The organism is Streptomyces sp. NPDC111744 (assembly GCF_055634995.1).
Window position 1 is genome coordinate 57672 of record NZ_JBVKCG010000024.1, and the last position, 57671, is coordinate 115342.

The window sequence follows — 57671 nt, forward strand, 5'->3', positions numbered from 1 at the left end:
GTGCGCAGGGCCTCGTGCCGGGCCGCGAGCAGGTGCAGCGCCTGGATGAGCAGGTCCCGGTCCAGCGGCCCTCGGATGTCGAAGGGCATCGGCTCGTTGTAGGCGGCGCTGGCGTCTCCGTCCATGCGCGCCATGACCCACAACCGCTCCTGCCCGAGGGACAGGGGCGCCGGAGACGGTCCTTCGCCCGAGTGGGGGGTGGTGGTGATTCGGGGGGCAGACACGGAAGACCCTTCACAGAAGAGGACGCGGCGGAGATCGGATCCGGCGTTTCGGGGAGCGCGCAGACTCCGGCGCTCGAAGTGCGCGGATTCCGGGTCGGGCGGTGGGCGGCGGACTGTGTGTCTCGGGGCCGTTCGACGCGTGCCGTCGGGGGTTTTTCGCGCCGCGGGGATTTCCTGGCAGGGACGCAATCGCGAAGCATTCGGCGGTGTGGCTCGGCAGAGGCCCTCTTGAGGCGCGCCGGTGATGGATCTGCAGGTCAGCCGCGGGTACTGGCTCTGGTTGTGTGCAGGCTCGGGATCGTCCGGTACGGATTCCTCGGTGCGGCCATCACTCGCCGAAACTCCAAAGGGTTGTGTCAGGTGGCCGGATGGAGGCGCTGGGAACCGCTCCAGGGCTCAGTCCTGCCGACAGTAATTCGGGATTTGTTTAAGGGTCAACCGTGACCCGCACCACATCGTTTTGCGCCCCACCGTCGCGTATATGCGGCGGGTGACTGTAGAGGGTCTCGTGAATTCGGTCGACGGAATTTCGCGGCTGTCGTTCCTTGGGGCAATGAGAATGTCCGAAGGGGCATTCCCTGGAAGCTGGCGGGAGAGCATGGTTTCAAATGTTGAACTTGCAACCACATGGCCATCCCTGTAGCTCTGTCTGCACTCGATCATCACGAAGGGGTGTCATGTGCGGCACGGTCGACGGATTCAGTTATGGGTGGATCACGCCCATCGGGGCGTACATCACGGCCTGCCTCGGCGGTGCTCTCGCGCTGCGTTGCGTGACCCGCTCGCTTCTGGCGGAACGTTCCTTCAAGGCCGGCTGGCTCGCGCTGGGGGCGGTAGCGCTGGGATGCGGCATCTGGTCGATGCACTTCATCGGGATGGTCGGGTTCCACATCGTCGACGTGCCCATCGGCTACAACGTGCCGTTGACTCTGCTGAGCCTGGTCGTGGCCGTCGTGATGGTGAGCGTGGGCGTCTTCGTCGTCGGATACCGGGGAGCGGGGCGCGTCACCCTGGGACTGGCAGGGCTGACGACAGGTCTCGGTGTGGCGGGCATGCACTACATCGGCATGGCGAGCATGAAGTTCGAGGGAAACCTGGACTACCGGCCCGTCGTCGTGGTGGCTTCCGTCGTCGTCGTCGTCGCCGTGGTGGCGGCGACGGCGGCGCTGTGGGCGGCCGCGACCGTGCGCGGTTTCCTGCCCACGCTCGGGGCCAGTCTCTTCATGGGCGTGGCCGTCAGCGGCATGCACTACACCGCCATGGCCGGTGTGAGCGTCCACCTGCACGACCAGGGCGCGGTGGACTCCGGTTCGTCCCTGGCCAAGGTGCTGGTCCCGATGCTCATCGGGCCGGTCTTCTTCCTCCTGCTTGCCGGAGTCATCGTCATGTTCGACCCGCTGCTCGTCTCCGGTGAGGGTTTCGGCCACGGTCCGGCCGCGAGGACGGAGCGCAGGGGGGAGGGAGCCCCTTCGGCGTTCGCGGAGTCCGGTCGGCGCCACCGGCGGGACGCGTCCGACCACTTCGGCCGGTAGGCGGGTCGTCGCGGTTGCGGCCATCGCTGCAAGAGGGGCGGGTGTCGGGTCGCACGGTTCGACGGTCAGGAGGCCGGGCGCTGCCGCGAAGCCCGACGATGCCGCCCACGCGCTCGGCGTCCTTTGTGACTTCGCCTTCGGGTAAGGCCGGGTATATGGGCAGCGAGTCTCGGCGCCGGGTCGTGGCTCCTGCGTGGAATCAGCCGGCGCGGGTGCAAAGTGATGGCCCGCCCGTGCGCCGGGAAGGACGCACGGGCGGGCGTCGGTGTCCGGTCCGTTCGCGGTAGAGCGGAGCGGTCACGGTGCCTTGGTGCAGAGCCGCCACCAAGTGTTCGGCTCAGGCGGGGGACAGGCCGGCTTTCAGAGCGGTCGCGATCTGGACAACGCGCTCGGCCTGGATCCGGGCGGCCTCACGGGTCGTGTCGTCCACGGGGTTGTTGCCCTGGGCGTCGACGTGCGAGGTGCCATAGGGGTTGCCGTCGGCGAACTTGGAGGCGTCCGTGTAGCCGGGGGCGACCACGATGCCACCGAAGTGGTGGAAGGACGTGTAGAGGGCGAGGAGGGTGGACTCCTGGCCGCCGTGGGTCGTGGCGGACGAAGTGAAGCCGCTGTAGACCTTGTTGGCGAGCTTGCCCTGCGCCCAGAGGCCGCCGAGGGTGTCGATGAACTGCTTCAGCTGCGAGGCGATGTTGCCGAAGCGGGTGGGGGAGCCGAAGACCACGGCGTCGGCCCACTCGATGTCGTCCGGGGTGGCCTCGCGGATGTCCGCGGTGGCGGCGGCGTTGGCGGCCCACGCGGGGTTGGAGTCGATGGCCGCCTGCGGGGCCAGCTCGGCGGCCTTGAGCAGCCGGACCTCGGCGCCGGCCTTCTCGGCGTACTGGGCGATCTCCTTGCCGATCTCGGCGATGGTGCCGGTGGAGGAGTAGTAGATGACAGCTACCTTGATCGAGGCGCTCACGGCTTCGGTCTCCGTTTCCTTGGAGTCGGTCGTGCGGTTGCGGCTGAAGATGCCCATGGCGGGTCGCAATCTTGTGATTCCGTGCCCGCGTGCCGAGCACTCGTTCAACATTAAACAGATTGCTCGTTGAATGTTAAACGATGTGCCGGGAGATCCATCCCACACGGCGGGAGGGGGGGCATCGGGCTGGGTGCCGGCCGGGCGGTGGCCCGCAGCCGCGGCCGGGACTGCCTGACAGGTCGAACGACTGTGCCCGATGGGGCGGCTTGGTCGAATCGGCCTTGCCGTGCGCCGGTGACGACTGCAACGCTCGTGGAGCCGGTCCGGGGCGCCTCGCGTCAAACCCCGAAACCGGTCACGCGCGTTCGGCCAGCCCCGTGGATCTGGCGCGCTCCCACTGGTCGCGTCCCGGCGGCGGTGGGGTGCAGGTGGCCGTCTCCGACTCCGAGTGCCGACCGCCTGCCGGCTTCGCGCGTGTTCCGTCACTGTGGGCGGGCCGCACCATCCCCCAGGTGGTGCCGCCCCGCCTCACGCGCCGGCACGCCGGTTCCCTGCTTGTCGCCGCTTACGGCAGGGAGCCGGCTGTGCTCGACCGGTCATCGGGGCAACGGCGCGTCCGTTCCGCCGCGTTGGCATGCCGACGTTCCATCCCTCGGCTGTCGACGCGGTCACGGTGGTCTCTGCCTCATACGCCCCCCCGGAGGCAGAGACCACCGAGGGTTGTGAGCAGGTGGGATCGACGGCGCTTGAACGCGTTCTGGCGCGCATGAGTGGGCCTTGCGGGCACTGGCAGGCTCACTCAAGGCAGGGAACGGGAGTTCTTGCGTCGAATGCGTGACCTTTACCGTGGGTGGTCGTTGGGTGGGGTGACGGATTTTGACGGGACCGGGTCGGGGGTGCGGGCGGTGGCGGCGCCGTTCGTGGTGCCCGGTCCTTCGGGGGTCGCAGTCCGTACCCGGCTCAAGGGCCTGGCCGGCGACGACGTGAAGGTGCTGGGCCTGGTCGGTGACCACCTCGGGGCACTCGCCTCCCGTGATCTGAAGACCAGGTGCCCGGCCGGACCGGACCACGACAGCGAGCAGTGGGCGCGGCGCAAACGTGTCCTGCCGGGGAGTCCTCGTCCCGCTGGGCCGGTTCGGTCACGAAGGCCACCCACGACCAGTGGGCGCTCGCCCGGCGTGGTCAGCTCGCGCACATCCACAGCCTTCAGGCGGGGATCGCGACGATCGCCCACCGGCTGTCCCTGCCCCTGGGCGAGAAGGGCGGCAAACACGCTCCGGGCGGCTACCGCTCCCGCAAGGAATGGCACGCCAAGTCCCGCCGCCTGCACGTCCTCAAAGACCGACTGGAGGCGGCACAGGCCGACTGGCAGGCCGGTGTCGTGCACGTGGTGCGCGGCGGGAAGCGGCTGCTCACCACCCGCCACCACCTGGAGCAGGCGCATTTGACCGAGGAGGAGTGGCGCACACGGTGGCAGGCCGGGCGCCGCTTTCTCCAGGCCGACGGCGAGTCCGGGAAGCGGTACGGCAACGAGACCATCCGTGTCACCCCCGGCGGCGAGGTCTCCCTCAAGCTCCCCGCGCCACTGGCGCATATGGCCAACGTCCCGCACGGCCGGTACGTCCTCGCCGCAAAGGTGTCCTTCACGCAACGGGGCGAGCAATGGGCCGACCGGATCACCGCGAACCGGGCCGTCGCCTACTGCATCCACGAAGACACAGGCCGGGACCGCTGGTACCTGACCGCGTTCTGGACCCTCCCACCAGTCCAGACGGTGCCGCTGGAGACGGCGCGCGAACGGTCTGGTCGGCGTCGACACCAACGCCGACCACCTCGCCGCCTGGACCGGCACGGCAACCCGGTCGGCGAACCGTGCCGGTTCGGCTACGACCAGAGCGGCACCGGTCCGCATCGTGACGCGCAGGTCAGGCATGCCCTGATCTGGCTGCTGCACTGGGCCAGACGCCATCGTCTCGCGGTCGCCGTCGAGGACCTCGATTTCACCACGGAGAAGACCCGGGAGAAGCACGGCCGCAAGAAGCGGTTCCGCAAGCTGATCTCCGGCCTGCCCACCTCCCGGCTGCGGGCCCGGCTCGTGTCCATGGCGGCCGAACTCGGCATCCCCGTCATCGCCGTGACCCCGCCTACACCAGCAGGTGGGCGCCCCAGCACTGGCAGAAACCCCTCACCAGTACCAACAGGAAGACCACCCGCCACGACGCAGCCGCCGTGGCGATCGGAAGACGCGCCCTGGGACACCCGATCCGGCGTCGGACGGCACCGCCCCGCACCCACCAGAGCGATGGATGCGGGCATCGGACCGTCCAGGCCAGTTCGGTGGCCCCGGGGCGTGAGGGACACCGCCCCCGCATCCCCCGACCACGGACACGATCCGTCGGCGCCGGACGCGGCGCGAACGCGGTCGACCAGAACGCCCAACACCGTCCGGGGCGTTCGGCTGAGCATGAATCCTGGCAACAGGACTCACTCCCGCTCAGTCTCTAGGAACGGTCTGCCGTCGTACGCCCCCGGGACGTGCTCTCGCGCCGACGCCAGCCAGGGGAGCCCGCCCCGCCGCTGTCCTCGTGCTTTCGGTCGGCCTTCAGCGGTGTCTCCGGCCCCGCCGACGCGGGTCAGCCGTCACCTGACATCGACGTAGTCGGGTGTCGACGCGGCGCCGCCGGTGGCGGCGGACGCTTTGAAGGCCCAGCGCCAGTAGCCGTCGCCCGAGGCGGTCGTCGTCGTCTTGAGCGCGCCGGCCGAGTTCGTCCTGACGGTCTTGACCGTGGTGTACGTGCCGGTGCCGGCCTTGCGGAACTGCAACTGTGCCGACTTGCCGGCGAAGCCGGTGTACTTGTGCTTGACCCAGTCGGCGCGCGTGACCGTCCCGGTGACGGTGAGCCTGCCGCCCTTGGCGACTGGCTCCGGCGAGGCGTTCACGGTGGCGCGCGCGGCGCGTTTGACGTGGACGGTGCCCAGGCCGGTCAGGATCTGCTCGCCCTTGAGCCTGCCGCCGCTGCCCCACACGCGGGTCACGACGGCGACCGTCCAGCCGGTGGCGTCGCTGTTCGAGTCGAGGGTGTGGCGGGGTTCGACGGACAGCAGGCCGTCGCAGTCGGCGGCATGCGAGCCGTCCGGGGCGCAGTAGGCGTTGAGCAGGTAGATGCCGCCCTCCTTCGCGCCCTTCGCGGCGGTGGTGCCGTGATAGAGGAACGGATCGGCGTCCACGTCCGCCAGCTTCGGGCCCGCGGGCCACGTGAGGTGGAAGGTGACCTCCGGCGTCACCTCCGCAGACGTACCCACGACGACGGCCTTGCCGTTGTTCACGACCAGGTCGGATACCTTGACGCCCGTGGACGATGCCTCCGCGGACGGCGCGGTGAACGCCGTCAGAGCGAGCGCTCCCGCCAGCACGACCACGGAGCCGGACCTGCCTCGATACATGCGACCTCTTTGCTGATCGGAAACTGTCACGGTCTGGCACGGTGCGACGAGGACTCCGTCTCACCGGACACGATCACCTGTACGACATCACCCGTGGGCTGACTGCCGCAGGCGCGGGACCGGGTCATGCCTCTACGGGCACACAAGCTGCCCATAGGGCGATCCTTGTAGTGCCGCAGCGTCGTGCAAGAGCTCACAAAGCGCCTCCCACCAGGCACTTGACGGCAGGACGATGTCCTCCGCGGCTCCTGGCCCGGTCGCACCCGTGGCATCCTGTCGTGCGGGCGTAGGCGGGAGCGACGAGGCGAGTCGAGCTGTGGGTTCAGTACGGCGCTCCCTCCCGCCGCTTCTCTCATCCGCTGGCCGCACCACGCTTGGCGAGGTCCTCGACCAGCCGGTGTGCGCCGGACACCGGAGCATGGAAGCGGGACGGACGCTCACAGCGCGGACACTGGCGCACGACGCCGTCCTGCTGCGGATGGCGGGAATCGTCGGATGCCGGCCGGCTGGCGGGGACCTGGGGCACGGACCGCGGGGGCCCCAATTCCGGCTGTCTGAACGAGCGACGGATCGCCCGCCGGTCCTGGCAGCCACCCCACCACCCAGATCACCCCGCACCTGGCTCGACCGCCCGGTGCCCGTCGAACACCGCATGAGGAGAGAGATGCCGAAGAGCCTGCCGCAGACGGAGAACACCCTGCTGATCCGTACAGACTTTTCCGATCAGGCAGCGTGGCAGGCACTTTGTACAGCCGCCACCACTCCGGACGAGGAGGACTTCGTCGCCAATGTTCACATCGTGGACGATCCTGCCTACAGCGATCTGACCACCGAAGAGGTCGTCTCACTGGCGCCTCCCGGGGGCTTCCTGATGATCGTGGCCGACAAGACCGCCCTCACCGCGCCCGGCATGCCCCTGCTCGCGGTGCAGCCGTTCGACGAGGAGGACGAGGACACGCCAGAGCATGGGCATGACGAATTGCGCGTCACGGTCGCAGAGTTGTCGGCGATCGAGAACAACATCTCCATCGGCAACATGGACTGGGAAGAGTTCGTCGAGGCTGCGGACGAGGACGGTGTCTTCCGCGGCTTCTGATCATCGACGGCCGGTTTCCACGACGCACGCGTCGGCCCGCACGCCCGCGTGGTCGCGGACCGGCCGCACGAATGGCCGCCGGCCCCGTGACCGCCGGTGGCGGGGGACAGCTCCCCGCCACCCGACGGAGTTCGAGGTTCGCCCACGACACGGGTGAGACGACCGCGCAACTCGTCGTGACGTACCCGGCCCGTCGTCTTGGCGGCGATGGTGCCGGCGAGGGCGGGCTTCGGGTCATGCGCCGCTTGGCGGATCAGAGCGGTGACCGCGCCGGAGTCGGTCGCCGTACACCGCGGTGATCGCGCACTGGTGTGTCGAGGGGCAGGCACCGTCTGTCCGGCTCGGCACCGTCGTCAGGAAGTCCTCTCACCCGGTGCAGCGCGTTCCTCCATCGCCAGCGCATGCTCCAGCGCGCTGATCAGCAGATCCCTCACCGACCGGCGCTGACGCGCGTCGCATATGACGACAGGGACGTCCGGATTCAGGTCCAGGGCGGCGCGCACCGTCTCCTCCGGGTATGTGCGTGACCCGGAGAAGGAGTTGACGGCGACGACGAAGGGCAGTCTCCGGCGCTCGAAGTAGTCGATGGACGGAAACGACACCGGCAGGCGCCGGGTGTCGACGAGCACCACCGCGCACAGGGCGCCGGCGGCCAGCTCGTCCCACATGAACCAGAAGCGGTCCTGTCCGGGGGTGCCGAACAGGAACAGGTCGAGCTTGTCGTGGATGGTGATGCGCCCGAAGTCCATGGCGACCGTGGTCGTGGCCTTCAGCTCCACCCCGTAGGTGTCGTCGATGCCGATGCTTGCGCGGGTGAGAGCTTCCTCGGTGTGGAAAGGGGTGATCTCGCTGATCGTCGAGACGAGGGTGGTCTTCCCGGTCCCGAACCCTCCCGCGACGAGGATCTTGACTGCTTGGGGCAGGTCGTCCGGGGCAAGCGGCGGCGTCTTGCCTCTTGGCACGATTCTGCTCATGACCGTTCCATTTCTCAGCCGAAGGATGTCGGGTAGCGGCGCCGTCCGGCGCGGATGATCCGGCTCACAGGGCCCGCAGGCCGGTGAGGACCTCTCTGATGAGCTGCGGGCTGGGCCGCTCGCTGGGTTCGCGCACCCTGATGGCCCCCATGTCGAGCAGGTCGCCGAGGAGGACCCTGACCACACCGATCGGCAGGTTCGCGCCGGCCGAGAGCTCACTCACCGACACCGGGTGGCGGCACAGGCCGAGGAGCCGGGTGTGCTCGGGCTCGATGTGGATCCACCCGTGCAGTGTGTCCACCAGCGCGACCACGAAAGCCACCAGGTCGAACACGTCGTGGCGAGCCCGGGTACGTCCTCGTACCAGGGCGTATGGACGGACCAGCGGCCCGTCGTCCACCCAATCGCTGTCGCTCATGTCATCAGCCGATGCCGTGCTTCTGCTGGCCGCGGGTGTTGACGGACAGGTGCTGGCCTACCCGCTTGACCAGACGCGCCATTTCGTAGGCGACCGCGCCGATGTCGGAGCCCTCCGGCGTGAGCACCGTCAGGCAGGCGTTGTCGCCCGCGGAGCAGACGAAGAGATAGCCGGCCTCCATCTCCACCATGGTCTGGCGGACGGCGCCGCCTCCGAAGTGGCGGCCCGCGCCCTTGGCGAGGCTGTGGAATCCGGAGGCGACCGCGGAGAGCTGCTGGGCGTGCTCCAGGCTCAGTCCGTCGGACCCGGCCACCATCAGTCCGTCGGTCGTCAGTACGACGGCGTGGGCGATGTCGGGCACGCGCTGGACCATGTCATTGAGGAGCCAGTCCAGATTGGAGGAGGCCTCGGCAACGATCGGCTGGGTCATCTGAACCTTCCATCTCCTTGGTAGTGATCGCCGGTGGACAGGCCGGGGACGGGAGACACACCGGTGTCGGAATGCTCCCTCCGCCCTCGTGCGGTGCCGTGTTGAAGCGCGGCCATCAGCGAGCGGACCTGCGGGGGCCGGCCGGCTTCCGTGTCGGAGCCGTCCGCGGCCAGGTCGACCTCCCAGCCGGTGCTCGCGGGGACTGGCCGGCTGCCGTCGGACCCGGCTTCTCCTGGGGGACCGAACCACGACGTGACCCGCTGCTGCGCGGGCCCGTCGACCGGGGCCGGCCGGCCGGTGCCGGATGACTCGGCCCAGTCCATGGGAGCCCTTCCGGCGGGCGCGTATGAGTCGTCCATGAGCTGCGGGGCGAGGTTGGCCTGCCGCACTCGGCGAGGCAGCCCGTCGATCATGTCGGGCGGTGCGGTCGGCGAGGTGCGGTCCGGGGCGTGCCAGACCACGTCATCGGTGTCGGCGTCCACCGGGTGTGACACCGGCCAGGGATCGGGTGACGGAACCGGTGCGCTGTCGTTCCAGGAGCCGAGAGGAGTGTGGTCGTGGTGGTCGACGTCGCTGGATTCCCGGGCGGCGGTCGGCGGGGCCGTGGCGGCGTGCGGGTTGCGCTGCCCGAAGGTGCGCGCGGGCAGGTGCGCCTTGCCCGTGTCTGCGGGCTGCTGCGGCTCGATGCCGGCCGGGCTCTCTTCGACCAGCGAGTAAGGGATCAGGACGACGGCCGAAACACCGCCGAACGGTGACGGGCGCAGTGTGATGCTGATGCCGTGGCGCCGGGCCAGGCGGCCCACGGTGACCAGTCCCAGGTGGGTGCTGTCGAGGAGGCTGATGTCCTGCGGTGAGTTGATCTGTGCGTTGGCGGCGTGGAGGGCGTCCTCACGCATGCCGAGGCCCCGGTCGTCGACTTCCACGATCACGCCGCTCGCACCGGTGCCCATGCTGACCCGCACCTCGCTGTCGGCGGGTGAGAAGTTCTGGGCGTTTTCGATGAGTTCCGCGAGCAGATGGATGATGTCGGCTGCGGCCTGGCCCTTGATGCCGATGGGGGGCACCGGCAGGACGACGACCCGGGCGTAGTCCTCGGTCTCGGCGACCGCGCCGCGGACGACGTCCACCGCGGGGACCGCGTGCCGCCAGATACGTCCGGACGCGGCACCGGAGACGATGATCAGGCCTTCGGAGTAGCGGCGCAGCCGGGTGGCCAGCTGGTCGAGGCGGTAGAGGCCGCTGAGGATCTCGGGATCGGTCTCGCGCTTCTCCATGGCGTCCAGCACACCGAGTTGGCGGTGGACCAGGCCCTGGCTGCGCCGGGCGAGGTTGAGGAAGACGTCCTTGATGCCCTGGTAGAGGCGGATGTCCTCATGGGCGAGTTCGACGGCTGTGAGCTGCAGTGCGTGGAAGGCGTCGCCCAGGCGGGCCATTTCGGGGTTGACGAACTCGGGGCGCGTCATGTCCGCGGCCACGTCCACGCTCTCGCCGCGGCGCAGCCTGCCGACGACGTCGCGCAGGTGGTCCTCGGTCAGGTTGCGGGCGGACTCACGCAGTCGGCCGAGGTCCATCACCAGTGAACGTGCGATCTTGACGGACATGGCCACCGACGCGACCAGCGCGATGAGCCCGAGCAGTCCGGCGGTGAGCAGTTCGACCAGAGCATGACGGGCCGGAGGGTCGGTGAGAGTGAAGACGACGTCGATGTCACCCAGGGCCAACTCGTTGCTGGTCGTCCAGGACTGGTCGTACGCGGCGCGCCACTGCTTGATGGAGAACGGCAGTTGTCGTGCGCCGGGGCCGGCCGCGATGACGCGTTGTTCCATGGCCATGACCTGCTGGAGCGGGCCGCCGTCCGCGGCGAGCTTCTCGAACGGGGCGCGCTGGGCCGGGGGCAGGCCGGGCATGGCGAGGGCGTTGAGGTAGCGCTCGGTTCCGGCGTCCTGGACGAAGGCGCTGTACGCCTCCGGGTCCAGTCGGTGCTGGGGGCCGGCGGCCGCCGCTGAGATCAGTGCGTCTTCCTGTGACAGGGAGTCGCCCGAGAGGACCAGCGTGAACAGCGCCAGTCCGAGGTCCTGGGCGTCGGCGGCCGGCAGGATCGTCATGCTTCGGAACGCGTCGGAGATCGCTGCGTTGATGGCGGAGTAGGAGGCGAGCACCTTGGTGCTGGGCGCTTTTCCGGTGTCGACGCCGTGTCGCAGTTGCGCGATGGAGCCGAGTGCGTGCTCCGCGGTGTCGACGCTCTTACGCACACGTGCGGTCTCGTCGTCTCGCACGCTGTTGTTGTGCGCCTCTGCCGTGAACTCACCGATGGCCTTGTCGGTTGCGGCACGGCTTTGCTGGAGGTCGTCCGCGGCCGTTGCCGGGGCCTTCCCCACGGACGCCTTGTCCGCGGAGGTCTTTCCCGCGGCGAGCCGGATCAGCGATTCCCGCCGTTCGACCTGGAGGGATATGACCACGTGGCCCAGGGGATGGGCCAAGTGGGTGCCGATCGTATTGACGTGCGCAAGCGTCAGGGCGTTGCCCAGGGAAAGGTATGCGGCGTAGGCCCACACTGCGGCCAGTGACATCAGGGGGAGCAGCAGCAGCGCTGTCAGCTTCCTGCGAATTGTCGATCCACGCGTTTTCATGAGGGGTCGCAAGCTCCATGGAAAAGGCGGTGCCCACCCTCCGGGCGGTGGCTACACGGCCAGCGTCCGTCAGGAATTTGGTTTTCGTTCATCTCTCCGCGAAGCCGGCCGACCTTCGCCGAGGAGAGCGAATGCTGTGCCAGGCATCGCGAAGTCAGGAGTGCGGCGCAAAGCGCCGTTCCAGCTCGGCAAAGGAGGACGTATGCGTTACTTCTCGGTCGAGGCCTGCGTTCCGCATCACCGGATACTTGCGCGCAGAAACCCCGCCTCAAGACCCGCGGGAAGCGTACCTGAATTCCCAGGAAGTGAATATGTCTGGGGCCGGGGGATGGGGCTGAGTGTTCAGCTTCCTTCTTCGAGGGGGGCTTCACTTCTGGCGGATTCGTCGCCGAACGCCCGGCGGTCGAGCCGTTTCGCAGTCAAATGATGGGTTTTGGTACGCCCGATGAGATGTTATGGCATGTCCACTACACTTTATTTCTCGAACGCCTACTGTACTTTCGGGAAAGGACTCTTCCCTTTTGGTCTCGCCTTTCCATGCGGCTCGGGGGGGCGACGAGGGGGAGCCGACTGCCGGGATCCGGCCGGCCAAGGCCTGGGGGCCGGAGCCGGGGCCCTGGGAGCGCTGGCTCGAAAAGATGGCTACAGCGGATCTGTCGAGCCTTCAGCTCGCCCTTGACTGCGACAAGTCGGCTGCCCTGGCCAATGAGGAAACCTCCCATAACCTCACCAACAAGCCCTTGTGCCGCGTGCGTCGACCTGGCTGAAAACATTCGCTCGCGAGGTAATCGCCCTGTTGCCGGACGGTAAATCGGCACGTGACTGCCATGGCCCCGCGGAAGCCGGGCGCTGCCGCGGTCGCCGGATTTCGGACAATGATCTCCGCAGTGGTGACAGTGAGCGGACGCGCTGACACGATCCAACGCGACGTGCGGGAATCGGCCGCACGCAACCTCCCGGAGACCACGAAGGTCTCCGACGTTCCCCGTCCCAGCGGCCGTTTCCGGCCGGGCACAAGGAGCTGCACGAGTGAACCGCCACCCGTCTCCCGCGGGCGCCATATCACCCCCGAACCCCTCTCCCAAGTGCGGCGGGCGCGCCGCACGTGGTCGCCTCGCGGCCGCCGCCGTGACGGTGGCCGCACTGCTGACCCCGTTCCTCCCCGCCACCGGCGCCGCAGCCGCGCCCGCCGACGGCGACACGGCACCGCGCAAGATCGTCGCCAAGGCCAGGCCCGGTGCGCACCCCGACACCCTCTCCGCCGGGCAGCGCAGGCAGTTGCTCGAGTCGGCGACCGACCGGCGCACCACCACCGCCCGCGCCCTGCACCTTGGCGCGAAGGAGAAGCTGATACCCAAGGACGTCATCAAGGACGCCGACGGTACTGTGCACACCCGCTACGAGCGCACCTACGCGGGCCTGCCCGTCATCGGCGGTGACCTGGTGGTCCACGAGCGGGCCGGCAGCCGTACCGTCACCAAGTCGTCGTCCGCACAGGTCACTCTCCCCACGACCAAGGCCGCCCTCAGCGCCGCGGAGGCGAAGAAGTCCGCCCTCTCCGCGGCCAAGAAGCAACGCACCGAGGGCCCGGCCACGACCGGGGGGCCCCGGCTCGTCGTCTTCATGGACGGCACCAGGCCCACCCTCGCCTGGCAGTCCTACGTCACCGGTACCCAGGCCGACGGCACACCGAGCCGCCTCGACGTCGTCACCGACGCCACGACCGGCAACCGGCTCCAGAGCACCGAACAGATCAACTCCGGTACCGGAAACAGCCGGTACAGCGGCCAGGTCGAGATAGGCACCGTCGACGACAACGGTGTCTACGAACTGACCGACCCCGACCGCGGCGGGCACAAGACCTACGACCTGACCGGCGGCGGCAACGGCACCCTGGTCACCGACGACGACGACATCTGGGGCGACGGAACCACCGCCGACCGCCAGACCGCCGCCGTCGACGCCGCCTACGGCCAGCGCGAAACCTGGGACTTCTACAAGGACCGCTTCGGCCGCAACGGCATCGCCGACAACGGTGTCGGAGCGTCCTCGCGCGTCCACTACGGCGACGGCTACGCCAACGCGTACTGGGACGACCTCTGCTTCTGCATGACCTACGGCGACGGCCTGGGCAACGCCAACCCCCTCACCGAACTCGACATCGCCGCCCACGAGATGACCCACGGCGTCACCTACGCCACCGCCGGCCTCGTCTACACCGGAGAGTCCGGCGGCCTCAACGAGGCGACCAGCGACATCATGGGCACCGCCGTGGAGTTCTTCGCGAACAGCCCCGCCGACGTCCCCGACTACACCATCGGCGAACTCGCCGATGTCCGTGGCACCGGCAAGCCCCTGCGCTACATGGACCAGCCCTCCAAGGACGCCGACCCCGTCAAGGGCACGTCCGCGGACTACTGGAGCCCGGATCTCAAGAAGCAGGACGTCCACCACATTTCCGGCCCGGCGAACCACTTCTTCTACCTCCTGTCCGAGGGCAGCGGGAAGAAGACCATCAACGGCGTCGCCTACGACAGCCCCACCTACGACGGCCTGCCGGTCGCCGGCATCGGCCTGACCAACGCCACGGACATCTGGTACCAGGCCCTGACCACCTACATGACCAGCACCACCGACTACGCGGGTGCCCGCACCGCCACCCTCCAGGCGGCCGCGGACCTGTTCGGGCAGGGCAGCGCCTCCTACGAAGCCGTCGGCAACGCCTGGGCCGCCGTCAACGTCGGTGCCCGATTCGTCCACCACATCGCCGTCACGGCGCCCTCCACCCGGCCTGTCGCCGTCGGCCAGCCCACCACACGCCAGATCGAGGCCGTGGGCTCCGCCCCCGGACGGCTCTCCTACGCGGCGCACGGTCTGCCCAAGGGCCTGTCCATCGATGCTCGCACCGGGCTGATCAGCGGAACGCCGAAGAAGGCCGGCACCTTCAAGGCGGCTGTCACGGTCCGGAACACCGCCCAGCGCAAGGCCAGGCTGACGGTGCGCTTCGACTGGCCCGTCCTCGTCTCCGGCGGGCGCAACTTCGTAAACCCCGCCCGATTCGACATCCCCAACTGGCAGACGATCGAGTCCCCGCTGATCGTGACCGGCCGCAAGGGCAACGCGCCCGCGGACCTCAAGGTGACCATCGACCTCGTCCATCAGTGGGTCGGCGGCCAGGTGGTCACGCTGGTCAGCGAGAACGGCACGGAGATCCCGGTGAAGCCCTGGTACTGGGACACCGGCGAGGGCGAGATCCGCGCCACATACACCGTCGACGCCTCCACGGTGCCTGCCAACGGCACCTGGAAGCTTCGGGTCAGCGACGACACCCCCGGCATCTTCACCGTCGAGCCCGGCTATCTCGATCGCTGGAGCATGACCTTCTGACCTGAGGGCGCGGCCGGTGCTCCGCAGCATCGGCCGCGCCCGACGGCGGGACGCCGCTCGGCTGAGCCGCAGCATCCCCGGAGTCATGTGTCCATTCCTGCACTGCCGTTGTGTACGAAGGGGAACGAAGCCCGCCTCGATGTCCGCAGGACGCCCCGGTACGCGGGAGGCGCTGGTCGTCTCTGCTGGAATAGGGGGGCGTCAGGCAGCGGCCGTAAAACAATGTCCTGGCCGGATGCGGCGGCCGCACCTGGCGCTCCTTCGAAGCGCGTCGGGACACGCTGCGCTCCGTCGTGCGGATATCGCCACAACCGCCGCCAGTCTGCGCTGCCACGACAAGTCGGCCGTTGATCCCGCCGCCTGGTGTCGTGGTCTGCCACTCACATCGAGACCGAGCCGGCGGAGGACCCCGCATGCCGTTCACCGTCCAGCGGCTGTTCCCTCGGCGTGAGCCGACCGCCCTGCGTATGGTCGCGGAGTGCCTGGCCAATGCTTCGACGCTCCGGGAAGGTCCTGTTCTGGACGACGGGAGCGGTGCGGCCTGGCTCGTCTTTCTGTGCCCCGCGCATGCGGAGGGCCTGCCCGAGTGGGTCGGCGTCGTGACCCACGCCGACCAGGGCTCGATGCCGCGCGGGTCGGTCATGGATTTTCGGTCGGCCGAGCAGGTACTGCAGTCGCACACGGACCTGTGGCTGACGTCCCTGACCGGCGTGTGCGCGGATATGGGGGACGGCGTCCTGACCGATGTCCTGGCCGAGGCCGAACGAGTGCTGCGCATGCGCCTGGACCAGGATGCGGGTACCGAGGACGGCCCGTTGCGGGGCATCGTGATGAAGATCGGTTTGGCCTGCCGCTCCGCAGCCCTGGGCGACCTGCGCAAGGTGGTGACGGCCCTCGGCTATTGCGAGATGGTGGCCAAAGGCCTCAAGCCGTGGCAAGAGGACGGCAGCGACCCTCATGAGCAGGACGCCGCCGAGGCCGGCTACCGGCAGATGCTCGACATCCCGCCCGAGGACTGAGGGTGTTGTACAACCAGCCCGTGGCTCGCCACCACGGCCCCCTTCCGATCGAAGACCCCGCCGTGTGACGGTCGAGCACATGCCGTCCGGCGGGAGAACCAGCCGGTCTGGCGGTGGACGCGCACCGGTCCGACCTCGTTCGAGTTGTTGCGTGTCGGCCGCATGGCGACCTTTTCGGAACCCGTCTGGCGGCCCAGCTTGTTTCCGACGGCGGGGCTGTCGTCGACCTCGCCACCCTGCGCGACTTCGACATGACCTTGTACGAAGCACGCACTGCTCGTGTCGGCCTCGCCGTCCCTGGTGGGCGGGAACTGCGGACTGTGGGCGCTGCGGATCCCCCTGGAGCATCCGGGCTCGCGTGTCTTCCCGGACATGTCCGGTCTGGCCGCGAGTCTTTGCTGTGCGCGCCCGCCGTCGGTCGGCATTCGCCGATGGCGGGCGCGCTGAGCGTCCGGTCCTGTCCGTGAGCGCATGCTCGGCGGGAACAATCTTCTATGCATCGAGCGCTCCACCTTCACACGCGGCCCGGTAGGTGTGGCCGCAATACGGCTGCCGCTGGGGATGACCTGGCTTCGGCGATGAAGGAGTGTGGGACCGATGGCGACGGTGGAGGACGAGTCGCTACGCGAAGGTGAACAGAGCTGGGCCGACGACGCCCCCCTCGTCACCGGGTGCGGGCGCAGGATCGAGCTGCGGCGCCTGCGGATCGGCCGCCCGGATCGGCCTGTCCACCGGATCGCGTTGGCCGTTGGGGAGGCCCGTGGCGGAGTGCCCGGGGTCTGGGCGGCGCTTAGCCCGGACGAGGCGCGTGCCCTAGGCCGTGTCCTACTCCAAGAGGCTGGTGCCGTGGGGTCCACGACCTCGGCCTCCTCGGCAGGGGACTGAAACCCACCGGAGCCTGCGACGCGGGCGTTCGTGATCGCGCCGAGCCTACGGCTTCCTCGCGGAGCCGTACGGGAAGGTGTGATCGATGCCGGACGGCCGGCAGGCGCTTCGGCGCGATCCTCGAGTTTTGGTGTCCGGCGCCGCGTCCCCGTACGGCTGAGTGAGGATCGTCAGTCGGGCTCGTGGAGTGGCGCGATCAGCAGGGGGATCCGGCGTATGTCGTCGAGGGTGAGGACGAGTCCTGCCGGAGCGCAGGTGGCCCGCATGCCGATCAGGCTGTCGGCTTCTCCGGGCTCGAGTTCTTCCCAGTCGACGGTTCCGGCTGCCTCGAACGCCGCGCTGAGTTCGGCGGGCATGCCAGGAAGGTCTCTCTCCAAGGAGAGGTCGTCGGGGTTGATGCTCACGACCTCCTCGCCGTCGACGGCGTAGGTGAGACAGGCGTCCCCGTTGATGGTGGACACGGTCGTGACAGCTGTCCGCCCGTCACCGGAGAGGGCCTCCGCCGAGCCGTCGTAGGTGTATCCGGAGTCGTCGTAGACGAAGGTTCACTCGCCGATCCGTCCGGCCAGCAGTACGGCAGCGCTCTGCGTTTGGACCCCCAGAGCGGCAAAGGGGAGTGAAAAGCGATCGTTCGGCTTGCTGTCCGGCAGTGTGCAGGACCTGATCGACTCCGCCTCGGCGCGCAGGGTCCGGAGCGCCTGCGCCGGTTCCATGCCGCGCACCACGTGGAGGCTGTGGTTCGGATCATAGGAGGCCAGGTCACCGATCCAGGCCGGCAGTCCCTCGAAATCCAGTGTGGCCGGCGGGAAACCGGGGGTGGGCATGGTGGACCTCTTTCGCTGGTGGCGTCCTTGGGTGAGGGTGCCCGCTCACGCGGGCAGTGCCGCGTCGCACGGCAGAGGCGGACCGTGCGCCGCTGCTCGTCCGCACAGTAGGAGCGTGGTGGGTGTGTGCCGGTGGGCGTCGAAGGCTCAGCTTGTGGTCAGCAGTTGCCTGACCACGTATCCGGCCGAGTCGACGCCCGAGGTGCCGCCTTCGACGAGGGCTGCGACAGCGATGTGGGAGTTGTACGCGGTGAGCCATCCGTTGGTGTGGTCGCCCTCCTCGGCCGTGCCGGTCTTGGCGCCGACGCCGGGCAGGTCGTGGAGGCGGGGTGCGGCGGTGCCGCCGGTGGCCACGCTGCGCATCATCGTCTGCAGGTATCCCGCGGTGCGTGCGGATATCCGCTCGGGTGCGGTGGTCTGGTGCTGGGCGGGGAGGATGATCGGCTGCTCGAAGCCGGTGTTGCGCACGGTGGCGGCGACGGATGCCATGAACAGGGGGGTGGCGGTGACTTTGCCCTGACCGATGAACTGGGCTGCCTGGTCGCTGCCTTGGATGTCGGCGGGGATGCTCGGGTCGGTGGTGGCGACGCCGCCGCCGATGGACCAGCTCCCCATGCCGAAGACGTCGGTGGCTTCCTTGTTGAGCGCGGAGGCGTCGCCGTCGTGCACGAGGTAGTTGAAGCCGTCCTTGATGAAGGAGGTGTTGCAGGAGACGGTGAACGCCTGCGTGATGGTGGCGCCTGGGGCGGGCTTGACGCCTTCGTCGTTGTGGAAGGTCTGGCTGTTGGCGACCAGTGAGTCGGTGCAGGGGGCGGGGCTGTTGGTGGTCAGTCCGGCCTGGTCGAACAGCGCGGCCGAGGTGATGATCTTCATGGTGGAGCCGGGTGACTTGATGCCGTCGATGGCGATGTCGCCGTCGTCGCCGGTGTGGGCGAGGGCGAGGATGTGTCCGGTCTTCCAGTCGAGGGCGACGGCGCCGGCGGCCTTGTTCTGCAGGTGGGCGTCCTTGACCGCGCGTTCGGCGGCCTGCTGCAGGTGTGCGTCGATGGTGGTCTTGATGGCCGGGGTCTTGCCCTTGTGGAACACCTCGGCCGTCGCGACGCCCGCACCGTCGCCGTCGACCACGGCGACACCGGTGCCGGGGGTGCCGCCCTTGGCGGGGGCGTTCTTGCGGATGGTGGCGACGATGTCCTGAAGGGAGGGGTAGGCGGACAGGTCGGTCTTGCCGTCGCCGGCGACGACGGTCGCGTCGCCGGCTCCGGGGGGCAGTTGCCCTGCCGTGAGCGACTGGTCGTTCTGAAGGCCTGGATAGAGCACGGAGTTGTTCCAGTGGACAGCGGTCGCGCCGTTGTTGCTCTGCCGTACCGCGATCGCGCTCGCGTAGTTCCACGTACCGCCGTCGACCTGGGCTGTGACGTCGAAGTCGACCTTGGCTGCGCCCTTGGTCACGGTCGAGGGGCCGCTCGAGTGGATGTGGGTGAAAGAGAGCTTCTTCAGGTGCAGTCCGCTTGCGTAGTCGTTCAGTGCTGAGACGGCCGACGTGGGTTCGTCGGTGTCGCTGGCGGCGGCGGCGAGATGCTGCTCGGACCAGTCCCCGAGAAAGGTCCTCGCCAGTTCCTCGGCTTTGTCGCCGGAGGGGGGCGTCTTCGAGACCGCCGCCGGGTCGAATGCCGACCCTGTCCCGTCGTCGCCGACCGAGGTCAGTTCGTGCAGTAAGTTGTAGGCGCCGAACCCGCCGGTGACGAGCAGCGCCGTGACGGCGCCGGCCACGACGGTCTTCGCAGCTCTGTTCATGGCATGATCGTAATTATGTTCCGCTAGCGAACAAAGAGCCTTTCGGGCAGCTTTGGCGGTATGTCAGGTCACGTCCGTCGGTTCGTCGTCTCCGGGCGGGCCCTGCGGGTGTGCTCGGTCGCTCGGCGTCGGGGTGACGTGCAGACGGACGGCCAGGGCCGTCACCCGGTACGGCGTGACGTGCAGGAAGGTGAGCGACACTGTCCACCCGACACGGCCCCGGTCGTCCGCGTGATCAACGCGTGTCCATGGGACGGAGACATGGAGGAGGCCTCCAGAGACTGAGACGGCGTCTTGTGGCGGGACCTTCACAGCGCCGGGCGGCGCATGTGTGCGCGGGTCACGCCTGGGGACGTCCGATCAGTCTGACTGCGGTGCGGATGCCTCGGCAGAGGTGGGTGCGTCGGTGGGGTCGGGGGCGGTGTAGTAGACGGACCGGCCCTGCCTGCTGCGCAGGGTCTGGTTCTTGGCCACGAGCGCTTCAAGGGTGTTGCGTACGACAGGGATCTGGATGTGTCGTTCCGGGTACTGCTCGTCCAACGCGGACGCGATCTCCGTGACGGAAAGAGGCTGGGTCCGGGCGGACACGTACGCGCGCACGAGATCGACGAGCGAGGGTGAGGCCGACGCCTTGGATGCCTTGACGGCAGCCTTCGCACGGTCCTGGCCGGGGACGCGACCGGAAGTCTTCTCGAACTCCGGAAGACGGGCGCTGCCCTTCACCGGTGCGGCCTTCTTGGACGAGGCGGCCGCCGCGCCCGTGCGCTGGTGGGCCAGTGCGGCGGCGGGGTCGGAGGTGCCCAGGGCCTGCCGGATGGTCAGCAGCACTGCATGGTCCTGCTGGAGTGAGGCCAACTTGCGTTGGAGAGCCTCGAGTTCGTGAGAGATGCGCTCTTGTTCCGTCAGGTTCCGCTCGGGTCCTCGGTCACCTGCGTGCGGTATTGCGAGGCCAGACCGGCCACAGCGGCAGTGGTTTCGGACATGCGCTCCCCCCTTCTTGAGCTACCGCTGCGGGCGTGAAGCGCGCGGCGTGTGCGGGATTCAGAGGTGTGGCCGTCTTGCCTGGCGCCCTGAAGCAGCGCCGTAACAGTTGCGCAGGGACGTCACCTTGATACTACGCGTGGGACCCACTGTGTTCGCCGTTGTCCCAACCCGTAGGTGTGTCAGGGAATTTGGTGCCGGGATCGTACCGGCGACGGCGTGGGACCTCGGTCACCGCGTGAGGGCCGGGCCGGGCGCCGGCGGTCCCGTGCCCCGCGAGGGTTCGCCCATCCACGAGGCGGATGTCCGGTGCAGCGAGGACCGCCCGTTGGCGCCACACACACCACCAGGCGACCGCCGGAAAACACACTCAGCAGCACAACGACACCGGCAGGAACCTCGGTTGCCGGCAGACGTGTCACCAACCTGCACGCGGCCCCGGGGGCGGGGCGCTTCGAGGGAGTCTCGCCCTGGGGACCGTCGTCTGCGCCGGAGCGTCACCCTCGCGTTTGCGCAGGCCTCCCTGGGCCCGTGCTCGTGACAGCCGGCGGTCAGGGCGGCGGCCGGGTGCTCTGGTGAGGGGACGACCGAGGATGCGGGATCGACCTCCTGTCCTCACCGGGCGGCCGCGACGGGTTCGGTCGGGCGGAGTCCGGCCGGCCCCTGTTCGGTCACATGACCTGGATGCCGCGGTGGCGGCCCGGGATGCGGATGATGGCGCCCTTCATCTCGAGTTCGACGAGCTGATAGTGGACGCTTCCTCGGCTGCGCATGCCGAGAGCCTCGCCGATCTCCTGGAGTGTGGGTGCGGATCCGGTGTCCGTGATTTGCTTGCGAATGTAGCGGAGAACGCTCTCTTGGGCGCGTGTCAGGTGATCGACTTTGTGCTGTGCCATACAGCCGATTGGAATGCAGTTCCGCTTCGAGAGGCGGCCGTCGGTGGTTGCTTGCCCCGCTTTTCTCCAAAGGCTGCCTTTTCGTGCTGTCAGGACCCTCTCACCGGACGTGAGCGGGCGCCTGGGGCTGCTTGATTGCCTGTCCTTCGGGGTGCAGGAGGGCTGTCGGCTGTTCCGAAGTGCTGCGGAGCCGTCGGGGCGCTGCGGTCGGCGCGCGTCGCGCGGGTGATCCGGGGCCGAGGTGCCCCCCCGCACTTGCGGCGAGGGGCACCGGATCCCGATGGCGGGCATCGCGGGGTCGAGTCAGAACCACCAGGTGTACGGGGCGCTGCTGTCCCCGCCGGAGGCCAGGCCGGCGCCCTGGGCGACATTGACGTCACCGCCGGTGAGATAGCCGCCGTTGTTCACGTAGGCATCGATATGGACCATGTAGCTGGTGGCGCTGGTGCGCTGCCAGTGGGCGGTCTGGCACTGCCCGGCCGGGACGCCCATGAACCCGCCGTTGGCCCAGTAGATGTTGGTCTGGTAGTTCCCCCAGGAGCAGACCTCCAGCTGCCAGGCGGGGACCGAGGACGCGGACGCCGAGCCGGCGAGGCCCACGGTGAGTGCGCCCGCGAGCGTGCAGACGATCGCGGCCGCACGTGCCCGAGTCTTGAATATCGACTTCATTCTTCTATGGATCCTTACCGATGTGCGATGCCAGTGGTTGGCCGAGGCGCGTCGAGCATTCGGAGATCTCCGAGTTCTCGACGCGGGGGCCAGTCTTCTGCGGGGTGCGGGTGGGGGCCCGCCGAAGGAGGAGGGGGGAGTATGTCGGGCAGATCTTCTGCCCGAGTCACTGATTCGGTGGTGCGCGGCGGCCCGGGCGGCGGCGCAGGCGGACACCGCCCGGGCCGCCTGACGACTTACTGCGGATCACCGTTTCGCGTGGGCTGGTGGCCTCGATGCGTAGTGGGTCCACCTCCAGTCGCCCGGCCTCGACGGCGAACGCGGCGGAGGAGGTCCGGTCTTCGGGCATGCCTGTGATGCGTGTCGCAGGCCGGATGGAATCCGGATGGAATAGGGAGGCGGTCCGGGAGCGTTCAGCTCGTTGAAAATTCAACGAGCTCGCCCGAACCGGACCGAGCGACTTCTTCCCCTAGGAGCAGCCAGACCATGGGCATCTTTGGACGCAGGAACAGCGCCACCCGGACCGCCACCACCGCAGCAGCCGTGAACCCGCGCGTCGCCGCCGTGAGCGGTGCCTACACCATTGACCCCTCGCACTCCACGCTCGGCTTCGTCGCGCGCCATGCCATGGTCACCAACGTCAAGGGCAAGTTCAACGACTTCACCGGCAGCCTGCACCTGGACGGCCGCAATCCGGCCGCCTCCACGGCGACCATCGACATCAGGACTGACAGCATCGACACGGGGTCCGCGGACCGTGACGGCCACCTCAAGAGCGCGGACTTCTTCAAGACCGGCGAGTTCCCGGTGATGACCTTCCGTTCTGTCAAGGCGGAAGCGTTGGGCGGGGACGACTTCAGGATCACCGGCGACCTGTCGGTCCTCGGCGTGACAAGGCCGCTGAGCATCGACCTGGAGTTCAGCGGTGCCGCCACGGACCCGTTCGGCAGCGAGCGGGTCGGCTTCGAGGGCAAGGCCGAGATCCTGCGCTCCGAGTGGGGCCTCACCTGGAACGCGGCCCTGGAGACCGGGGGCGTGCTGGTCTCGGACAAGATCAAGCTGCACTTCGACATCTCGGCGATCAAGAACGCCTGAGTCAGGTGCACCGTGCGCCGTGGCCCGGGCCTGTCTCACCGTGTCGCGCGGGAGTGTCTCGCTCCCACGCGGTGCTGGACGACTGGAGAGCGAGGGCTCGGTGAGAGTCGGCCGCCAGCACGGACCCGAGGTCGTTGGGCGCCCCTCCCACGCGGTCGCGTGAGGGCGGGTTCGCATGGGGACACCGTCCTTCTGTGTACAGCGAAAGGTCCGCTGGTTTCCCCGTCGGGGCGATGCCGGACGGTGCGGCTCGTCGGTCGCCGCGACCGCTCCACGGCCGTCACCTGCAGCGCTCCCGGGCGCAGGATGTCGCCCGCCACGCGTGACGACGCTGCTCAACGGGCGTCGGCTGTGGCGCACGCGAACGCCGCCAAACCTATTTCAACGCGCCCTGTCAGCGCCGGGTGCAGGGCTGCGCCGCCCACCCCGGCATCAGGAATCTGCGCGTCGGCGGCACCGTCCTGATCACGCGGCACGATCCGGCCGCCGGACGTGTGTGGAGCGTCGAGGAAGTCTGCGCTGCCTGCGCGCGCCTGATCCCCCATGCCACAGGAATGGCCGGCACCAGGACGCGCCCGCACCTACCGGTGGGACTGCGCCCGCCGGGATGCACACGCCGGCGCGCGTTCCGGTCCCCGGGGGTTTCTCCTCTGCGGATGCCGCGTCGGAGGCCGGTCACCAGGCGTTGCGTCCGTTGCGCAGCGATCGGGGGCGTCGCGGCCGGCGCGCTGGCCGGAACGGGCGTTGAGAGGGCCTGCGCCGCGACAGCGCGGCGCGGTCGACAGTGTCGGCACATGTCTCCGGGCGTCCGGCATCGGTGTTCCGAATCGACAGATGTCTCGCCGCTCCTTTGGGTCAAGGGTGCCTCTCGAGGCAGACCCCTTGCACCTGTGGCCTTGTGTCCGGCGCAGACGGTTGACCGGCCGTCAACGGACGGCAACGATCCAGTTGCTCAAGTAATGAAGAGCGACGAACTGGAGATCCAATTTTTTGTGGCCGAAGTGCAGTGGTGCAGGTGGCCGCACTTGCTTGTACCGGATCCCGGAGTTATCCGGGAACGCTGCACCAGCGAACGAACAGAAGCAGACGACTCCCTGTGGGTCACGGGACCCCTTATCCGAGAGCCGTATACCTTGGCCAGCAATGACCACACGACGAGCACGACACCTGGTGAATTAGAGAGGGCACTCCCTGCGGATACCGGGGAGGGGCTGCCGCTCGAGCAGACAGCGCGCCTGGGGGAAGAAGCGCCACACCCGCCAGGAAGCCGGACGCCCGCGGTCGACGAGGGCGGAAGCGGCGGCCCGCGAACTGCCGTTGTGAGCATCGTGGATCCGCCCCGGCGGGAGCAGCCCAGCCGGGGCAGCCTGATCGCCATGATCCTGCTGGTCGCGGTCACCGCAGTGTGGGGATCCACCTTTCTGGTCGTCCAGGACGCGACTCGGCGTATGCCCGTCATGGACTTCATGGCCGCGAGGTTCACGGTCGGGGCACTCGTCCTGGCCGTCCTGCGACCCCGGGCTGTCGTGTCCCTCGATCTCGCCGGTTGGGTCCGGGGCGTCGTGCTCGGCCTGGCCCTGGGCACCTCGTACACCCTGCAGGTGTACGGCCTGCGCTACACCTCGGCGACCGTGTCCGCGTTTGTTACCGGCATGTTCGTGGTCTTCACGCCTCTGCTGTCGGCCCTCGTCCTGCGCCGGAGTATCACCCCCGCGACCTGGGTGGGGACGGCACTCGCGACGGCTGGGCTGGCGTTGCTGACCCTGCGGGGCCTCAGCATCGGACCAGGTGAACTACTCACCCTGGCCTGCGCCGTCTGCATTGCTGTACAGATCCTCGGCACCGATGCGTGGGCGTCGGGGCGTGATCCCTACGGGCTGGCTTTCGCACAGATGGTGTCCGTGGCGGCGGGCGCGACGATGGCCGCGGTACCCGGCGGCTTGCACCTGATCCCGCCCGACACGGACTCCTGGTACGGGGTGCTGTGGACAGCAGTGCTCGCCACTGCCGCCGCGTTGGTCGTCCAGACGTGGGCGCAGACCAGGCTGAGCCCTGAGCGGGTCGCCGTCATCATGACGCTGGAACCTGTGTTTGCAACTGCGTTCGGTCTGTTCGTCGGTCAGATCCTGTCCGTGCGGCAGACCGCCGGAGGCGCACTCGTGTTGCTGGCGATGCTCGTGGTGGAACTCCACGGACGTTCCGGCACCGGAACAGCAGCCGCCTCGACACGCGATCCCGAACGCGCCTCGTTCGTCGCCTCTCCCTGACCCCCGCAGACCCCCACCGGCAGCCTTCGACTCGGGGTGCCGGGCGATCCGACATGGCCAACTCGGGCTCGTTCGGGTCAGAACTGCCCCGTCTCCCACGCCGACGCGCGTCACCCAACACCCGCACCCAGCAGTCCGACGGAGATCATCCATGTCTTCCCCGCAGATCGACCTCGTCCCCAGCGAGACCGCGATCCGTCTTCAGGAGGTGGTCCGCGGCCGAGTCGCCGCGGGCGCCCTCGGCAACACCGTTCTCAACCGCCCCGAGTGGCGGTTGCCCGATTCGCTGCGCAACGCTCTCGGGAACACCGTTGCGCCGCCCTGCCCGGCCCGCGGATTCCGCATGGTCAGAGGCCTCTTCGTCGGCCTGGACCACGTCGGTCCGACGCCCGCCCACTGGTCGCAGGACGATCCGCGGAGAACCGCGGAATTCGACGTGACGCTGGCTCTCGCGGCCGAGACACTGGGCGCCGTCTTCGGCTGGGCGGAACAGCAGGACGGACGAGTTGTGCACAACATCCTCCCCAGCAAGGGATGCGAAGACATGCAGATCGGCGCGAGCAGTATCGTGTCCCTCGCCTGGCACACCGAAGACGGTTTCCATCCCGAACGCGCCGACTTCCTGCTTCTCGCCTGTGTGCGCAACCCGGACGGAGTCGGCAGCCGGCTCGCATCCATCCGCGATGTCGTTCTCGATCCCGCGGACATGGTGCTGCTCCGATCACCGCTGCTTGCCATAGAGCCGGACGACAGCTACGGCGACCACGGCGCACCCCGCATGGAGTCCCAGGGAATGGCAACCGTATGGGACAGCCCCGACGGCCTGTGTGTCCGGTACGACCCCTCGTACACCCGCTTCCTCACCGAGGAGAAGGAAGTCATCCGATCCCTCGAACGGCTGGGTGACGCGTTCGAGGAGCAGGGTGCCGTCGTCTCCATGTCCCCGGGAGACCTGCTCATCATCGACAACGACGTCATGGTGCACGGGCGCGTCTCCTTCCGTCCGCGCTACGACGGGACCGACCGCTGGTTGAAGCGTGTGCTGGTGCGTGCTCCCCGCAGCAGGCCCGCGAGCGAAGCGCACGAGCACGGCTTCGGCCAAGAACGTGTCTTTCCCGCAGGCACAGTGCGGAAGCCGGCTGCCGGCGTATCGACCGGCGGGCTCGCGAACCCGGCCGACTGAGCAGTCGCGGTGCCACCGCCTCGACCGTCACGGTCGGACTGTCCTTCACGAGGTGCAACAGGTGCGTGCCGAAGAGGCGTTGGCGAGCTGGTCGCGCGGCCGGCCCCCGGCCAGGTCGCGCCGACGTCGTACTCGCCGTGCCCGGCGGCGCCGAAGGCTCCGACGAACCAGGGCCCGGTCGCCGGCCGCCAGTCTGCAGGTCCAGCCGGTGGCCCCTCTTGGTTCACTGCGCACCGGTTGTGAAGGGACGGTGATGCCGCCCGGGCTCTGACGGGGTGACTGAGGACGACGTCTGCCGAGTGAGGGATCCGGCGAGGTTCCGTCTGCGGGGCGAGCTGTTGATCACCTGCGGTCCGTCAGGTCCGAGGCGGCTGCGGGCTGCTGAGTCGCTAGACCTGCGACGACCGCGCCTGTCTTGCCAGCTCCTGCCGGGGGCGCTCATCCGCCGCGAGTCGGCGCAGTTCCGTTCACGCCGTGCAAATCGATTTTCCCCGGCCGCGACCATCGAACTGAATCCATGCACGTCACGCAAAAAGGTACGACAGGGTAATCGTTCGGTCGGCGCTATATTTACAATAGCGCGCCCTTGCAATCGGTAGAAAAGTGAACAAAGCGCGGGGCTGGAGTGCCGAAGTCGCGGATCAATCGCCGGGGTGTGCGGTATGTGCACGGGAATCGGCGAAAGTACGAGCTGGTAACATCCGGTCATGGCTCAGAAAATTGTGACCGTGTACACGGACGACCTCACCGGCGCGGAATCGAAAGAAGTGCAGACCCACACGTTCTCGCTTGATGGGGTCAATTACGAGATCGACCTAGTCTCGGAGAACTACGACAAGCTCTTCGAGGCGCTGGCACCGTTCATCGCCGGTGGTCGCAAGGTAGGCCGCACCAAGCGTACGGGCCGTTCGCAGGGGCAGGCGTCGGAGGGGCCGAGTGCTGAAGAGCTGCGGGCGTGGGCGCGGGAGAACGACCTTCAGGTAAACGAGCGAGGCCGCGTTCCCGCCAGCATCCGTGAGGCATACGCCGAGGCTCACTGAGGGAGTGAGGCGGAAAGAGGGTACGGCGGTCGCTTCCGACGGCATCGGTGGAACCGAACCCCGGCGTTTCTCGGTCCCCGCGCAGTCGGATGATCGGGTCCGTGTCTCGGCGCCGACCGTGTCCACCACGATGTCGGCGTCGTGCACATGTTCCTACAAGCGGTCGCCTGCGTAGTCCAGGACCCGGTGCGCGCCGAGCCTGGCGACGAACTACAGGTCCCGCGGCGGTCGCGGTCACGCGAGCGTCCAGCGCCGCGGCGATCTACGGCTAGGGAGCCGGCGACGCCAGCCCCGCCGTGGATCAGCAGATGCTGCCCGGATGCCGGCGCGGCGTTGCCGATCGGGGCCTGCCAGGCCGTGAGCGCCGCCAGCGGGAACCGCCGCGACATCGGTGTGGCTCAGGCCTGCCGGTCTGGCCGAGAGCACCCGCGCGGGGACGGCGGCGTCCTCGGCGGCGGCCCCGTCGCGTGTGAACGGGGTCAGCCGGTACACCTCGTTCCCCACCGTGAGGTCATCCACCGCCGGACCGAGCCCGGTCACCACACCGCTGACCTCGTGGAAGGGCACGATCGGCGTCCGGCCGTTTCCGGCTCCGTCGAAACTGTCGGTCCAGGTGGCGTCCCAGGCGAGCGCACCGTCGGTGAGGAGGCGGCGTGCACGGCCACCAGGACCTCGCCGTCGGCCGGCTCGGGGCGCGGCGTGCTCTCGTACACGAGTTGCCCTGGGCCTCCCCGCTGGTCGGCTCGGACTGCGCGCATGGTGGTCACGCCGGCGGGCGGTCAGTTCTTCCGCCACGCCTGCCGCGAACGGCTCGGCCCCGGTGATGTGTCACCCGGAGGGGCCCGTCCGTCGTTGCCGTACACCGGCGAAGGCCGCTGTCATCGCCAGCCGAGGGCCGGAGCGACATGGGTCAGGATGCTGTCGATCACATGGGCGTTGTAGTCGACCCCGAGCTGGTTGGGCACGGTGAGCAGCAGTGTGTCGGCGGCGGCGACTGCCTCGTCCTCGACGAGTTGCTTGACCAGCACGTCGGGTCCGGCGGCGTAGGAGCGTCCGAAGATGCTTCGCGTGTTGGCGTCGATGTAGCCGATCTGGTCCTTGGAATTGCGTTCCCTGCCGAAGTACGCGCGGTCCCGGTCGTCGGTGAGTGCGAAGATGCTGCGGCTGACCGACACCCTGGGTTCGCGGGCGTGGCCCTCGGCCCGCCAGGTCTCGCGATAGGCCTCGATCTGCTTGCGCTGCTGGACGTGGAGCGGCTCGCCGCTCTCGTCGTCCTTGAGCGTGGAGCTCTGCAGGTTCATCCCGAGCCGGGCCGCCCAGACCGCGGTGGCGTTCGAGCCGGATCCCCACCAGATGCGCTCCCGCAGCCCCTCGGAGTGTGGCTCGATGCGCAGCAGCCCCGGCGGGTTGGCGAATATCGGGTTGGGGTCGGGCTGAGCGAAGCCCTCGCCCGTGAGGACCTCGAGCAGCCGTTCGGTGTGCGAGCGTGCCATGTCGGCGTCGGTCCGGCCCTCCTCGGGCAGGTGGCCGAAGTGCCGCCAGCCGTCGACGACCTGCTCCGGGGATCCCCGGCTGAGGCCGAGCTGGAGTCGTCCGCCGGAGATCAGGTCGGCCGCGCCGGCGTCCTCAGCCATGTACAGGGGTTCTCGTAGCGCATGTCGATCACGCCTGTGCCGATCTCGATCCGGCTGGTGCGCGCCCCGATGGCCGCGAGCAGCGGGAACGGTGAGGCGTACTGCCGGGCGAAGTGGTGAACCCGGAAGTAGGCTCCGTCCGCACCCAGTCTTCCGCGGCCACCGCGAGATCGATCGCCTGGAGCAGGGAGTCCGCCGCGGAGCGTGTCTGCGAGTGCGGGGACGATGCCCAGTGACCGAAGGACAGGAACCCGATCTTTTTCATGCGGTTTTCAACAATCAAGGGCAGGTTTCATTCCCGGCGGCATGACCTGGGCGTCCCGCGGCTCGGCCGTGTACCGGCGCCATGGGCCCGCAACGGACCTCCGGGCCCTGCGCTGTGCAGCGCGCTCTCAGCACGGCCGGGCGACGACTCCCTGCCCTCCGGGCGGGACTCTCCGCGAGCAGGAGCCGGGCGCTGCTGCCGGATGGGTTTGCGCAGGGGCCACCGCCCGGCGTGCACGAAACGCGCCGAAGCCGCCCTGCGGTGAAAGAGGAGGGCTTCCGTGCTTTCGTCCGCGTCGCCGACGATCCCGCCCACAGCGGCCTGACCACCGTGGAGGCGGTTTCCTTGGTCCCGGCCGGGGATCTCTGCCGAGCGTGGCCGACCGGGCCGCCCGCACCGCGCCGGCGATGCCCACGCTCACCGTGCCGGACGATGCGCCTGACGAAGCATCGGAGGAGGGCGATGACGAGCTGCGCGTCGTGGGCGAGGTGCTGTGGCCGATCGAGAGCAACATCTCCGTCGGCAAAATGGACTGGGAAGAGTTCGTCGAGGCACTGGATGATCGACCCGCCCGGGCCCCAGCTCGCCGCTCGCCCTTTCCGCCGGTGCCGGGCCGATGAGCGCGCCGGATGACATTCCTCTGGGAACGGCATCCGCTCGCGCCCTCTCACGGGTGGATCTCCTGCCCGGCACCGCAACACTGCCTTCGCGTGACGCGTGATCAGCCGCTCACCCGCGGCCGAGTTCCCACAGCTGGAGCACCGAAGACGAGTTGATGGAGTAGGCGACCCCCGTGACGTCGTCTCGGGCTGCCACGTACTGCTTGCCCTGCCACAGAGGTAGGACGGGCACGTCCTCGGCGACCGTGTCCTGGATCTTGGTCATGGTCTGCGCTGCGTCGATACGGTTCTGCTCACGCCTGGTCTCGGGAATCAATGTCTGCTGGATGGTCTTGTTCGAGTAGGGCGAGTTGAGGAAGTTGTCCTTGTCGAGGAACGGCGCGACGAAATTGTCCGCATCGGGGAAGTCGGGGAACCATCCCATGCCGTAGACGCTGTACTTCCCCTTCCGCTCGACGGTGCTGAAAGCCGCCCACGGAGTGCCTTGGATGGTGACGTCGAAGAGGCCGCTGGCATTGAGCTGCTTGCGCAGGACCTCGAACTCCTGCTGGGAGGCCGATCCGTAGTGGTCGATGGTGTAGTGCATCGTCAGCTTCACCGGAGTGGCGACGCCTGCGTCTGCGAGCAGTTGCTTCGCCTTGGCGGTACTGGGATCGCCGTATTTGTTGAAGAACGAGTTGGAGTGCCCGGTGAGGCCGGCGGGGACCAGTGAATACAGGGGTTCGGCCTGGGTGCCGTAGACCTTGAAGACCAGTTCGCCGCGGTCGACGATCTGGGCCATGGCCTGCCGCACGGCCTTGGTTTTGACAATCGGTGCGTCGGTGTTGAATCCCAGGTAGCGAATCTCCAGGCCCGACATCTCGACGAGGTCGACGTTCGGGTCGGCGCCCGCGCCGAGCTTGTTGATCTGTGCCGGCGTCATGGCGTGGATCATGACATCGATATCCCCCTTGTCGATGGCGGCACCCATGGCCTTGCTGTTGTCAAAGACGCGCATCACGACCTTGTCGTTGTTCACCTTCAAACTGCCCTTGTACAGGGGGTTCTTGGTGAAGGTGGCGGTCGTCAAGGCGTCGTTCTTCACATCGGCCTTGAAGGTGTACGGACCCGAGCCGTCGATCGAGAAGCCGTTGCGCAGCTTGTATCCCTCGTAGTCCTTGGGGTTGACGATGCCCGCGACTGGCGTCGTCAGCTTGTAGGGGAAAGTGGCGTCGGCCGTCTTGAGGTGGAAGACGATCTCACGGTCGCCCCGGGTCTCGATCGTGTCGATCGTGTTCAGCAGCGCGGCGACGCCGGTGTCGGCGTTGATGCGCAGGGACCGCTCGATGGAGCTCTTCACGGTGGCGGCTGTTATCCGGTCGCCGTCCGCGAACTGCAGGTCCTTGCGCAGCGTGCAGACGTAGCGTTCGTCGCCATGGTCGCTGAAGCCGCAACTCTCGGCCGCCTCGGGCACCGGGGATCCCTCGCCCTTGGGCTGGATCATCAGTGTTTGAACCGTCTGACGCAGCATGTTCCAGGAATTGGTGTCGTACGTGTAGGCCGGGTCGAAGGGAGCCGGGGCCTCTTTCGTCGCGGTGAACCTGTCGGTGGTGCCCACGACGACGCTGTCACCTGCGCTCCCGTTGTCAGATCCGCCGCACGCGGTGACAGCCGGCGCGAGCAGGCCGACCACTGCTGACAGCACCAAAGTCTTGCGGTTCATGCACTGTTCTCCAAGGGGCGTTCCGTTCCGCTTCACCCGCGTGTTCGGGCAAGGCGGTGGAGGGCCGGGCTGCGGCCATTTTCTTGCGTACCGCTTGTGTGCTGATGCAATAAGTCTCGCCGACAGATGAGTTGAGGTCTTCAGCTCACGGTGCGAGTTCGCGCGCGTATGGACACTCGGCGACAAGCGGTTTACTTTTCAACATTACGAACGGCTTTATCGCCTGTCAATGCGCGTAGAGGTACTGTGGATTGTTCAGTCGGATGTTACTAATCGACTGACTGCACCCTCGCGGGACCAGATGGATTCTGTCCGATCGGGTAGATCGTCTGCCTCTATGGACAGAACCGCCCGCTGATCTCGCATTCCGCCGCCGGAGGTCGGAGCGCCGATGCCGGCTCGCCCGTTGACCTGCGTGGATCCAGGCTCCCAGATCCAGTCAGGAGCTCCATCGCCGGGACTGGCGTCGACCGGGACCTGGGGCCCGCAGAATTCTGTGCACAACGGGGCATCCTTTGATTCCGGAAACTGCTGTCTCGTAGTTTCCGCAGCCCTGGGGGCGGTGAATCAAATACGCCAGAGTCGGAGCGGATGTGCAGGAAATTCAAGCGGTCACCGGTTCGTGGAGAATCTCGCCGCGAAGCGCCACCGGCCGCCGACCCATTGAACCGTCGTTCTTTCGCCATCGCGAAGAAATCGAGTTGGCGGCGTCCGTGTTCGGTGGACGCCGCCACGGGATGTTTGGCCCGCTTGCCCACCGGAGCCTGGGGAGCAGCGGCTCAGGTCGCCCTGCTTGCCCGTGACTCCGGTGGGCGACGCGCGGGCGGTGCAAGGCCGCCACGGCGTACCCAGCGGCCGCACGCCCTTCTCGTACGGGGTGCGCTGATCCGTCATGTGCTTACGGAGTCGGGAATTCCGGTGGTTTCGCACCGGGGTGGTACCCCAGTGGTTCAGGGTCGGACGCCGAAGGGTCCGAGGATGCCGGTGTCGATGCGGAGGGATTCGAGGAGGGCCCAGGCGTTGTCTTTGGTGAAGACGTCGGCGGCGGCGAGGATGCCGGCGTATTTGGTGGCGACGGGGGTGGCGGCGGTGTCGGCGACGGCGTCGAGGAAGGTTTTGAAGATGGCCCAGGAGTTGCCCTGCGCGCCGTACTTGTCGAAGTAGGGGGTGGGGTCGACGGTGGCGATCGCGGACCGGGTACTGGCATCCAGATCGTCCATGTACTGGATCTGGAGGGTGCCGTCGGCGCGGGTTCCGAGGCGTCCGAGGTGGCCGCCGACGAAGGTGTGCCAGGGGTAGTCCATGGCGATGTGCTGGGCTTTGATCCAGTCGGGGATGTCCTGGGAGACGGCGAGGTTCTTGAAGGGGACCCAGCCGGGGTAGAGGACGTCGACGAGCATGAGGGTGTCGTACTCGGGGGCGTGGATGAAGATGTTGTCGGGGGAGTGGTTGGGGCCGTGGTAGGCCAGGTCGAGGACTTCACCGCCGGCCTTGAGCCGGTGGGTGTCGCGGAAGGTGAGGGTCGGCAGGGGCCGGTTGGGGTCGGCGACGCGGGCCAGGAGTCGGGCTGTTTCGGTGTGGGCGATGCGGATGACGTCGTGTCCGAAGAGGCCGGCGGCGCCGATGTGGTCGGCGTGGGAGTGGGAGTAGACGAGGTGGGTGACCTTGCTGGGCCGGCCGTTGGTGCGGGTGACGTCGTCGATGGCGCGGAGCAGGTTGTGTCCGATGGTGGGTGGGGCGTCGACGAGGACGACTCCACGCGTGGTGGTGAGGAACATGGCCTGGTAGTAGGAGTCGGTGACCCAGTAGAGGTTTCCGGCGATCCGGCCGACGTGGTAGCCGTCCGCGTTGGGGGTGGGTCCGGTCGAGGTGGTGGGGATGGGGTCGAAGTCCGGCAGGCCCGTGTCAGAGGCGTGGGCGGGCTGGGCGAGGGTGCCGATGAGGCCGGCGGTGGCGGGGACGGCCAGGGCGCCGGCTGCGCCCTTGAGGAATCGGCGGCGGTCGGTCGGGGAGCGGAGTTCGCGAGACATGAGGATCTGGGTGCCTTTCGATTCGAGAGGTGAGATGACAGAGGTGGTCAGTGGTGGCAGGGGCCGAAAGTGTCGGAGCGGGGGTGACCGTCGGCGGCCCGGCCGGTCCGCTGCCGCCATAGGAGGTGTTCGGCGGATTCGGTGGCGGCGTCCCGGACGCCTTCGGCCTGGCGCAGTCCGGAGCGACCGGGACCGTGCCCCGCCTGATAGCCGCCGAAGTGCGCGACCGGACTCCATTCGGGCCGGACGGACGGGACGGGCGGCGCCAGGCCCTCGAAGAAGCCGGCCGCGTGGACGACCCGGCCGCCCACCACCGTGAGCAGTGCCTCGATCTCGGGGATCCGCTCTTCGGGGATCTCGAAATAGTCGTCGCTCAGTACGGCGAAGTCGGCGTAGTAACCAGGGCAGAGGATGCCCTTGACGTCCTGTTCGCCGGTGAGCCGGGCACCACCGGCGGTGTACGCGGTGAGGGCCTCGGCGCGGTCCATGCGGTTGCTCCTCGACCGCAGCGGCACGCCGGCGACATTGCACCCGGACACCAGCCAATACAGGGCGACCCACGGGTTGTATGTCGAGACCCGGGTGGCGTCGGACCCGGCGGCGATGTGCAGACCGCGGCTGCGCATGGCGCCCAGCGGAGGTGCCGCCGCCGCGGCCAGGGAACCGTAGCGGTCACGGAAGGTGGTGCCCTGATACGCCAGGCGGTGCTGCACGCCGATCGCCCCGCCGAGCGCCGCGATCCGGTCCAGGCTCTTCTCCGACACCAACTCGACATGGTCGAACAGCCAGCGGTTCCCACCGGGGAAGAGCCCGTCGGAAGCCAGCCTCTCGAATACGCCGAGGTCACGGCGGACGGTCTCGTCGTACGTGGCGTGCAACCGGAATCCCCAGCCGCTCTCCATCAGGAGCCGGACCGCCTTCTCGAACTCGACCTCGTACGGGCCCAGTTCAGGGCGAGGCTGGGCGAAGTTCTCGAAGTCCGCCGCGGCCCATGTCAGGTTCTCCCCGGCGCCGTTGAGCCGAAGCCACTCGTCGCCGTCGTCGGGTCGCACTATGCCGATCCAGCGGCGCAGGTCGTCGATCTCCTGGCCGAGGGTCTGTGGGAACAGGTGGTAGGCGATCCGCACGGTCAGCTCGCCCGCCGCATGGAGGTCGGTGACCGCGCGGTAGCCGGACGGGAAGTCCTGGAATCCGCCGGCGGCGTCGATCAGTGACGTCAACCCGAACCGGTTCAGCTCCAGGAGGAACTGCCGGGTGGAGCTCTTTTGGTGTTCGGGCTCCAGGACGGGGGCCTTGGCCAGGGTCGAGTAGAGCAGCAGTGCGCCCGGCGCGGCGAGGAGCACCCCGGTGGGTTCGCCGTCATGGCCGCGGACGATCTGGCCGCCCACGGGGTCGGGAGAATCACGGGTGATCCCTGCGGCCCGCAGCGCGGCACGGTTGAGGATCGCGGCCTGATAGAGGTGGGTGACGACGACCGGGGTGTCGGGCGCGACGGCGTTCAATTCCGCAGGCGTCGGCATGCGGTGCTCCGCAAGCGATTCGACGCTCCAGCCGCCTGCCACCCGCAGCCACTGGCCGGGCGGGGTCCGTGCTGCCTGTTCCCGCACCATCGACAGGCCTTGGTGCAGAGTCCGCACGCCGTCCCACCGGAGTTCGAGCACGAAATGCAGCCCGCCGCGGATGACATGGTTGTGTGAGTCGTTCAGGCCCGGGACGACGCGGTGTCCCAGTGCGTCGATCACCCGGGTCCGCGGTCCGACCAGTGGAGCGACCTCCCGGTCCCCGCCGACGACGGTCAACGAACCGTTCTGGACGGCGAGCGCGGTAGCGGCCGGGTGCTTCGGATCGCCGGTGAAGATCTTCGCATTGCGCAGGACAAGATCCGCGGGCTTTTCCGGAGCGCCGGCCCGGATGCCGGCTACCGGCATGGATGTCATGGTCCCCCCTCTGGACAGTTGCCGACGGGGCCGCGCTTCCAGGCACGGAGCCGTGATCGTCGACGACGTCAGGACAGCACCTGGTGAGCGGCGTTCGCATCGGGGCTCTACCCCAGCGGGATGCGCCCATCGGGGGCCATCAGGAACTGGGTGACCCCAGAGGTATTGGGGCCTGCGATGAGGACGTGCAGGTCCGGCCGGAGGCTGTCGCGTTCCGCCCCTGCCCCGGTCAGCCTCCCGACCGTGGCCCTGACCGCGACCGCTGCCTGGGGAATCCGCGGCCACCATCCGTGCGATGCGTGTGTCCAGCGCGGCGGCAGCCTCCGTCTCCCGGTTCGGACCGTCGCCCACCTACACCACCTGGCCCCCGTTCAAGGACGGAGCAGCGGTGCTCACCTGCCCCCACAGCGACATGGGCCACCACGGATCGCCTGGAAGGAAACGGTTTCAAGCCAGCGGGTCGGTCGTACCGCTGGACCATTTGAGCGCCTCATGACTCGCCTTGCTTGCTTTCGGGGTCTGCGCCGCCGCTACGAACACAAAGCCATTCACGTCCCGGCCTTTGCCGGCATCGCCCGCATCCTGGGACTTGTCGCCTGAGACCACCTCGAATCGGCGCGCTGGTCGACGGCCAGCAGATGCCGAACCGCGCAGACGGCGGCTTGAGCGCGGTGGGTTTCATGCGGCCGGTAGCGGAGTGTCGAAGCCGCGCTTGCCGCGTTGCCGGCCTGGCGCCTACTCGCCGAATCGGCGGTGGCCGAGTGATTGGTCTTTGGCTGGTGCGGTTTGCACTGTTGGCGGATTTTAGACGAGACATTTTTTGCCCCGAAGGGCGATCTTCGCCATTGCTAAGGGCATGATTTCAGGAATATTTCCTCCCAAACAGTTATGTAAGTCGAAAACCCGGCGAGGTGTGCGAGGGAGGAAGGGGGTTGGGTGTGCGCTGGACGCTGACCCAAATTGGCCTGTTGATAGCGGCTGGTCCGGAGGTCCAAACAGGTTCAGATGAGGAAGAAGCGGTGGGTGGTTGTGAGCGAGCCGGCGTTCGAGCACGGTTGCGAGGAGGGCGCGGCCGACGTGGCGGGGGAGTGCATGTGGCTGGTCCTGGCGGCGCGGGGGGAGTGGATGGAGGCGTGTCGTGAAGCGGGCGAGGTTTTCGACGGCGTGTCTGTTGCGCCGGAGGGCCTGTCTGACGCTCTGGAGCGGGTCTGTCTGGCCCGGTCCCTGAGCGCTCGAGGACATGGCGGAGCCGCTGGTGCTGTGCTGCAGGCGATGCGCGGAGGGGGTCTTGTCCTTCGGGATCTGCGGCCCTACGTCATCGCAGTGCGGTCCGGCACGCCCGAACTGCCGGCCGCTACGGCTGCGCAAGCCCTCTCCGACGCCGCAGGATTCGCGCGCCGCACTCGCCTGGACAGGGTGGATGGCGACTGGGACAGCGCCGCTGTCAGCATCTCCGACACCACGGGAAGCCACCGCACGCCTATGGCCCGCGCAGCCGCCGACGCCACTTGGTCCTTTGACGTTCCACCCTGCCTGCGTCACCACCTCCGCATCCCCACCCGCCCTGCCGCCGAAGTCGCTGACCCCACGGCCCGAGACCTCCAACCCGCGCTTGTCGATCAGCCGCTCCTCGACGCCGAGATCCATGACGCCGAAGCCTGCGACGCGTTCGGACTCGACCGGCGAGATACCGCCTCGGAGCGGTGCACGCAGCCCTCCCGAGACCGCACGGGCAAGGCTTCCGAACCCCTGCTCCGCGCACTTCACTCCCCTTTGCCCGCTGAAAGGCCCAAGAGCGCAGAGGTCGACGAACGCCTGCTCGCGGCGATCCGCGAGGCGTCCTCCGAAGCGTCCGCGTCCGAGATCGCGCGGGCCATGGGGCTCTCACTCAGCCGACTCGTCAAGGTTTTGGAAAAGCGCAGATCACGGCTGGGTCTGCGGAACGGAACTCCGAAACAGATCCTTCAGCACATCCGCGCGAACTTGGACGCGGTCGCCCTCGGTTTCACTGGTAGGGACGCCGCAGGACTCGATCCCGGCGAAGCTTCCACCCAACTGTTCAACGAACGGGACCAACAGCTGATCGGCAGCATTCTCACTCATTCAGGAGCTGACCTCACCGCCCTCGCCAGGCTCTATGGTCACCCCACCGTCTCCTTGAGGCATTGGGTCAGCAGTATGGGGATCAAGCTGGGCGTGCTCGGTGCCGCGACCGAAGTCGTCGTCCACGTCCGCCAGAACACCGAGGACGTCCTCAGACGCGCCGGTCTCGACGCCAACGCTCTTCCCGAACTCCCCCCTGCCGCCTCGGCTGAACTGACCGAGCGCGACAAGCAGCTGATCGGCAGCATCCTCAGCAACCCGGGAATGACCCTCAACGCCCTCGCCCGGCACCACCGATGCCCAGGGAGCACGATGACGCGTTGGGCGGAGAACCTGGCACGTCGGCTGGGTGTGAAGGCCAAGGCGACCACTCTTGTCGCGTATGTCCGCCAGAACGGCGACGACGTCCTCGAACGCGCCCGCCTCGACCCCGACAACCTGCCCCGGCTGCCGTGACGTCGCGCCCGCCGTCGCCGGCCGCGGGCTCCTCCTGGTTTCCAAGGTCAGGGATCATGCGGTGGGAGGGAAGCAGACTGCTTGAAACCGTCACCAGGAGTCGCGTGAACGGAGCACCGCGTGCATGACTGGAGGCACGGGTACGGGAGCGGTTGGACGGGCGGGCGGATTCGCGCCCGCTCTCGCGCCGGCGTCGCGAGACCGGAAGAGCAGCCGTCCGTGGCATGCCAGGACCGCGCGGCCGGGAGCCGGCCGGGACTCGGGCCGCGGCCGGAACGGCTTTACTGGGTGCCTGTGGTGCTCGCCGCAGCCGTCCGGCGGTACGTCGTCGAGCGCCCCGGCGGACCACGAGATCTAGTTGGTAAGGCGCTCTTCGCCTACCGACGACCCCGGGCTCGCGTGGGGCCGAGGAGATTCCGATACGGGTCCTGGCCCGTCAGCGCCGCATGCGGAGCCTACGCGTAGCGCGACCTGGCGGTACAGCAGTATGCGCCAGCCCCGACGTGCCCGGTGACGGCGGTAGCTTTGGCCCAAGGAGGTTCTAATTTGTCCAGAATTTAACTATAGTTCTGAATTGAACCCATAGTTCGAGGAGGTGCCGACATGCCTGCGGTGACTGTCGAGAACCTGCTGAACCTGCCCCGTGTGACTGTCCCGGCCGATGCCGGAGAACGTGCGGTGCGCGCAGTCACGACCGCACCGAGCGGCTTCGAAGGCGAAGGTTTCCCGGTGCGCCGCGCGTTCGCGGGAATCGACTACGAACGCCTCGACCCGTTCATCTTGATGGACCAGATGGGTGAGGTGGAGTACGCGCCGGGAGAGGCGAAAGGCACCCCCTGGCATCCGCACCGTGGCTTCGAGACAGTGACCTACATCATCGACGGGATCTTCGACCACCAAGACACCCACGGGGGCGGGGGCACGATCACCAACGGTGACACCCAGTGGATGACGGCCGGTTCGGGCCTTCTGCACATCGAGGCCCCGCCGGAGTCGCTCGTCATGTCCGGGGGCCTCTTCCACGGCATCCAGCTGTGGGTGAACCTGCCCGCCAAGGACAAGATGATGGCTCCGCGCTATCAGGACATCAGGGGCGGCACAATCCGACTGCTCAGCACTCCGGACGGCGGCGCCCTCCTGCGGGTCATCGCAGGCGAGCTAGACGGCCACCAGGGCCCGGGCATCACGCACACACCCATCACCATGGTTCATGCCACGCTGCGCCCCGGCGCCGAGATGGCGCTTCCATGGCGCCAGGACTTCAACGGCCTCGTCTACGTCCTCGGTGGACACGGAGCCGTGGGCCTGGACCGCCGCCCCGTTCACACCGGCCAGACGGCGGTTTTCGGGACCGGATCCGCGCTGACCGTCCGCGCCGACGAGAAACAGGACTCCAACGCGCCGGACCTCGAGGTTCTCCTGCTCGGCGGCCGGCCGATTCATGAACCCATGGCCCACTACGGGCCGTTCGTGATGAACACCCGCGACGAGCTGGAGCAGGCGGTCGAGGACTTCCGAAAGGGGCGGCTGGGCACTGTTCCGGTAGTGCACGGGATGTCGGAGGACGGCCTGTAGAGCCTCCTGATCGCGGCTTGCCCGCGCCACTCGGAACCCTCTGCCGGCGCAGGGGAGCCTCCGGTCCAGGCGACCGAGAGGCCGGCGTCGAGGACGGCACATGCGGGACCCGGGAAGGGTGGGGTGCCCGTTCGAACCCGACACATCGTCCGAGAGGGCCGCGTGGCGGCAGCGAGAAAGAAGGGAACCGGCAAGGTGGCTAGGGCTGCCGAGGCGGGTACGCGGACCGCCTGCACGAACCTTGAACGCGGGAAACACACCGCCACGGCCCCGACGACTCCCCGCACTCGCGGCGCCCGTGGCCACGTCCCGTGCTTCGATCGGAGCGCTCTCGTCGCCGCGAAGGACAGACGAGATGGCGGACGGAACCGTACCGAAGACACGCTGAGGGGTGAGGGCCGGCGCTCACCCACCGGTTCCGGTCCTTTGCGTGCGGCGTTGGCGCTTTGCCGTTCGCGCGCCTCCGCGCTCGGCACAGGGCACACGCACTCCGATTTCGGACGGCCGGGGGCCCGCGACGGCGCGTCCATCGCCGCTCGCCCCGTCAATACCGTTGTCCAGCCCGCAGGTTCGGATACCCGCACCGGCGTGATCCGGCTCGTGGCGACGCAGCGAGGCCTCGTAAGTCCTGACACGGCCGTACGACGCCGAACTCGCCGTCGAGACCCGTGACATCCGGTGTCCGCGAGCGGGAGTCGCGTTGGCTCCGGCCTCAGCCAGGGGCCGGAGCCAATGCGCCGAGTGTGGAACGAGTCGGAGGATCCCTCACTTCTCGTTTCGAGGCCGCTCGGGGGGGGGCTACTCGGGTGGCGTCGGGGTGTCGTGGTTGTGGTGCATGGCCTGGATGTCCAGTTCGAGTTGCACCGTGGGTCCGACCACCGCGATGCCGCGGGCCAGCATCGACCGCCAGTTCAGGGTGTAGTCCTCGCGGTGCAGTTCTCCCTTTGCCAGCGCGGCGCAGCGCAGTTCCTGGCCGTAGCCGCCGTTGACGGTGCCGAGATAGGTCGTCTCCAGGGATATCGAGCGGCTCACGCCGTGCATCGTCAGCGAACCCTGGAGGACCCATCTGCTTCCGCCGCGGTAGGAGAATCGCGTGCTCGTGAAGTCGATGAACGGAAATTCATCGACGTACAGGAAGTCCGCGGACCGCAAATGGTTGTCCCGCGTGTTGTTGCCGGTGTTGATGCTCGAGGCGTCGATGCGGACCTGCACGCTGGACTGCGTCATGTCGGGAGCGATCCGGATCCCGCCCTCGAAGCGTTCGAACCGGCCGTGGACGTGGCCCATGCCGACATGCTTGGCGATGAAGCGGATGGCCGTGTGGGGTGGATCGAAGAGCCAGGTGCCCGGCGTCGGCAGTTGAAGGGTCTCAGCCGGGTGCAGCCAGACGCGTCCGTCGACCACCGCCCCTGCGGCCACCTCGAACGTCTCGCCATGAGGTTGCAGTCCGTCCACGGAGACCAGGAGACTGTACCGGCCGGGTGACAGTGCGGCGATGAAGAAACCGTAGGGGTCGGTCGTGCCGCGGGCCACCACGCGATGTGTGTCGAGGGCGGTGACGGCGACGTCCGCGGCCGCAATGGGCGATCCCATCGGATCCACGACCTCGCGCAAGATGCCGCCGGCACCGGGCGGGAGCGGCATGGAGAGATCCGCCGATGCACCGCCGACGTTCTTCGGTCGCCAACGTTTGAGCAGTGCAAGAGCCATCGAGCTGCCTTTCATTGGGGGGCTGTCAACTTTCGTACGCACCACATCGGTGCGAGGGCGGGGGCGAGAGTGTGTCGGGCATTCAGGTCCGGCCTACGGATGATCAGACGGAACGGGCGTCAGCCGCGGGCGTCTGCGGCCGTGCTGCAGCACGCCAGGAAGTGGTGGTCGAGGCAGGGGTTCGACATTCGATGGCAGGGCCGCAAGAGCCAGTGGCGACTTCGATGTCGTGCGCGGCCGGGTCAGGCTCTCATGCCTTTGCCCCCGGTGTTCCTCAGGCCGTTCGCCGCAGGCGCGGGACGCGGGGCATGTGTCCCGTCAAACGGGGTTTCCACTGTCCGATCGGGCACCTCTTCCTGCCCTGAGGGCGTCTGATCGGCGAGACCGGACGCGGGCGTGGGCGGGGGCCGCCGGTCCACGTACGGCAGAAACCGGCTGATCCACCAGGGTCGAGCAGGAACCGGCGCCGGTTCTGGCTTGCACCTCCCGCGCCTGCTACCACCCTGCTACCCTGGAGGGGTGACTTCCGTGAAGAAGCAGACACAGGTCCGGCTGGAAGAGGGCGTCCTCGCGGCCGGCAAGGCCGCTGCCGCTGCCCGCCGGCTGGACTTCAACAAGTACGTGGAGCGGCTCATCGTCGAGGACACCACCGGTGCCCGCGCCGCCGGCATGGCCGCCGCGCAGCGGCTCATCGACGAGCACGGCGGATTCCTCGACGATCTGGAGCAGCAGCTCGACGCCCCGTACGCCGACCCGCGGCCGGGCGCCGCCGCGTGATCCTGCACGTCGACGAGTCCTGGATCCTCGAGGTGGCGGAACGGGCCGGGCACCGTGACCCGGCCCCCGACGACTACGGCGTGCCCATCGCTGCGGTCGCCCGTCACCGCGGCGAAATCCTTGACGCCGCGGTCTACGACGGCCCCTACGCCCGCGCTGCCGCCCTGGTGCACAGTCTGGGCCGCTGCCGCTGGCTGGAGCGCTCGAATCTCACCATCGCCTGTGCTGTGGCCGTCATGTATCTGGAAGCCAGCAACATCCCGGTGAACCCCACACGCGAGCAGCTCACCGCACTGGCCCACGAGCTGAACAACCCGCGCTGCACGGCCGCCCGCGTCGCGTCCTTCCTGCGTACCTGGAAGCCCTGACACCAGAACGGGACGGCCTTCCGGGTTCCGCAGGCTCGGCCTCCCATGTCACCGGCGCCGTGATCCCGAACTCCGGCCACTGGATCCGGAAGGAGCGGCCCGACCACATGACCGACCTCATCGAGGACCTCCTCAACAAGCCCTGATCCCCGAGGCATATGGCCGGCCGTGGACACCCGCCCTCCACGGCCGGCCGCCGGGGGACTGGGGCCGCATCGCGAGCTGCGGTCCCAGCCCTCAGTCTTCGGCGGTCGCGAAGAAGTCGAGGTAGCAGCGTGCGAGTTCGTCGGGCGCCTCCAACGGGATGTTGTGCCCCGCCTGCTCGATCACCACAGGTGTGACCTTCGCCGCGACCTGAGCCATCTGCTCCCCGGGCTCCGCGGCGAGGTAGGCGCGGCCCCCGACGGCCAGCACCGGGCATTCCAGCGGGACGGCGAACTCGGGCCGGTTCTGGGCGGCGTCGATCTCGGTCGCCCGGTACAGCTCGAACACCGCGTGGTTGCCGCCCGGTTCCTCGAGACCTCGGGTGTATTCGTCCTCGTCGGCATCCGTGTACGCACTCGGGTCCCACATGATCCGCCGCATAAAGTACGTCCAGAAGGCACGCTCCCGGCCGGCCATCAGCAGTTCGGGGTAGTGCGGCAGGCCGAAGAAGGAGCGGTGCCAGCCGGTGCGGGGGTCCTCGGCGGCGAGCGGTCCGAGGTCAGGGACCGGGAGGCCGGGCAGTCTCGTTTCCTGGAAGACGAGTTGGACGACTTGCGGGCGGTGGAAGGCCGCCACGGCGTAGGCGACCGCCGCGCCCCAGTCCTCACCCACCACCCGGTATCGGTCGTGTCCCAGCGCTGCCATGAGAGCGGCGATGTCGGCGGCCAGGGTCCGCGTGTCGTAGCCGGTGGCCGGACGCCCGGAACCGCCGAAGCCCCGCAGGTCCACCGCCACGACCGTGTGGTGCGGTGTGAGCAGCGGGACGACGTGGCGCCAGAAGAACATGGTCTTCGGCACGCCATGGATCAGGACGACCACATCGCCGCTGCCGCCCGTTGCATAGTGAAGATCGACTCCGTTGACCCGCGGCCGTCCGTGGATGAGCGGGATGCCGGCGTGATCCGTCATCCCCTGTGCCCCGGATCTTGTCATCGCCGCCTCCTGGTACTCGTGTTGCCCACCGGAACCGGTGGTGCCGATCCGTCACATTCCACAGCGGCCGACGTTTCACTCGCACCGGGGAGCCGCCCCGGTCCGAGGAGATCGCCCTCTAGCCCGTCACCGCTCGGCCGGTGCCCCATCGCCGGAGCCGGTTCTGCCCAGCTTGTTCTCGATCTGCTTGCGCGACGTGATGCCGAGCTTGCGGAACACCCGGCTCAGATGGAACTCGACAGTCGAGGTGGTGACGAACAACCGGGAGGCGATCTCCGCGTTGGTCAGGCCCGACGCGGCCAGCGTCGCCACATGACGTTCCTGCGGGGTGAGGTCGAGCTGGGTGTCGGCCGAGCGTCTGCGTGCCGTCTCCCCGGTGGCCTGCAGTTCCACTCTTGCCCGTTCGGCGAAGGGCGCGGCTCCCCACGACTCGAAGGACTCGTACGCGGCCCGCAGTTGGACCCGGGCATCGGCACGGCGCTTGCGGCGGCGCAGCCACTCGCCGAACAGCAGGCGTGACCATGCCAGATCCACGGCCACCGGGACCTTCTCGAGGTGCGAGATCGATTCCTTGTACAGTTGCTCGGCTTCGTCGTCGTCGCTCATCAGGGCCCGGCAGCGTGCGAGCAGCCCCAACGCCCACGGTGTCCCGGCGAGCGGGGCGCGCTCCTCCATGCGCTGCATGGCCATGGTGGCCGCCTTCCGGTCACCGGCCCGCAGTCCGGCCTCGACCATTCCGGCGAGATTGATGTCGCCGAGGACCACTGGGTGATCGTCGAAGATGTCGCGCTGGGCGTCGAGTGCCTCCTGGTACCGCCCGCTGCCGATCTCGAAGATGCTCAGGGCCTGGCCGGCCCACCGGTACGTCACTCCGGTCCCCAGGTCCTCGGACATGGCGCGCATCGTGGCCGCCGCCGCCCGCAGTTCGGCTTCCCGACCGGTCCAGGCGTAGAGCAGGATCTTGTGGAAGTCTCCCGACCTGAAGTATCCGGTCGCGGACATGTAGTCGTCCGACTCGTTGTAACAGCTCTCGGCGGCGGCGAACCGGCCGTCCCAGATCTCCACCTTGGCGAGCGCGAGCAGCGCCAGGCTGAGCCCGTAGAGCGCTCCGCGGCAACGGCCCGCCGCCACCAGCTTCTCCAGGAGCTCTCGCTTGGCCTCGATGTCCCACAGTTCGTCGCCCGCGATACTGACCATGACGCTGAACGCGTCCTGCTCCTGGAGCTCGTCGGCGTCGCGCAGCCGGGCGAGGGCCGCGGCCAGGGCCGGGGCTCCCTCGGCGTAGCCGTAGGCGATGGAGCGAGCCAGTGCCGCCATGAGCGGATCGGGGCTCCAGGCCGGCAACTCGCTTTCGCGCCAGGCATCCGCGGCGGCCTTGGCGACCTCGTGGGGTGTCGTCCCCGTGATCATCCGGCCACCGATGATCGCGGCCGGCACCGCCTCGCGCAGCAGGTCCCAGCTCGCCATCGGATCGGTGGTGCGAAGGTCGGCCACCGCCTCCAGCAGCATCGCGGGCACCTTGCGCGGGCGGGAGCGGATCATCTCGACGGACGCCCGCAGTCGTGTCGCGTGAACCCGGGCTTGCGGTCCCGTCAGGTCCGGAGCGGCGAGTTCGACCAGCGTTTGGACCTCCGCCAGATTGCCGGAGGTGAGGTGGGCCGCCGCCGCGTGGAGGTACCGCTCGGCCCGCTTGCCCGGATGTACGGTCATCTCCGCCGCCCGGGTGAGGACGAGAGCCTGTTCGGAGTATCCGCCACGTGCCTGGGCCAGCTCGGAGGCGGCTTCGAGTTCCGCCGCCACGGTGTCGTCCGGACCGTCGGTCGCCTCGGCCCGGTGCCAGGCCCGGCGTTCGGGGGCGCTCGTGGCGGCCAGCGCCGCCTGGACACGCCGTCGCTCCTCGGTGGACGCGGCCGAGTGGACCGCCGACCGGATCAGCGGGTGGCGGAATGCGACGGTGGTCCCGCGTATCAGTATCCCGGCATCGACCGCGGGCATGGCCGACCGTGCCGACAACCCCAGGGAGCCGGCGGCGCGCCACAGCGCGGCCTGGTCGTCCGTCGGCGTCGCGGCCATGAGCAGCAGCAGGGTCTGCGTGTCTGCGGGCAGCAGGGCCGCCGCCTGACGGAAGTGCTCTTCCAGCTGCCGGTTCACCGGCAGCGGCTCAGGCAGCGCCGTGACTCCGGCCAGTTGTTCCGAACCCAGGTTCACCGCGAGTTCGAGGAGCGCGAGCGGGTTGCCCCCGGTGCCGGCGACGAGCCGCTCGGCGACCGCCTGGTCCAGGTGCCCGGTCACACCGGCACTCAGCAGCGCCCTGGCCTCGACGTCCGGGAGGCCCTCCAGCCGGAGTGCGGGCAGAGCGCCGAAGACGTCGAGGTCACTGCTGCCGTCCCGTCCGGCGAACACGAGCCCCAGGCAGTCCGCGTACAGACGCCGGCCCACGAACGCCAAGGTCTCCGCCGACTCGCGGTCCAGCCACTGCACGTCATCGACCAGACAGAGCATCGGCGTCACAGCGGCCGCGTCCGAGAGAAGCGTTAACGCGGCCAGTCCGACCAGATGGCGGTCGGACGGCGAAGCGTCGGTCAGCCCGAACGCGGCGTTCAGGGCATCACGTTGCCGCTGCGGCAGAGCGGAGAGCCGGCCGAGGTGGGGCCGCAGGAGCCGGTGCAGAGCCCCGTAGCCCAGCCGTGTCTCGGCCTCCACACCGACCAGCCTGACGACTGTCAGGTCCTGGGCGGACTCGGCCGCGTACTCCAGAAGCCGGGACTTGCCGACCCCCGCGTCGCCGTTGAGTACCAGGACCCCGCCGAAGCCGTCCCGGACCGACTCGAGCAGCCTGCCGATCGCCTCACACTCGGGGACGCGGCCGATCATCGGCGGCCCGGACTCATGACCCATGCCGGACCACACCATGGGCCTCCCTTTCGTTGTGTTCCGAGTGATGCGACCAGCTCAGGCGCAGGCGGGCTCCGAGGGACAGGCAGCCGTCACCGTCGTCGAGGAGACCGGCCTCTCGAAGCAGTTCCACCCAGCCCTGCCGGCCGGACAGACGTCTTCGTATGCGTGATCCAGGGACGGGGACGGGTGAGGTGGGCACGTCTGGCTCCTACAGCGAGGTGTGGTCCATCGGGGCAAGGCCTGCGCAGGGTCTAGGAGGGGAAAGTCGCCGGCAGCGCGTCGTGCAGGGCTCGCAGGCCAGGGCGACGGCGCACCCGCGGCCTGGCAGCCGCGCAGGGCGTCGAACACGGCGAAGTCATGGACGACTCCGAGGCACCGGACAGCCGTGACCGGGACACCTGCGGCCCGGAGCCTGGCCGCATACGCTTCGCCCTCGTCACGCACCACGTCCGCCTCGGCGGTGATGACGAGGCCCGGCGGCAGTCCGGCCAACTGGCCGAGCCGGGCACACAGCGGCCAGACGGTGCTGAGCGTACGCTCCTCCGCGTCGGGTACGTACTGCTCCCGGCACCACCGCATGGTGTCGCGGTGCAGGTGGTATCCGGAGGCGAACCGGGTGCAGGAACCGCTGTCGCAGGCCGCGTGCGAAGTGGACGTCGCCGCGTTCCTTGGCCGGCAGCGTCGATGCCGCCGTCGGACTTCCTCCCGCCGAGTCCCCCACGACGGCCATCCGGCCACCGTCGAGCCCGCGCGGGCGCGTGTACTCGGGGAAGACCACCACATCGCATCGGCACCCACCGCCGGCTCACGAACCAGCCGGTCGGGCGTGCCGCCCGGGACCGTCACCCACTCCTCGTCGGTCTCCGCCAAGGCGATCCGGCCGGACTGCCCCCGCTCGACGGCTCTGCGGCCACCGAGCACGTTCGGTTCGACGGGCGAGGCGGTGCGGGTGAACGCCCGAACCACCGGCCCGCGTACCAGCTCGTGCGACGCGACGTACGATGGCATCCGCGACTCTCCCGGATCGGGTCCCGCTTGTCGAACTGCGACACAACGCACCCTAGGAAGCGGGGCGGGGGGCACGTTTGCTCTCCGCGCACCGATGCTTTGCGCATCGTGCACTCGCCCTGGCGGCCTGACCGAAAGGCAGGCGTTCGCACGTCACGGGAACCGGACTTCAGGGCGGGCGTCGGGGGTCTGCGGACGTCCGGGCGTTGGGCGTCGCCTGTCGATGCCCGCGTCGTGGAGCCTGGGGAAGCTGGCATGAGCGTTGTGTTCTCGGTGCGGTCGAATCCCGGCAGCGTGCGTCTGGAGCACTGGCAGGAGGAGGTCTTCCGCACCTTCGTGCCGCTGCGGATCACCCTCCCCGAGGACGAGCCCTTCAGCGGTCGGATCAGTACCGACCTGCTCGGTCCGCTCCAGGCGACCACCGTCGACTGCGATCGCGGCCGGGTCGACCGCACGCCGCAGCTGATCGCCCGGGACAGTTCCGCCTTCGTGTATGTGGGCCTGCAGCGCAGCGGCCACGCGCACGTGGACCAGGACGGTCGGAGCGCCGAACTGAACCCGGACGACGTGGCGTTGTACGACACGACACGGCCCTACACCCTACGTTTCCCGCACCGCTTCCGGATGCAGGTGCTGCTGGTGCCCCGCGCCCTGCTCCCGCAGTCCGAGGGGGAACTCCAGCGGGTGACGGCGACCGCACTGCACCAGGACGACGGGCTTGGCCGGGTGATCCTGCCGTTCCTGCGGGGCCTGGCCGACCATGCTCCCGACCTCGCCGCCGCGGCGGGCGACGCGCTGGCGGCCAATGCCGTGGACCTCGTCGGAGCGCTTCTCGCCGAGCGACTGGGCCGCGACACCCTGGACACCCCCGGGGGCGGCCTCGCCCTCCTGCTGCGCATCAAGGCATTCATCGACCGTCATCTCGCCGACCCCGATCTGTCCCTCGCCTCCATCGCCCGCGAACACCGGATATCGGTCCGCTACCTCCACAAGCTCTTCGAGAACGAGTCCACCACGGCCGCCCGCTGGATCCAGCTACGCCGGCTGGACGCATGCCGCAGTGACCTGTCCCGCCGCTCCCCGGTCACCCCTACCGTCGCCGCGGTGGCTCGCCGTTGGGGCTTCACGGACGCCGCCCATTTCAGCCGGGCGTTCCGGGTGGCGTACGGCACCTCGCCGAGCCAATGGCGGGCCGGGTCGGAAGGGTGAGCGGATGTCGCCTCGGGCCGCTGTCGCCTCGGCCGCCGACTCGGACGTCATACGTGAGCGGAGCCGGCGCAGGGCGTAGTGCTGCCGGGACTTGACGGTGCCCGCGGGGATGCCCAGGATCCGGGCGGTCTCCTGCACGGTCCTGTCGTGCAGGTAGGTGTGCACCAGGACTTCTTGGTGCTCCTGCGAGAGATGACGCAGCAGGGCCACGGCGTCGACCGACATGGCCACCGCGTCGGCGTGGTCGCCCTGGAGAACCCCTCGGTGTTCCGCGCCCGGCGACTCGTGGCGAGAGTAGGCGCTGCGGATGCGGTCGATCGCCAGGTGGCGGGCCACGGTGAGCAGCCAGCCGCGCAACGAGCCGTCGTCGGCAAGGAGCTGCTCGGAGCGGTGCCAGGCGCGTATCAGGGTCTCCTGCACGATGTCCTCCGCCATGTGGCGGTCGTTCAATATGCGTTCGACGTAGGCGAGCAATGGCTTGGCGTGATCGGCCGCCAGGACGGGCAGGAGGTGCCCGCCGGGTGCGGCCCGATGCTGGTGAGGGGCTTCCGCGCGGGTGGCCGGAGCGGTTGCGTCGGCTCTGGCTCCGATGATTCCGCTGGTCATGGAGTGGTCCTTGGCTGAAGGGGTGGAGCCGCGCGGGGGCCGGGGAGACGGCTGCGCCGGCCCGTGGCCCGGGGCCGGCACAGCTGCCGTGACCTGGCCGAGCGCCGGTGGTCCGGTCTCGGTGCAGGCCGCCGACGGGGGAGCCGTAGGGGCCCGCACCGAGTCACGACCGTCCTTCGGGGCGTGGCCGATCTGTGCGGCTACTTGCTCAGGAAAGCCAGCAGCGCCGCGTTGACCTCGTCGGCGTGCGTCCACAGCAGACCGTGCGGGCCGCCCTCGATCTCGACGTACTCGGCCGAGGGCAGCAGCGCGTGGAAGCGCCGACCGGTGGAGTCGATCGGCAGGATCCGGTCGGCCGTTCCGTGCAGGATCAACGTCGGTACGTCGATCTTGGTGACGTCGGTGCGGAAGTCCGTGATCCAGGTGGGCACGCATGCCACCGATGCGTGCGCCGAGGCACCGGCCGCCACGTTCCAACTGGCTCGCACGGCCTCCTCGCTGATCCGGACGCCGAGCGTCTCGTCGAGGTTGTAGAACGCGTCGTAGAAGCCGGTGAAGTAGGCGTAGCGGTCCTTGGTGACCGCCTCCAGGATGCCGTCGAAGACGGACCGGTCGACGCCGTTCGGATTGTCGTCGGTCTTGAGCAGGAAGGGTTCGAGGGAGGCCAGGAAGGCGGCCTTGGCGACGCGCTGCGACCCGTAGGAACCCAGATAGCGGCCGACTTCGCCGGTGCCCATGGAGAACCCGACCAGTACCGCGTCGGTGAGATCCAGTTCGGACAGCAGCGTGTTGAGATCGGCGGCGAAGGTGTCGTAGTCGTAACCGGTGGTCGGCTGCGACGACCGGCCGAAGCCGCGCCGGTCGTAGGTGATGACCCGATGGCCCGTGTCGAGCAGAGCCGGAAGCTGCTTCTCCCAGGAGTGGCCGTCCAGCGGATAGCCGTGGATCAGCACGACGGGCTGACCGCTCCCGTGGTCCTCGTAGTACAGCTTGATGTCGGTGGAGTTCTCCTGGCCGACGGTGATGTAGGGCATGTCGGTTCCCTTTCGCTGGCTGGGCGGTCTTGCGCTGTGACGGCGCCGGAGTGGGTGGGGTGGAGGGAGTGCGGGGTCCGGGTGCCGGCGGAGCGGGAACCACCGGCCGGCGGGACCGGCCATGGACGTGTTGGCGGGACGATGGAAGGCCGGATCAGCCCCAGCTCTCAGCCGTGTCGCGCCGGCGCAGGCGGTCAGTCGTCACCGCGCACACCGCGAGGACGGCCGCGGCGGCCCACAGCGGAGCCGCGAGCTGGCCGTGACGCAGCATCAGACCGCCGGCCAGCGCCCCTGCCAGCATCGACAGAATCGACGCGACACGCCGCAGCCGTACCTCGTTCGGGGTCCGATCCGCGAACAGGCCCGCAACTGTCAGAGTGAGAACCGTCGTGGTGAGGTCGGGGACCGCCAGCCGGCGGACCACAGCGTTCTGCGCGCCCATCGGGACGGCCAGCAGCGCGATCATGGCCAGCTGTGTGCCGCGCCGGGCCGGATCGGCGAAGGCGGCCAGAGCGGCTGACACGGCGACCAGCACGCACTGGGCCCCGCATGTGAAGGCCAGCAGCCGGCCGCGGTGGATCCTGCGGGCGCCGCCGTAGCGTCCGCCGATGAATGCGCCGGCCCCGAAGCAGCCCAGCGCCAGCAGCGCCGCGCTCCAGGAGATGCCGCCGGCTCCGCCGACTCCGCCGACCGCGAAGCCGAAGAAGACGACGTTGCCGGTCATGTTCGCGACGAAGACATGGCCCAGCGCCAGATAGCTGACGGCGTCGACCAGACCGGTCCCGACGGTCAGGGCGAGGAGCAGTACCGGCAAGGGACCGTGATCGCGGGAGCCGGTCATCGCTGTCGCTGTGACGGGAAGGGCATGGTTGTTCCTTTCGCGGATCGGCCGGCGCGGACCGAAGTCTTCGCCGGGGTCTCAGGAGGGGGCGTGTGCGGCTGTCTCGATGTGTGTGCGGTGGCGCTCGACTGCCTGTCCGCTCTTGCGGGGGCGGTGTGACTCACCGGGACGGCGGGACGCCGATGATGCGTAAGTGGAAGGCGTCGGAGGAGGCCATGACGGTCGCCAGATCGAATTCCGGGGGCAGGTCGCCGGCCTCGGCCACCGGGGTGCCGTTGGCCCTGAAGAACTCCTCGACGCAGGCCGGGCTGAACAGCACCCCGATCCGCGCCCCTTCGGGCGAGCGCACCAGATAGCTGTGCGGGACCCCGCGCGGTCCGTAGGCGACCTGCCCGGCCACCAGGTCGTGACGCTGGTCGCCGACGAAGAACGTCACCTCGCCGTCGAGGACGAACCAGACCTCCTCCTCGTCCTCGTGGACGTGGTGCGGGGGCCCGTGGCCGACAGCGTCGGCGAACTCCATGAGGCAGAGCCGGTTGTCCGTCGCGGCGCCGGGAAGCAGGATCCTGGCCTGGCCGCCCAGGAACCAGAAGGGTTCACGCTCGGGCGCTTGGCCGAAGGTCGGAAAGAACCAGCTCGTCCTTCCTGTCCCCGACGTCATCGGGAGCCGCCCGGGAAGCGCAGCAGCAGGTTGGTCATTTGATCTCTCCAAGGGACGCGGAGGGGAGGCGAGCAGCGGTGAGGCCGTCGACCGCAGCGCCGTGTCGGCCGGTCAGAGGGATTCGACGAGGCCACCGTCGATGACGAAGTCGGCGCCGGTGATGTTCGCCGCCCGGGAACCGGCGAGGTAGAGCACGAGATCGGCGACCTCGGACGGCCGGGTGAAGCGGCCGGTCACCGACTGGCGCGCCGCGCCGCGGGCCACCTCCCGGGGGTCGATGCCCTGGGACCGGCCGACCGTGTCGGCGACACCGCCGGCGCCCTGCCACAGCGCCGTCTCCACCGGACCGGGGCCGATGGTGTTCACCCGCACACCGCGCGGCCCCACCTCCTTGGACAGGGCCTTGCAGAAGTTGGTCAGCGCCGCCTTCGCCGCGCCGTAGTCGATGACCAGCGGGTCCGGCAGCCGCGCGTTGACCGAGGAGACGGTGACGATCCGTCCCGCGCCGGTCGCGAGCAGATGCGGCAGGGCTGCCCGGGTGGCGCGGACGGCGGCCAGGAAGTTGACCGTCAACGTCCACTCCCAGTCCTCGTCCGTCACCCCCAGGAAGCCGTCCACGCGCGGCCGTACCGCCCCGACGTTGTTCACCAGGACATCGACACCGCCGTGGACCGCGACGGCCTCGGCGACCAGCGCCGCCGGACCCTCTCGCGTCGCCAGGTCGACCTCCACGACGGTGAGTTCGGCCCCCTGCTTGACCAGCTCGTCGAGGGCATCGGTGCGCTTGCGTGACCCCGCCACGACACGAGAACCCGCCCCGAGGAATGCCTCGACGACGGCCAGCCCGATGCCGCGCCCGGCGCCGGTGACCACGACGGTCCGCCCGGCCAGACCCGCGTCGTCACCGGACGCTCCGGCCGCCTGCGAGCGTGGGGCGCTCATCGCCCGCTCTCCAGCCCCTGCTGCCGCAGCCAGCCGAGAACGGTGTCCGCGACCTCGCGCCAGCCGCCGTCGATCGTCAGGGAGTGCCCGCGGTCGGGGAAGTTGATGATGTCGGTGACGGCCTCGGAGTGCCGGTACTGCTTGAGGGTGGCCCGGGTGACGGTCTCCGGCACCGTGTGGTCCTTGCCGCCGGAGATGAGCAGCAGCGGGCCACGGCCGTTGTTCTGTGTGTTGACCTTCGCAGGCGAGTGCGGGTTGAAGTTGGCGGAGGCGGCCTCGTACAGCGGCTTGCCCGGCGCTGGGATGGTCCAGCGCTCGTACAGGGCGGCCGACTCCTCCTCCGAGATGGCGTTGCCGAACGCGAACCGGAACTGCTCCGCGGTCAGGGACACCGAACGGTTCTTGTTGGCCGGGTTCTTGAAGACGGGGAACGTCGCCTTCAGCGCGGACAGCGGTAGCGGCAGGACGCCCTTGATCTGGGCGGCGTCGATCGCGACCGCCGCCGCCGCGCGGTCCTGGCCGAGCAGCTTCTGCGCGATCATCCCGCCGAAGGAGTGACCGATCACGATGGGGCGCACGGGCAGGTCCGCGATCAGAGCCGCGTAGTGCTCGACGACGTCGTCGATGCCGTGTCCGGCGATGCTCTCCGGGTTCTGGCGCGCCTCCTCGACCGTGTCCGGGTCGCCGGGCCACCCGGGCGCGGACGGCTCGTAGCCCTCCTCGCGGAACAGATCGGCCCACGGCTGCCAGGAGGAGCTGTGCAGCCAGAGTCCGTGGACGAAGACCACGGGAAGGTTGACGGACATGACGGAGCCTCTCCTGTATGGGTGACCTGGCCGGACCGGTGCCCACGAAACCGGGGATCCCGGTGGTTTCGCACCGGGGTGGTACCCCAGTGGTTCAGGGGCGGTCCCCGAAGGGCCCGAGGCGGGAGTCCCGTCAGTCGCCGGCACGGCGAACCGATGCCAAAAATGAGAAGCGGGTCAAGTTGTGGCAACTAAAACGCGAATCCAGATTCTCCGATGAGTGATCTGACCCTAGCGTAGTTCGAATCGCTGAACAGCTTTCGAAGGGCAAGGTCCAACTTCGGGTAGTCCGTCAGAAGGCTCGGCCACACACGTTCGTCCGCCAGTGCCCCCTCTACCATGGACATGATCGTAGTTTGATCTGTTGCACCGTGCGCTTCCGATGCTGTGACGAGAGACCAAAGCTTCCGGAAGACGCTGTGCTGTTCAGTCATGGCTTGGTTGTCGAAGAATTTGTCCTGGGTCGCCAGGAAAACGTCGTGGTACCTGTCGCTTGAGAGCAATTGTTGCCCAGGCTTCGGGAAATGATGGAGCGTAGGATCCTGAGCCGGAGCCGGATCCACGATGGCGATTCGCACCTGGCGCGGAATTCCTTCGACGGTCCAGCTCTCGGGATTTCTGAGATGGTCATGGCTAATATCATTCTGTACTTCCTGCGCACTGCCCGTATACACCTTCTGGTGTTCCTCGTTGACGCCAAGGGCCTTCAACCAGTGACTCCGCGGAAGCGGACCCCGGCCCAGTTGGGGATCGAGCACATATTGTCAGAACGTGTCATTTCCCAGAGATCTTTTTCGAAACGTTCCCCCCTGCGAGCAGAAGAGCGCGGATCACAGGCCTGGATCGATGCATCTCTTCGAGGAGAAGGAAGGTCTCGTCAACCCGAACTGCACGGTCCTGAAGGCGGGCGCGAGCTTGATCGTGCAGCCGATCGGCCAGCTCTTGCACAAGAGGGTGCGCAACCAGGTCCGCAAAGGTCCTTACTCCTGTATGGAAATCGTGCATGACTGTGTTGCGTTGACTGAAATGAATTTCGCCAAGCAGGTCCTTTCTGACATAGTGGCTGATTTTTTGCGAAGAGACTGCCGAGCCCAGAGCCTTATCGATCGGAAGGTGTGAGGCCTGCTGGAAAGCGTCAAGAAATCTGGCGGAGCTTCCTGGGGCGGGAGTGGCGGCGTGACGTACAAGGAGATTGAAGAGCCGGTGTGGCCTGGCTTGATTGTTGAGCTCTGCAAAGAAGGAAAGGGCGTACTGTTCGTCGGTGCGAGCCGCGGGGATTTTGTACGTTCCGTCAGGGTGGTAATCGCCGTCGGCCTGGGAGTGTACCCGGATCTGCTGCATGCCTTCGGGGGACTGCGATTCGAGCAGCTCGAATTGGGATGACAGCAGCTTTGCTTCGGGTCGGATGAGTCGTGACACCATATGCCAGATAACCTGCGGATCTTTCGCTTTCTGTATGTCTCTCAAGAAATCTCCGCCGATACGGTTTGACTCTGCTATGGCGTGGAGTACCAGACCCTCCCTGGCGTCTTTACCAAAGAAGACCACCTGCGCCATATCGTTCGTGCGGGCAGGTTTGCCGCTCTCGGGATACTCCACCGTCCAGCGATTACGTGAGTCGGAAATGTATGTCGAGGTGCGCACTGTTTTTCCGTTCCACTCCAATTTCCGCATGGCTGTCCTGTGCAACGGATCAAGTCCATCGAACAGGGACACCCAGCCGTGGTGGCGTACTATGTTTGCGAACGTCCATTCAGAAATTTTATTGCCGAACCGGGAATTCAGTTGCTGTCCTGGACTGAGCTTCAGAGTCACTCGGCCGTACACGAAATCGTCGTTGGCCAATACTGCAACATCCTCTTCGGTGCTACCGCCGACCACATGATCCTTCTTTTTGCGACCCAACTCCGCCAGCGAAGATATGCGGCCGTCATTCGTGATCGCATCGAGTGCGTTCGTCGCGTGCAGCAGGGTTAGATTCAGCCCGGAAAGTCTTCTGTACAGTGCCACATTTTTAGGATCTTGCAGGAGGGTCTTTGTCTCTTCGCGCAGTTCGGCAATATTCTGCTGCGAGCGCCCCTCGATATAGCCGATGCGTCCCTTGCGGCCCTGACCTGCGAGTGTGGGATCGCTCAAGTGCCAGTACCGGCCATGAGTGAGGCGTTCATAAGCGGCCTCGCGACGAAAGGCTCGTACAACAGAGCTGAGCCGGAGCAGCGTGGTGACGCTGACCGGCTTCTTGAGGGCCTCTGAGGGCTGCTTTCCGTCGATTCTCCATTGCTCGATGAAGTCGGCCAGGTTGCGGGCGGCGGCGACCACCGGTACGTAATCGCGGCGCAGCCTGTCGATGCCACCGAGATGAGCGGCGTCCGAGATGTGTCCGTCCAGCGAGGCGGCCACCGTGTCTGCGGAGGCACGCAGATCGGATATCTGGGCAGTCACGTCGGTCGAATTGGGTAGCTCCTCCAGGAGCATGTTCAGCTCTTCGTGCAGTTGCTGTCCCAGAGCGTCGACTTCGGCTCCGGTCCAGCGCACGAGTTCGGCGTCCGGTTCCGGCGTGGCACGGGCTGCCGTATCGAGTCCCACCGCGTAGTCGCGCACTTTCTGGGCCAGATCAAAAGCGCTGTCCCGGGACAACGTGATGACCAGGTCTTCCAGCTGGGACTGCGCCAAGTGGTCGGTGCGGACATGCACGTCGCTCTCCCCCCTGCGGAACAGCGGGAGGGCGAGCCACTCGTTCCAGTCCGGGCCCATCAGATAGGAGGGGGCGTCTACGAGTGTCCATCGTCCTGGTGGGTCTGCCGTGAACTGTAGGTACAGAGGGCGGATCCGCGACCGCGCGGCCGCGGTGGAGGGGGAAGCGGTGGCGGCCTCGGTGGGTCGGTTGGCGCCGCCGGACAGTCCCGATCACTGGGAGTCGAACAGTTCGTGCGGGAACAGGCCGGAACTGAGACCGAGCCTGCTGAGCCCGTCGGCGTTATCGTGATCGCGCCAGTCACGGAGTGCTGAGCGCAATGACGTGGTGAAGCGGGAGTCTGCCTCGGCATGGTGCTCACTCGGCAGCACCTCCGATGTCGTCAGTGGTTGCTTGCCTTTCAGGCCGGGTGTGTTGGACCTCCGGTTGTGTTGGAGCGCGGCGGCGACAGCGACTCTGGCCACCGTGCGGGGATCGTGACCTTCACGGTCGAGCGAGATGCGGAGGTGTCCATCGAGGAACGGGCTGAGCAGGCCGTCGGCGTAGCCCATCAGACCGCTCACCTCGTTCTCCGGAAGCGCCAGGGCGTCGGCGAGTCGGCTCAGGACAACGTCTCCGTCGGTCAGGCGGATCGCCAGCAACGCGTCCTCGACCGCGGTCTCCAGTTCTGCTCGCGCCGGCAGTGAGAGATCCCTCGGTTCACCGACACCCTCGCGTGCTGGGGTGGCAGACGTGTCGTGACGGGCCGGGGCGGGTGTGGCGGTACCGGCCCGGCCCGCGTCGGCCTCGATCTCGTTCGCACGTACCCGCGGCGGATGAGGCTGCTCCTCCGTGCCCTGTGCGACCGGCGCGAGGTTCCGTTGGTCGCCGGCGGTGAGGGCGGCGGGAGTGTGCTCGGGTGCCTGGGCAGC

At 68.3% G+C, this 57671-nt stretch carries 44 protein-coding genes and 5 pseudogenes (2 of these 49 cut by a window edge); 17 read left to right on the forward strand and 32 right to left on the reverse strand.

All coding sequences use genetic code 11. From position 1 onward, the window contains the following. Positions 1-224, reverse strand: partial view of a non-ribosomal peptide synthetase gene (locus tag ACZ7OO_RS36135; protein ID WP_471511544.1) — the beginning only. 3775 nt of this gene lie to the left of the window's left edge; 224 of the gene's 3999 nt are visible here — the first part of the coding sequence; its start codon is at positions 222-224; its stop codon lies beyond the left edge, outside the window. A 677-nt stretch (positions 225-901) separates the two neighbouring features. On the opposite strand from ACZ7OO_RS36135, the gene ACZ7OO_RS36140 reads away from it, so the two are divergent. Continuing rightward, on the forward strand, positions 902-1756 hold the full coding sequence (locus tag ACZ7OO_RS36140) for an MHYT domain-containing protein (protein ID WP_471511546.1): 855 nt from the start codon (positions 902-904) through the stop codon (positions 1754-1756). Positions 1757-2093: 337 nt separating this feature from the next. On the opposite strand, the gene wrbA is transcribed toward ACZ7OO_RS36140, so the two are convergent. Further along, positions 2094-2771 (reverse strand): NAD(P)H:quinone oxidoreductase, encoded by a 678-nt coding sequence (wrbA, locus tag ACZ7OO_RS36145; RefSeq protein ID WP_471511548.1) that lies wholly within the window; start codon positions 2769-2771, stop codon positions 2094-2096. Between the two features lie 773 nt (positions 2772-3544). Between wrbA and ACZ7OO_RS36150 the strand changes: the two are divergent. Next, positions 3545-5219 (forward strand): annotated as a pseudogene (locus tag ACZ7OO_RS36150) (IS200/IS605 family accessory protein TnpB-related protein). A gap of 135 nt (positions 5220-5354) precedes the next feature. Here the strand turns inward: ACZ7OO_RS36150 and ACZ7OO_RS36155 are convergent. Continuing rightward, positions 5355-6158, reverse strand: coding sequence for a hypothetical protein (locus ACZ7OO_RS36155; RefSeq protein WP_471511550.1), 804 nt, complete (start codon positions 6156-6158; stop codon positions 5355-5357). A gap of 664 nt (positions 6159-6822) precedes the next feature. Here ACZ7OO_RS36155 and ACZ7OO_RS36160 point away from each other — a divergent pair. Next, entirely contained in the window at positions 6823-7254 is a 432-nt protein-coding gene (locus tag ACZ7OO_RS36160) for a DUF6924 domain-containing protein (protein ID WP_471511552.1), read from the forward strand. Between the two features lie 353 nt (positions 7255-7607). Here the strand turns inward: ACZ7OO_RS36160 and ACZ7OO_RS36165 are convergent, their stop codons facing one another. The 4 genes from ACZ7OO_RS36165 to ACZ7OO_RS36180 all read right to left on the reverse strand — a co-directional run bounded on the left by ACZ7OO_RS36165 (position 7608) and on the right by ACZ7OO_RS36180 (position 11646). Further along, on the reverse strand, positions 7608-8228 hold the full coding sequence (locus ACZ7OO_RS36165) for a GTP-binding protein (protein ID WP_471511554.1): 621 nt from the start codon (positions 8226-8228) through the stop codon (positions 7608-7610). Positions 8229-8292: 64 nt separating this feature from the next. Continuing rightward, a complete protein-coding gene (locus ACZ7OO_RS36170; protein ID WP_471511556.1) occupies positions 8293-8646 on the reverse strand; it encodes a DUF742 domain-containing protein in 354 nt (117 codons plus the stop codon). Positions 8647-8650: 4 nt separating this feature from the next. Beyond that, complete coding sequence (locus ACZ7OO_RS36175) at positions 8651-9076, reverse strand: roadblock/LC7 domain-containing protein (protein WP_471511558.1); 426 nt, start codon at positions 9074-9076, stop codon at positions 8651-8653. After that, the gene (locus ACZ7OO_RS36180) at positions 9073-11646 is read right to left on the reverse strand and encodes a sensor histidine kinase (protein WP_471511560.1); all 2574 of its coding nucleotides are present in this window, start codon (positions 11644-11646) and stop codon (positions 9073-9075) included. The genes ACZ7OO_RS36175 and ACZ7OO_RS36180 overlap by 4 nt, the downstream gene beginning before the upstream one ends. 1089 nt (positions 11647-12735) lie before the next feature. Between ACZ7OO_RS36180 and ACZ7OO_RS36185 the strand changes: the two genes are divergently transcribed. From ACZ7OO_RS36185 to ACZ7OO_RS36195, 3 genes and pseudogenes are all read left to right on the forward strand, one after another. Next, on the forward strand, positions 12736-15093 hold the full coding sequence (locus ACZ7OO_RS36185) for a M4 family metallopeptidase (protein ID WP_471511562.1): 2358 nt from the start codon (positions 12736-12738) through the stop codon (positions 15091-15093). 413 nt (positions 15094-15506) lie between these two features. After that, positions 15507-16112: a hypothetical protein gene (locus tag ACZ7OO_RS36190; RefSeq protein WP_471511564.1), complete on the forward strand. Its 606-nt coding sequence runs from the start codon at positions 15507-15509 to the stop codon at positions 16110-16112. A 264-nt stretch (positions 16113-16376) separates the two neighbouring features. Continuing rightward, positions 16377-16499, forward strand: a pseudogene (locus tag ACZ7OO_RS36195) (NADPH-dependent oxidoreductase); the annotation flags it as partial. A 668-nt stretch (positions 16500-17167) separates the two neighbouring features. On the opposite strand, the gene ACZ7OO_RS36200 reads toward ACZ7OO_RS36195, so the two are convergent. The 7 genes from ACZ7OO_RS36200 to ACZ7OO_RS36230 form a co-directional block, all read right to left on the reverse strand. Further along, positions 17168-17458, reverse strand: coding sequence for a hypothetical protein (locus ACZ7OO_RS36200; protein ID WP_471511566.1), 291 nt, complete (start codon positions 17456-17458; stop codon positions 17168-17170). Positions 17459-17542: 84 nt separating this feature from the next. Next, the gene (locus tag ACZ7OO_RS36205) at positions 17543-17821 is read right to left on the reverse strand and encodes a hypothetical protein (protein ID WP_471511568.1); all 279 of its coding nucleotides are present in this window, start codon (positions 17819-17821) and stop codon (positions 17543-17545) included. Positions 17822-17968: 147 nt separating this feature from the next. Continuing rightward, positions 17969-19615: a penicillin-binding transpeptidase domain-containing protein gene (locus tag ACZ7OO_RS36210; protein WP_471511570.1), complete on the reverse strand. Its 1647-nt coding sequence runs from the start codon at positions 19613-19615 to the stop codon at positions 17969-17971. Between the two features lie 63 nt (positions 19616-19678). Then, complete coding sequence (locus ACZ7OO_RS36215) at positions 19679-19816, reverse strand: hypothetical protein (RefSeq protein ID WP_471511572.1); 138 nt, start codon at positions 19814-19816, stop codon at positions 19679-19681. Positions 19817-19975: 159 nt separating this feature from the next. Further along, positions 19976-20443, reverse strand: a complete 468-nt coding sequence (locus ACZ7OO_RS36220; RefSeq protein ID WP_471511574.1) for a hypothetical protein — start codon at positions 20441-20443, stop codon at positions 19976-19978. 824 nt (positions 20444-21267) lie between these two features. Next, a complete protein-coding gene (locus ACZ7OO_RS36225) occupies positions 21268-21492 on the reverse strand; it encodes a LexA family protein (protein WP_471511576.1) in 225 nt (74 codons plus the stop codon). Between the two features lie 303 nt (positions 21493-21795). Next, positions 21796-22161 (reverse strand): hypothetical protein, encoded by a 366-nt coding sequence (locus tag ACZ7OO_RS36230; RefSeq protein WP_471511578.1) that lies wholly within the window; start codon positions 22159-22161, stop codon positions 21796-21798. Between the two features lie 486 nt (positions 22162-22647). Between ACZ7OO_RS36230 and ACZ7OO_RS36235 the strand changes: the two genes are divergently transcribed. Next, positions 22648-23256 carry a YceI family protein gene (locus ACZ7OO_RS36235; RefSeq protein ID WP_471511580.1) on the forward strand — a complete coding sequence of 203 codons (609 nt, stop codon included), beginning with the start codon at positions 22648-22650 and terminating at the stop codon, positions 23254-23256. A gap of 335 nt (positions 23257-23591) precedes the next feature. Here ACZ7OO_RS36235 and ACZ7OO_RS36240 read toward each other — a convergent pair whose 3' ends face one another. Beyond that, on the reverse strand, positions 23592-23801 hold the full coding sequence (locus ACZ7OO_RS36240; RefSeq protein ID WP_471511582.1) for a hypothetical protein: 210 nt from the start codon (positions 23799-23801) through the stop codon (positions 23592-23594). A gap of 774 nt (positions 23802-24575) precedes the next feature. Here ACZ7OO_RS36240 and ACZ7OO_RS36245 point away from each other — a divergent pair. The 3 genes from ACZ7OO_RS36245 (at position 24576) to ACZ7OO_RS36255 (ending at position 27746) form a co-directional block, all read left to right on the forward strand. Beyond that, entirely contained in the window at positions 24576-25523 is a 948-nt protein-coding gene (locus ACZ7OO_RS36245) for a DMT family transporter (protein ID WP_471511584.1), read from the forward strand. Between the two features lie 151 nt (positions 25524-25674). Next, positions 25675-26706 carry a TauD/TfdA family dioxygenase gene (locus ACZ7OO_RS36250; RefSeq protein ID WP_471511586.1) on the forward strand — a complete coding sequence of 344 codons (1032 nt, stop codon included), beginning with the start codon at positions 25675-25677 and terminating at the stop codon, positions 26704-26706. A 707-nt stretch (positions 26707-27413) separates the two neighbouring features. Next, positions 27414-27746, forward strand: a complete 333-nt coding sequence (locus tag ACZ7OO_RS36255) for a histone-like nucleoid-structuring protein Lsr2 (protein WP_471511588.1) — start codon at positions 27414-27416, stop codon at positions 27744-27746. 878 nt (positions 27747-28624) lie between these two features. Here the strand turns inward: ACZ7OO_RS36255 and ACZ7OO_RS36260 are convergent. Beyond that, positions 28625-29645 (reverse strand): annotated as a pseudogene (locus tag ACZ7OO_RS36260) (LLM class flavin-dependent oxidoreductase). Positions 29646-30019: 374 nt separating this feature from the next. Here ACZ7OO_RS36260 and ACZ7OO_RS36265 point away from each other — a divergent pair. Next, a complete protein-coding gene (locus ACZ7OO_RS36265) occupies positions 30020-30265 on the forward strand; it encodes a DUF6924 domain-containing protein (protein WP_471511590.1) in 246 nt (81 codons plus the stop codon). 109 nt (positions 30266-30374) lie between these two features. On the opposite strand, the gene ACZ7OO_RS36270 is transcribed toward ACZ7OO_RS36265, so the two are convergent. From ACZ7OO_RS36270 to ACZ7OO_RS36280, 3 genes are all read right to left on the reverse strand, one after another. Beyond that, the gene (locus ACZ7OO_RS36270) at positions 30375-31967 is read right to left on the reverse strand and encodes an ABC transporter substrate-binding protein (protein ID WP_471511636.1); all 1593 of its coding nucleotides are present in this window, start codon (positions 31965-31967) and stop codon (positions 30375-30377) included. Between the two features lie 950 nt (positions 31968-32917). Continuing rightward, on the reverse strand, positions 32918-33997 hold the full coding sequence (locus ACZ7OO_RS36275; protein ID WP_471511592.1) for an MBL fold metallo-hydrolase: 1080 nt from the start codon (positions 33995-33997) through the stop codon (positions 32918-32920). Between the two features lie 47 nt (positions 33998-34044). Further along, a complete protein-coding gene (locus ACZ7OO_RS36280; protein ID WP_471511594.1) occupies positions 34045-35934 on the reverse strand; it encodes an amidohydrolase in 1890 nt (629 codons plus the stop codon). A gap of 1005 nt (positions 35935-36939) precedes the next feature. On the opposite strand from ACZ7OO_RS36280, the gene ACZ7OO_RS36285 reads away from it, so the two are divergent. Next, a complete protein-coding gene (locus ACZ7OO_RS36285; RefSeq protein ID WP_471511596.1) occupies positions 36940-38493 on the forward strand; it encodes a hypothetical protein in 1554 nt (517 codons plus the stop codon). A 603-nt stretch (positions 38494-39096) separates the two neighbouring features. Then, the gene (locus tag ACZ7OO_RS36290; protein ID WP_471511598.1) at positions 39097-40068 is read left to right on the forward strand and encodes a pirin family protein; all 972 of its coding nucleotides are present in this window, start codon (positions 39097-39099) and stop codon (positions 40066-40068) included. A gap of 798 nt (positions 40069-40866) precedes the next feature. On the opposite strand, the gene ACZ7OO_RS36295 is transcribed toward ACZ7OO_RS36290, so the two are convergent. Beyond that, positions 40867-41778 (reverse strand): YceI family protein, encoded by a 912-nt coding sequence (locus ACZ7OO_RS36295; RefSeq protein WP_471511600.1) that lies wholly within the window; start codon positions 41776-41778, stop codon positions 40867-40869. A gap of 519 nt (positions 41779-42297) precedes the next feature. Between ACZ7OO_RS36295 and ACZ7OO_RS36300 the strand changes: the two genes are divergently transcribed. Then, positions 42298-42555: a hypothetical protein gene (locus tag ACZ7OO_RS36300; protein ID WP_471511602.1), complete on the forward strand. Its 258-nt coding sequence runs from the start codon at positions 42298-42300 to the stop codon at positions 42553-42555. Further along, positions 42552-42923, forward strand: coding sequence for a fic family toxin-antitoxin system, toxin component (locus ACZ7OO_RS36305; RefSeq protein WP_471511604.1), 372 nt, complete (start codon positions 42552-42554; stop codon positions 42921-42923). The genes ACZ7OO_RS36300 and ACZ7OO_RS36305 overlap by 4 nt, the downstream gene beginning before the upstream one ends. A 237-nt stretch (positions 42924-43160) precedes the next feature. Here ACZ7OO_RS36305 and ACZ7OO_RS36310 read toward each other — a convergent pair whose 3' ends face one another. Further along, complete coding sequence (locus ACZ7OO_RS36310) at positions 43161-44060, reverse strand: alpha/beta fold hydrolase (RefSeq protein ID WP_471511606.1); 900 nt, start codon at positions 44058-44060, stop codon at positions 43161-43163. A gap of 126 nt (positions 44061-44186) precedes the next feature. Then, on the reverse strand, positions 44187-46958 hold the full coding sequence (locus tag ACZ7OO_RS36315) for a helix-turn-helix transcriptional regulator (protein WP_471511608.1): 2772 nt from the start codon (positions 46956-46958) through the stop codon (positions 44187-44189). 43 nt (positions 46959-47001) lie between these two features. Here ACZ7OO_RS36315 and ACZ7OO_RS36320 point away from each other — a divergent pair, with 43 nt between their 5' ends. After that, a complete protein-coding gene (locus tag ACZ7OO_RS36320; protein WP_471511638.1) occupies positions 47002-47127 on the forward strand; it encodes a hypothetical protein in 126 nt (41 codons plus the stop codon). A gap of 239 nt (positions 47128-47366) precedes the next feature. Here the strand turns inward: ACZ7OO_RS36320 and ACZ7OO_RS36325 are convergent. After that, positions 47367-47966, reverse strand: a pseudogene (locus ACZ7OO_RS36325) (alpha/beta hydrolase fold domain-containing protein); the annotation flags it as partial. Positions 47967-48221: 255 nt separating this feature from the next. Between ACZ7OO_RS36325 and ACZ7OO_RS36330 the strand changes: the two are divergent. Continuing rightward, entirely contained in the window at positions 48222-49175 is a 954-nt protein-coding gene (locus ACZ7OO_RS36330) for an AraC-like ligand-binding domain-containing protein (RefSeq protein WP_471511610.1), read from the forward strand. Positions 49176-49283: 108 nt separating this feature from the next. On the opposite strand, the pseudogene ACZ7OO_RS36335 reads toward ACZ7OO_RS36330, so the two are convergent. The 9 genes and pseudogenes from ACZ7OO_RS36335 to ACZ7OO_RS36375 form a co-directional block, all read right to left on the reverse strand. Next, positions 49284-49781 (reverse strand): annotated as a pseudogene (locus tag ACZ7OO_RS36335) (sigma-70 family RNA polymerase sigma factor); the annotation flags it as partial. Positions 49782-49981: 200 nt separating this feature from the next. After that, positions 49982-50815, reverse strand: a complete 834-nt coding sequence (locus ACZ7OO_RS36340) for an alpha/beta fold hydrolase (RefSeq protein ID WP_471511612.1) — start codon at positions 50813-50815, stop codon at positions 49982-49984. Between the two features lie 154 nt (positions 50816-50969). Next, the gene (locus tag ACZ7OO_RS36345; RefSeq protein ID WP_471511614.1) at positions 50970-51656 is read right to left on the reverse strand and encodes a YoaK family protein; all 687 of its coding nucleotides are present in this window, start codon (positions 51654-51656) and stop codon (positions 50970-50972) included. A 160-nt stretch (positions 51657-51816) separates the two neighbouring features. After that, positions 51817-52317, reverse strand: coding sequence for a cupin domain-containing protein (locus tag ACZ7OO_RS36350; protein ID WP_471511616.1), 501 nt, complete (start codon positions 52315-52317; stop codon positions 51817-51819). Between the two features lie 111 nt (positions 52318-52428). Further along, positions 52429-53259, reverse strand: a complete 831-nt coding sequence (locus ACZ7OO_RS36355) for an SDR family NAD(P)-dependent oxidoreductase (protein WP_471511618.1) — start codon at positions 53257-53259, stop codon at positions 52429-52431. Further along, entirely contained in the window at positions 53256-54065 is an 810-nt protein-coding gene (locus tag ACZ7OO_RS36360; RefSeq protein WP_471511620.1) for an alpha/beta hydrolase, read from the reverse strand. Before ACZ7OO_RS36360 ends, ACZ7OO_RS36355 begins: the two co-directional genes overlap by 4 nt. A gap of 191 nt (positions 54066-54256) precedes the next feature. Then, positions 54257-54775 carry a hypothetical protein gene (locus ACZ7OO_RS36365; protein ID WP_471511622.1) on the reverse strand — a complete coding sequence of 173 codons (519 nt, stop codon included), beginning with the start codon at positions 54773-54775 and terminating at the stop codon, positions 54257-54259. Positions 54776-54839: 64 nt separating this feature from the next. Continuing rightward, positions 54840-56759 carry a hypothetical protein gene (locus ACZ7OO_RS36370; protein ID WP_471511624.1) on the reverse strand — a complete coding sequence of 640 codons (1920 nt, stop codon included), beginning with the start codon at positions 56757-56759 and terminating at the stop codon, positions 54840-54842. Between the two features lie 213 nt (positions 56760-56972). Further along, positions 56973-57671, reverse strand: partial view of a protein-glutamine glutaminase family protein gene (locus ACZ7OO_RS36375; RefSeq protein ID WP_471511626.1) — the 3' end only. Its footprint extends 13218 nt past the window's final position; 699 of the gene's 13917 nt are visible here — the last part of the coding sequence; the start codon falls outside the window, past its right edge — the gene reads right to left on this strand; its stop codon occupies positions 56973-56975.

What these genes read in the sequence shown, in the direction of transcription:
- ACZ7OO_RS36140 (WP_471511546.1), top strand. Translation starts at nt 902, where the DNA reads ATGTGCGGCACGGTCGACGGATTCAGTTATGGGTGGATCACGCCCATC.
- wrbA (WP_471511548.1), bottom strand. Translation starts at nt 2,771, where the DNA reads ATGGGCATCTTCAGCCGCAACCGCACGACCGACTCCAAGGAAACGGAG.
- ACZ7OO_RS36155 (WP_471511550.1), bottom strand. Translation starts at nt 6,158, where the DNA reads ATGTATCGAGGCAGGTCCGGCTCCGTGGTCGTGCTGGCGGGAGCGCTC.
- ACZ7OO_RS36160 (WP_471511552.1), top strand. Translation starts at nt 6,823, where the DNA reads ATGCCGAAGAGCCTGCCGCAGACGGAGAACACCCTGCTGATCCGTACA.
- ACZ7OO_RS36165 (WP_471511554.1), bottom strand. Translation starts at nt 8,228, where the DNA reads ATGAGCAGAATCGTGCCAAGAGGCAAGACGCCGCCGCTTGCCCCGGAC.
- ACZ7OO_RS36170 (WP_471511556.1), bottom strand. Translation starts at nt 8,646, where the DNA reads ATGAGCGACAGCGATTGGGTGGACGACGGGCCGCTGGTCCGTCCATAC.
- ACZ7OO_RS36175 (WP_471511558.1), bottom strand. Translation starts at nt 9,076, where the DNA reads ATGACCCAGCCGATCGTTGCCGAGGCCTCCTCCAATCTGGACTGGCTC.
- ACZ7OO_RS36180 (WP_471511560.1), bottom strand. Translation starts at nt 11,646, where the DNA reads ATGTCACTGGCCGCAGTGTGGGCCTACGCCGCATACCTTTCCCTGGGC.
- ACZ7OO_RS36190 (WP_471511564.1), top strand. Translation starts at nt 15,507, where the DNA reads ATGCCGTTCACCGTCCAGCGGCTGTTCCCTCGGCGTGAGCCGACCGCC.
- ACZ7OO_RS36205 (WP_471511568.1), bottom strand. Translation starts at nt 17,821, where the DNA reads ATGCCCACCCCCGGTTTCCCGCCGGCCACACTGGATTTCGAGGGACTG.
- ACZ7OO_RS36210 (WP_471511570.1), bottom strand. Translation starts at nt 19,615, where the DNA reads ATGAACAGAGCTGCGAAGACCGTCGTGGCCGGCGCCGTCACGGCGCTG.
- ACZ7OO_RS36225 (WP_471511576.1), bottom strand. Translation starts at nt 21,492, where the DNA reads ATGGCACAGCACAAAGTCGATCACCTGACACGCGCCCAAGAGAGCGTT.
- ACZ7OO_RS36230 (WP_471511578.1), bottom strand. Translation starts at nt 22,161, where the DNA reads ATGAAGTCGATATTCAAGACTCGGGCACGTGCGGCCGCGATCGTCTGC.
- ACZ7OO_RS36235 (WP_471511580.1), top strand. Translation starts at nt 22,648, where the DNA reads ATGGGCATCTTTGGACGCAGGAACAGCGCCACCCGGACCGCCACCACC.
- ACZ7OO_RS36240 (WP_471511582.1), bottom strand. Translation starts at nt 23,801, where the DNA reads ATGGGGGATCAGGCGCGCGCAGGCAGCGCAGACTTCCTCGACGCTCCA.
- ACZ7OO_RS36250 (WP_471511586.1), top strand. Translation starts at nt 25,675, where the DNA reads ATGTCTTCCCCGCAGATCGACCTCGTCCCCAGCGAGACCGCGATCCGT.
- ACZ7OO_RS36255 (WP_471511588.1), top strand. Translation starts at nt 27,414, where the DNA reads ATGGCTCAGAAAATTGTGACCGTGTACACGGACGACCTCACCGGCGCG.
- ACZ7OO_RS36270 (WP_471511636.1), bottom strand. Translation starts at nt 31,967, where the DNA reads ATGAACCGCAAGACTTTGGTGCTGTCAGCAGTGGTCGGCCTGCTCGCG.
- ACZ7OO_RS36275 (WP_471511592.1), bottom strand. Translation starts at nt 33,997, where the DNA reads ATGTCTCGCGAACTCCGCTCCCCGACCGACCGCCGCCGATTCCTCAAG.
- ACZ7OO_RS36280 (WP_471511594.1), bottom strand. Translation starts at nt 35,934, where the DNA reads ATGACATCCATGCCGGTAGCCGGCATCCGGGCCGGCGCTCCGGAAAAG.
- ACZ7OO_RS36285 (WP_471511596.1), top strand. Translation starts at nt 36,940, where the DNA reads ATGAGGAAGAAGCGGTGGGTGGTTGTGAGCGAGCCGGCGTTCGAGCAC.
- ACZ7OO_RS36290 (WP_471511598.1), top strand. Translation starts at nt 39,097, where the DNA reads ATGCCTGCGGTGACTGTCGAGAACCTGCTGAACCTGCCCCGTGTGACT.
- ACZ7OO_RS36295 (WP_471511600.1), bottom strand. Translation starts at nt 41,778, where the DNA reads ATGGCTCTTGCACTGCTCAAACGTTGGCGACCGAAGAACGTCGGCGGT.
- ACZ7OO_RS36310 (WP_471511606.1), bottom strand. Translation starts at nt 44,060, where the DNA reads ATGACAAGATCCGGGGCACAGGGGATGACGGATCACGCCGGCATCCCG.
- ACZ7OO_RS36315 (WP_471511608.1), bottom strand. Translation starts at nt 46,958, where the DNA reads ATGGGTCATGAGTCCGGGCCGCCGATGATCGGCCGCGTCCCCGAGTGT.
- ACZ7OO_RS36320 (WP_471511638.1), top strand. Translation starts at nt 47,002, where the DNA reads ATGCGACCAGCTCAGGCGCAGGCGGGCTCCGAGGGACAGGCAGCCGTC.
- ACZ7OO_RS36330 (WP_471511610.1), top strand. Translation starts at nt 48,222, where the DNA reads ATGAGCGTTGTGTTCTCGGTGCGGTCGAATCCCGGCAGCGTGCGTCTG.
- ACZ7OO_RS36340 (WP_471511612.1), bottom strand. Translation starts at nt 50,815, where the DNA reads ATGCCCTACATCACCGTCGGCCAGGAGAACTCCACCGACATCAAGCTG.
- ACZ7OO_RS36345 (WP_471511614.1), bottom strand. Translation starts at nt 51,656, where the DNA reads ATGACCGGCTCCCGCGATCACGGTCCCTTGCCGGTACTGCTCCTCGCC.
- ACZ7OO_RS36350 (WP_471511616.1), bottom strand. Translation starts at nt 52,317, where the DNA reads ATGACGTCGGGGACAGGAAGGACGAGCTGGTTCTTTCCGACCTTCGGC.
- ACZ7OO_RS36355 (WP_471511618.1), bottom strand. Translation starts at nt 53,259, where the DNA reads ATGAGCGCCCCACGCTCGCAGGCGGCCGGAGCGTCCGGTGACGACGCG.
- ACZ7OO_RS36360 (WP_471511620.1), bottom strand. Translation starts at nt 54,065, where the DNA reads ATGTCCGTCAACCTTCCCGTGGTCTTCGTCCACGGACTCTGGCTGCAC.